Below are 57,671 nucleotides of genomic sequence, written 5' to 3' on the forward strand. Positions count from 1 at the left end.
ACCCCGCCCCAGACGCCCCCCGGCGCACGGCCGGGGGGCTTCTCGGTCGTTGTCCGCCGTCCCTCACCTACCCGCCGCTCGAGCTCGCTCCTGAAGCGGATGACGCGTTCTACGGGCCCATCTACGTCGGGTTCGCCGCGCTGCTACGGGCTGCGATGGTGCAGCGCTCGCGCCGCGACGGCACCGGTCGCTGACCCGCTCTGCGGCACTGCGCCACCCGAGCCCGTCCCCGCATCCGGGGGGCGGGCTCGGGTCGTCCTGGCTCGCTGCGGCCCGCGTCTGGACGCGAAGAGAACCCGTCTGGACGCGAAGAGAACCCGTCTGGACGGCGGCGGACCGGTCACCGATGCACATGGACGGCCGGTTCCGAGGAAAAAACTTCAGATCCGACCAATCCACCCCCTGAGCGGGCCCGAATCACCTACAGCAAGACCCGCTACCCCCAAGGAAGGCACATACATCATGAAGCTCAACCAGTTCCGTCGCGCCGCCGGCATCACCTCGGTCGCGCTCGCCCTGTCCGTTTCGCTGGCCGCCTGCGGCAACGAGGACGACGAGACCGCGTCGTCGAGCGACTCGAGCTCGTCGAGCTCCTCCGACATGGAGTCCTCGCCGGCCGCTGAGGGTGCGCAGGCCCAGACCTTCGGTGACGCCTGCTCCGCCGTTCCGACCTCGGGCCCCGGCTCGTTCGACGGCATGGTCAAGGACCCGGTCGCCACCGCCGCCAGCAACAACCCGATCCTCAGCACGCTGGTGACCGCCGTCGGTGCCGCCGGCCTCGGCGACACCCTCAACGGTGCCCCCGCGCTGACCGTGTTCGCGCCCTTCAACGACGCGTTCGCCGCCATCCCGGAGGCCGACCTCAACGCCCTCATCGAGGGTGCCAAGAAGGACGGCGCCAAGTCCGACCTGGCCAAGATCCTCACCCACCACGTGCTCGGTGAGAACGACGACCCGGCTGCGGTCGTCGGCGAGAAGGACACCCTGGCCGGCGACAAGCTGACCATCGAGGGTGACGAGAACGGCATGACCGTCTCCGACGGCACCGTGACCGCCAACGTCCTCTGCGGCAACATCCCCACCGCCAACGCCACCGTCTACGTGATCGACAAGGTCCTGACCGGCGTCAAGTGACCTACCCGGTCTCGCCAAAGCATCACCGACGCGGGAGGATTCTCCTATGAATCCGGTCCACGGCACTCCGGCCGGCGTCCCCTCCGTGGGGGCGCCGGCCGGCGCGGGCCCGGACCTCGGCGCGCTGCTCAAGCAGTCCGCCCGGGGCGACTCCGTGGCCTTCGCCGAGCTGTACGACGCCACCTCCTCGCGGGTCTACGGACTCGTGCTGCGGGTGGTACGCGATCCCTCGCAGGCCGAGGAGGTCGTCCAGGAGGTGTTCCTGGAGATCTGGCGCCAGGCCGGTCGCTACGACTCCGAGCGCGGCAGTGCGCTGTCGTGGATGCTCACCATCGGCCACCGCAAGGCGGTCGACCGGGTACGCAGCGCTGAGGCTGCCACCCGCCGGGACCTCACCTACGAGCGTTCCAACCAGACCATCGAGCACGACGAGACGGCCGAGGCCGCCACCGCTGCTCTCGAGGCCCGCCGCGTCCGCGCGGCGCTGGCCCACCTGACCGACGTCCAGCGCGAAGCGATCGAGCTGGCGTATTTCGGGGGCTACACCCACACCGAAGTGGCAGCCCTGCTCGACCTACCGGTCGGCACAGCGAAGACGAGGATCCGCGACGGGCTCATCCGCCTGCGCGACAAGATCGGAGTAGGACGATGACCGATCTCGGCCACACCCGAGGCTGGGAGGACGCGCACGCGCTCTCCGGTGCCTACGCCCTCGACGCCCTCGACGCCGAGGAGACCGCCCGGTTCGAGGCGCACCTGTCCGCGTGCCCGACGTGCGCGGAGGAGGTCGCCGAGCTGCGCGCCACGGCCGCCGTCCTCGGCATCACCACCGAGGTCGCCCCGCCGGCCTCGCTGCGCTCCGCCGTCCTCGCCGACATCGCCTCGGTCCGTCCGCTGCCGCCGCTGACCCACGACGACCACTCCGACGAGCACGACGACACCGACCAGGGCGCCGGTGCACCCGGCATGCAGCCGCTCGCCGCACCAGTGTCGCTGCAGGCCCACCGCCAGCGCCGACTGCTGCGTCGCCCGCTCCTGATGGTGGCGGCAGCCGCCACGGTGGTGGCCGGAGCCGGCATCGGCTGGTCGCAGCTCGAGGACGACGCACCCGTCGGCCCGAACCTCACCGCCGCCGAGCGCGTGCTCGCGGCCCCCGACGCCAAGCGCGTCGACAAGCGCTTCCCCGACGGCTCCGAGGCCGCCGTGGTGGTCTCGCGCGAGCTGGGCAAGGCCGTCATCATCACCGACGGCATGACGCCCGCTCCCAACGGCCACGACTACGAGGTCTGGTTCCAGTCCTCGGCCGGCGACATGATCCGGGCCGGGCTCATGCCCGACATCCGCGACAACACGATGGTCCTCGAGGGCGACGCCTCCCGCGCCGTCGGTATCGGGATCACGGTCGAGCCCGACGGCGGCTCGCAGCAGCCCTCCGCCGACCCGATCGCCTACTTCAACCTGGAGGCATGACGGTGGCCGCCACGCGACGGCGCGTGGCGGTGGTCGGATCCGGTGTCGCCGGACTGACTGCTGCCTACGTCGCCTCCCGCAGCGCGGACGTCACCCTCTACGAGGCTGACGCGCGCCTCGGTGGGCACGCCGACACCCACGACGTCACCGACCCCACCGGTCGCGCGCTGCGCATCGACTCCGGCTTCATCGTGCACAACCGCCGCACCTACCCGGTGCTGCTCCGCCTCTTCCACGAGCTGAACATCCCGACGCAGGAGTCGGAGATGTCGATGTCGATCAGCGACGAGGGCTCGCAGCTCGAGTGGGCCGGCGCTCTCGGTCGCCAGGGCGTCTTCCCTCGCGGCGAGCGCCACCACCGCAACCCGCGCTACCTGCGCATGCTGGCCGACATCCCGCGCTTCCACCGCCGTGCCAAGAAGCTGCTCGAGGCCTCCGACACCACGGTGGCCGCCACGCGCGCCCGCGACCTCACCACGCTGCGCGACTTCCTGGACGACGGCCGCTTCTCGCCCTACTTCCGCCGCCACTTCATGGAGCCCCTGGTGGCCGCGGTGTGGTCGTGCGATCCCGACACGGCCCTCGACTACCCGGCCGCCTACCTCTTCGCGTTCCTGCAGCACCACGGCATGCTGAGCGTCTTCGGCTCGCCCACGTGGCGCACCGTCAGCGGGGGTTCGCACACCTACGTCAACGCGGTCGCCGAGGCGCTCAAGGCCTCCGGCGCGACCATCCACCTCGCCTCGCCGGTCAGCTCGGTGCGCGAGAGCGCCGACGGCGTCGAGATCCTGGCCGACGGCGTCGGCGCGCAGACCTACGACTCCGTGGTGATCGCCGCGCACCCCGAGCAGGCGCTGGCGATGCTCGCCGAGCCCACCGCGCTGCAGAGCGAGCTGCTGGCCGCGATCCCCTACAGCCCCAACGTGGCGCTGCTGCACACCGACACCCGGCTGATGCCGCGCAACCACGACACCTGGGCCTCCTGGAACTTCCGTCGGCCGACGGCCGCGAAGGACGGCGTCCTCGTCACCTACGACCTCACGCGCCTGCAGCGCCTCACGACGAGCACGCACTACCTGGTGACGCTGGGCGGCGAGCACCTCGTCGACCCCGCCACGGTCATCGTGCGCCGCGAGTACGCCCACCCGCTCTACACCCCCGCCTCCGTGGCCGCGCAGGCCCGGCTGCCCGAGATCGACACCGATCGGGTGGCCTTCGCCGGCGCCTACCACGGCTGGGGCTTCCACGAGGACGGCGCCCGCTCCGGCCTCCGAGCCGCCGAGAGACTCGGCCTCACCTGGGACGACGACGTCCCCCCTGACCCTCGCACCCCGACCGCCGAAGGGGGTTCAGCTGTCGGGGTGCGAGGCCTCGTCTCCACGCAGGAGGCGGGTCACAACGAGAACCCCCCGGCGGGCGAGGCGCTCGGCGTCCACCGCGGTGACGCCGTGACGGCGTTCCGCACGACGCTCGTGCACGTGCGCCGTCAGCCGATCAGCAACCGCTTCCAGCACCGCTCGCACTTCTGGGCGGTCGACCTCGGGCAGGTGCGCGACGACGGCACCGTGCGCGGCGGACGCGGCCACTGGCTCGGTCGCGACCACTTCAGCGGCGAGCACGCCACGATCCGCGCCGGCCTCGACGCCTACCTGGCAGCTCAGGGCATCGACCTGCGCGGCGGGCGGGCCGTCACCGCGGCCCAGCCGCGGGTGCTCGGCCACTGCTTCAACCCGATCTCGGTGCACTGGGTGTGGGCCGATCCCACCGGCCGCGGGCGTCCTGACGCCACGGTCGTGGAGGTGCACAACACCTACGGCGACCGCCACACCTACCTGCTCGACGCGGACGAGCACGGCCGCGCGCGCATCGACAAGGCGATGTACGTCTCGCCGTTCCACGGTGTCGACGGCCACTACGAGGTCGTCGCCCCGCCCCCGGACCCCCACACCGGCCGGCTGCGTCTGGCCGTGCGGCTCGTCACCGACGACGGCGCACGCTTCGACGCCTCGCTGACCGGCGTCCCCGCCGCCCCGCCGCTCGCCCTCGCGGGCCTGCGAGGATCGGCCCTCATCCGCGCCCACGGCATCGCGCTGTGGCTGCGGCGTCTCCCCATCCAGCCCCGCCCGGTCCACCCGCGACCGGTCCTCCCGCACGGCGGGAAGCTTCAGGAAGGCAGCACCCCATGACTGTCGCCGACTCGCGTCGCGCGGCCAACTGGCCCGACCTCTACCCCGCACCGTCCGGCGGTCTCTCCGCCAAGGTCGCCGAGCGACTCTTCCGCTCGGCGGTCTCGCGCCTGCACGTCACCGTGCGGCTGCGCCACCCCGACGGCTCCGTGGAGGAGCTCGGCGGCGGCGGCCCGGCGATCGTCGTCCACCGGCCGAAGGAGTTCTTCGCCCGCATCGGTCGCGACAAGCTGATCGGTTTCGGCGAGGCCTACATGACCGGTGCCTGGACCGAGGACGGCGTCCCCGGCGATGGCGTCCTCGGCGACTTCCTCACCGTGCTCGCCTCCGACGTGGCCAACCTCGTGCCCAAGAGCCTGCAGAAGCTGCGCGCCTTCGTGGTGCCGAAGCTGCCGCGCACGCACCTGGGCACGCAGGAGAACACCCAGACCAACATCGCCCACCACTACGACCTGTCGAACGACCTGTTCGCCGCCTTCCTCGACCCGACGCTCATGTACTCCAGCGCCTGGTTCACCGACCTCGAGACGGCGCTCTCGGAGGACTTCTCCGCCGCCCAGCACCGCAAGATCGACCGGCTGCTCGACCAGGCCGGCGTCGGCGAGGGCACCCGCCTGCTCGAGATCGGCACCGGCTGGGGCGAGCTCGCCATCCGCGCTGCTGCGCGCGGTGCGACCGTGCGGTCGATCACGCTCTCGGTCGAGCAGCAGGCGCTCGCGCTCGAGCGCATCGCCGCGGCCGGCCACGCCGACGCCGTCACCGTCGACCTCTGCGACTACCGCACGCTGCTCGACGAGCCCGCGGGCGCCTACGACGCCGTGCTGTCGGTGGAGATGATCGAGGCCGTCGGCTACGCCTTCTGGCCCGACTACTTCCGCACCCTCGACCACGTGCTGGCCCCGGGCGGCAAGATCGCGATCCAGGCCATCACGCTGCCGCACGACCGGATGCTGGCCACCCGCAACACCCACACCTTCATCACCAAGTACATCTTCCCCGGTGGCGCGCTGCCGTCTGTCCAGGCGATCCGTGAGGTCATCGGCGAGCACACCACCCTGCGCCTGGACGACGAGTTCAGCATCGGCGCCCACTACGCTCCGACCCTGCAGCGTTGGGACCGCGCGTTCCTCGCCGCCCACGAGCGCGTGGCCGAGCTCGGCTTCGACGACGTGTTCGTGCGGATGTGGCACTTCTACCTGGAGTACTGCCGCGGCGGGTTCGCGGCTGGCTACATCGACGACTTCCAGCTCACCTTCTCCCGCGAGGACAGGACCGCCCAGTGACCACCGCCCCCACCTCGACCCGGCCCTCCACCGGCCCCGCCGACGGCGGGGTCGCGGCCCGTCTGGCCGAGGCCCTCCGCCCCTTCGTCAACGGCGACCTCCCCGTGCGCCTCACCGCCTGGGACGGCTCGGCCGCCGGGCCCGAGGACGCCCCCGCCGTCGAGCTCCGCTCGCCCGACGCGCTGCGCCGACTGCTCTGGCACCCGGGCGAGCTCGGCGCCGCCCAGGCCTACGTCACCGGCGAGCTCGACGTGCCCGGCGACCTCGATGCCGCCCTGACCCACGCCTTCGCCGTGGCCGCCGAGCGCGGCCTGTCGGGGCGTCGTCCCTCGCTCAAGGCGCTGGCCGGCGCGGTGCGCACCGCCGCCGGGCTCGACCTGCTGAGCCGCCCGCCGGCCCCGCCCGCCACGCAGGCGCGCATCAAGGGCCGTCTGCACTCCAAGGACCGCGACCGCGCCTCGATCAGCCACCACTACGACACGACGGCCGAGTTCTACTCCCTCATCCTCGATGAGAAGAACATGGCGTACTCGTGCGGCTACCACACCTCCCCGGACCAGTCGCTCATCGAGGCCCAGGACGCCAAGCTCGACCTCGTGTGCCGCAAGATCGGCCTCGAGCCGGGCATGCGGATGCTCGACATCGGCTGCGGCTGGGGCTCGCTCTCGCTGCACGCGGCCGAGAACTTCGGCGTCACCGTGGTCGGCGTGACCATCTCGCAGGAGCAGAAGCGCTTCGCCGAGGCCGCGGCCGAGCGTCGGGGTCTGAGCGACCGCGTCGAGTTCCGCCTGTGCGACTACCGCGACGCGGTGCCGGCGCCGGGCCAGGAGTACGACGCCGTCGCCTCGCTCGAGATGGGTGAGCACGTCGGCCAGCGCAACTACCCGACCTACGCCAAGGTGCTGCACGACTCGGTCAAGCCCGGCGGCCGTGTGCTCATCCAGCAGATGTCGCGCTCGGGCAAGTGGCCCGGCGGCGGCCCGTTCATCGAGTCGTTCATCGCCCCCGACATGTACATGCGCCCCATCGGCCAGACCGTCGACCTGCTCGAGGACTCCGGGCTCGAGGTGCGCGACGTCCACGCGATGCGCGAGCACTACGTGCAGACCGTGGCCGGCTGGATCGAGCGCTTCGAGGCCAACATCGACGCCATCACCGACCTCGTCGGTGAGGAGCTCGTGCGGGTCTGGCGCCTCTACCTCGTGGGCGGCTCGATGTCGTTCCGCGACGGGCGCATGGGCGTCGACCAGATCCTGATGGTGCGTCCGGGCGCTGCCCACACCCTTCCGCAGATCCGCGCCTGGTGACGGTTGCGGCCCGCGTGCGCGCGGGCCGCACCGCCCAGCACCCGCCACCCACCCCCGAAGGCCGGTGAACCCATGGACGTCGTCGTCTCCCTGCTGATCGCGCTGCTCACCGCAGCCGCCCTCATGACCGCCACCGCACTGGTGGCCCGCCGGCAGGGCCGGGTGGTCGTCGTCGACGTGGCCTGGGGCCTGGGCTTCGTGCTCATCGCGCTCACCACCGGCGCGGCGGGGCTGATCGGTGGGCTCGGCGACGCCTGGCGCACCGCGCTGCTCATGGTGCTCGTGGGCTTCTGGGGTCTGCGTCTGGCCTCGCACATCCACCGCCGCAGCCGCGGCCACACCGACGAGGACCCCCGCTACGCCACCGTGCTGGGCGGCACCCTGGCCGAGGTCGGCATGGGCGTGGCGGTGCGCAAGGTGTTCCTCGTGCAGGGGCTCGCGATGACGTTCATCGCGCTGCCGGTGGCCGTCGGTGCCGCGCAGGAGGCCATCTGGTGGCCGGCGGTGGTCGTGGGCGTCGTCCTGTGGGCCATCGGGCTGTTCTTCGAGGCCGTCGGCGACGCGCAGCTCGCCGCCTACCGCGCCCAGCCGCGCGAGTCGCGCCCGCAGGTGCTCGACACCGGGCTGTGGCGCTACACCCGCCACCCCAACTACTTCGGCGACGCCTCGGTCTGGTGGGGCATCTGGCTCGTCGGCGGCCTCGGCTCGGGCTGGATCGCGGGAGCGGCCACCGTGATCGCTCCGCTGACCATGACGTGGTTCCTCATGGAGACCACCGGTGCCAAGCTGCTCGAGAAGACGATGATGCAGCGCCCCGGCTACCCCGAGTACGCCGCGCGCACGTCGAAGTTCCTCCCCCTGCCGCCGAAAAATGCCTGACGCGACGCCGAGCGAGGGGCCGGACGAGGCCCTGCGCCTCGCCTCGGTCGACAACTTCCGCGACGTCTCGGGGGTCGGGGCGGCGCCGATGCGCACCGCCGACGGCCGGCCGCTGCGCCGAGGTGTCTACTACCGCAGCAACGACCTCCGCCTGGCCGACGACGACCACGCCCTGCTCTCCGCCCTCGGCCTGCGCACGATCATCGACCTGCGCTCCCCGCTCGAGATCGCCCTGCACCCCGATCCCGAGATCCCGGGCGCCGAGGCCGTGCACGTCGACGCCGCCGGCATCCCGATGGAGCGGCTCTCCGGGCTCACCACCCGCGACGACGCCGAGGCGCTGATGCTCGAGGTCTACCGCACCTTCGTCACGACGGCGTCCTCACGGGAGGCGTTCGGGGTGGTGCTGCGGCGCCTGGCCGAGGGCGGCCCGCAGCTCTTCCACTGCTCGGCGGGCAAGGACCGCACCGGCTGGGTGGCCGCGCTCCTGCTGCACGTCGCGGGTGTCGACGAGGCCACGATCCTCGGCGACTACCTGCTCAGCAACGACCGCACCGCTGCCAGTCGCGCGGCCGTCGAGGCGCAGATCGGCGCGGCGCTCGGCCCCGAGCGCGTCGCTGTCTACGATCCCACGCTGCTGGTCGACGAGCGCTACCTGCGCACCGCCTGGCAGGCCGCGGCCGCGGAGTTCGGCGACCTCGACGGCTACCTGCGCGAGGGCCTCGGCCTGGACGACGCGGTGCTGGCGCGGCTGCGCGAGCTGCTCGTCGTCCACGACTGAGCGGGTGCGGGGCGCGGCTCAGCAGTAGTCGAGCATCTGGCGCAGCGCCGCGACCTCGCTGGCGTCGGCGCCGAGGTCGTAGCGCGACTTCACCGTGATCCACCGCGTCGCGTAGGCGCACTGGTAGCCCTTGCGCGGACGCCACGCGGCGGGGTCGCCGTCGCTCTTGCTCGCGTTGGTGGGGCCGTCGACGGCCAGCAGGTTGTCGAGATCGTTCGCGAAGGTGCGGCGCTGTTCCTCACTCCAGCGGTCGGCGCCGGAGGCCCAGGCCTCCGAGAGCGGCACGACGTGGTCGATCTGGATCGCCTGCGCCTGGTCGGGCGCCTTGAGGTCGGTGAAGGTCAGCCGACGCCCCGTGTAGGGGTCGACCCACGAGCCGGCGAGCACGTCGTGGTCGCAGCGACCCTGCTGGGCGGTGCGGGCGCTGGCGGGCACCGCATCGCGCAGCAGCACGTCGTCGCGCTGGTTGCAGCCGTTGCCGTCGACGTCGGCCCAGGACGAGCCGAACGCGCTGCGCTCGTAGGTGCCCGGCCTCGTGCGAGCGATCGGGCGTAAGCGCGCGAGGGCGTCCGCGGGCGCGGCACTGCTCGGCGGGGCGGTGCTCGGCGGTGCGGTGGTCGGTGTGGTGCTCGGCGGCGTGGTGCTCGGTGCGGTGCTCGGGCGTCCCCCGGCCCCGACCGAACCGCCGCCCACCGTGCACGAGGCCGTGGCGCCGGCGAGCAGCGTGGCGGCGACGAGCGTGCGCAGCCGGCGGATGCGCGGATTCAGCTCGGGCTCGACGACGGTGCGGGGGACGACGGGGTCGGCGCGTCGAGCCCGCTGCCGGCGGTGGTGCGCGCGTGCTTCACGAGGGCCCCCATGATGTCGACGGTGCCCTGCTGCGCCTGCGCGCGGTCGTAGGGCCGGGGGTCGACGACGTTGATCACCTGGAACAGCGTGCCGGTCTGCACGAAACCGGTGACGTAGAGCTGGTCCTTCTCGGCCGACACGACCAGCCGGGCGTCGTCCGCGCCGGTGACGCGGGGCGTGGTGACGTCGGCGTTGGCCGCCCCCATGCGTGCGAAGTACTCCTGGAGCGTTCCGCTGAAGAGCGTGTAATTGACGGTGACGGCCGGCTGTCCGCTGCCCTTGGGAGGGAAGAAGCGGCACTCGGGCGAGGTGGGTCGCCCGGCGCTCTCGGTGAGCGGAGTCGTGGACCCGACGGCGGTCGTGACCTGCGCGGCGTCCAGGCCGTCGCAGGGGTTGAACAGCGCGGGCGTCTCGCTGGGCAGGCTCGGCTTCGGCCCGACGTCGTCACCGCCGCCGCAGCCCGCCATCGTCGTCGCGAGGACGACGGCCCCCGCCGCTGTGGCCAGACGCGCCCTACGCACGGCTCCCCGCCTCCGAGTCCGCATACGACCTCTCCTCTCCGGGCAGGCGCAGCACCAGCCGCGCACCGCCTCCAGCTGCCACGGTGGCCTCGACGGTGCCGGCGTGACGCTCGGCCACCTGGCGCACGATCGCCAGGCCGAGGCCCGAGCCGGGCATGGTGCGGGCGTCGGCCGAGCGCCAGAACCGGTCGAACACCGCGGTGCGGTCGGCCTCCGCGATGCCCGGCCCCTCGTCGTCCACGGTGAGGACGCCGTCGCTGAGGCGCACCGTGACGCGCCCGCCGTCGGGGCTCCACTTCGCGGCGTTGTCGAGCAGGTTGGTGACCGCGCGCTCGAGCTCCTGCTCGAGACCCACGACGGTCCAGGGGCGGGTGAACACCTCGAAGGTCAGGCCGGGCGCGCGGCGCCGCACCCGCTGCACGGCGCGGTCGATGACCTCGGCGAGGTCGACCTCGCGGGCCTGGACGGGTGCCGGCTCGTCGCGGGCGAGCTGGGTGAGGTCGCCGATGAGGGTGGTGAGCTCCTCGATCTGGGCGCGCACGTCGTCCATGAGCTCGGCGCGGGCCGCGGGCGGCAGGGCGGCACCGGAGACGTCGTCGCGCACGGCCATCGACAGCAGGTCGATGTTGGTGCGCAGCGCCGTCAGGGGCGTGCGCAGCTCGTGGCTGGCGTCGGCCACCAGCTGACGCTGACGGGTGCGGCTGGCGTCGAGCGCGAGCAGCATCTGGTTGAACGCCGTCGAGAGGCGCGCGACCTCGTCGTCGCCCTCGATCGGCAGCGGCGTGAAGTCCTCGGTGCGGGCGATGCGCTCGACGTCGTCGGTGAGGCGGCGCACCGGGCGCAGGCCGTTGGAGGCCACCGCCCATCCGCCGAGCCCGGCGGCGAGCACGCCGAAGATGCCGAACGCGAGCGTCACCCAGCCCAGCCGCGAGAGCGTGCGGTCCTGGTCGGCCAGTGGCTGGGCGATGATGAGCGCGATGCCGGACTGCTCGGTGGGCACGGCCACGACGCGGTAGCGATCGTCGTCGATCAGGATCGTACGGATGCTCTCGCGGGCGCGACCGTCCGCGACGTCGCGCTCGGGGCGACCGAGGTCGATCTCGGGGCCGCGGTCGAGTCGGGCGATCGCGCCCCGGTAGTCCAGGAACGCGATGCGCACGTCGGCGGCGCCGAAGACGCCCGGCGGGATGCCCTGCACCCCCGCCTGCAGCAGGGTGCTCGAGCTGGCCGCCCGCTGGGCGCGGTTGAGCAGGGAGTCGTCGAGGGCGTGGGTCATCTGCACGCGCATGGTGAGGTAGGCGCCCACGGCCACGAGGGCCACGGAGAAGCCGACCGCCATCATCGTCAGCGCGATCACGCGGTTGGCCAGCGAGCGGCGGTAGGGCCAGCGCTGCTCGGGGTGGGGGCGACCGAGGTACCAGGCGGCGACGCGGTTGCGCGGCGCCGGCCCGGCTGCCGGGTGGTTGCTCGGCGTCCAGCCCGGGGGCGCGGACGGCGGCGGGGGGATCGGCGGCGTCGGCGGCGGTGGTGCTGCGGGGGCTGCGGCGGCGGCGGGCGGCACCTCGGCGCCCGGGGGCGCGGCCGAGGGATCCGGGCGGGCGTCGGGCGCGGTCACGACGACCGCCTCACGACTCGGTGGCCCGCAGGACGTAGCCGATGCCGCGCACGGTGTGGATGAGCCGGGGCTCGCCCTCGGCCTCGGTCTTGCGCCGCAGGTAGCCGACGTAGACCTCGAGCGAGTTGGCGGTGGTGGGGAAGTCGTAGCCCCACACCTCCTCGAGGATGAAGCTGCGGTCGAGCACGCGGCGCGGACGACGCAGGAACATCTCGAGCAGCGTGAACTCGGTGCGGGTGAGCTCGATGCTGCGCGTGCCGCGCACGACCTCGCGCGTGGTGACGTTCATGGTGAGGTCGGCGAAGGCCAGCACCTCCTCCTCGGCGCCCTCCTCCACCGGCACGCGGCGCAGAAGCGCGCGGAGGCGGGCGAGCAGCTCCTCGAGCGCGAACGGCTTGGTGAGGTAGTCGTCGGCGCCGGCGTCGAGGCCCTCGACGCGCTCACCGACGGCGTCGCGCGCGGTGAGCACGATGACCGGGACGTCGTTGCCCGCAGCGCGCAGCGCCCGCGTGGTCTCGAGGCCGTCGAGCTTCGGCATCATCACGTCCATCACCACGACGTCGGGCGAGATCGCCCCGATGCCGGCCAGCGCCTCGGCCCCGTCACCGGCCAGGTGCACCTCGTAGCCGTTGAAGGCGAGCGAGCGGCGCAGGGACTCGCGCACGGCGCGGTCGTCGTCGACGACGAGCACGCGGGCGGGGGTGGCGGAGCGGGACACGCCTCCATTCTGGCCCCTCGCCCTGAGCGGGCGCTGAGAGGCGCGCCCCCCGCCGATCGCGGGCGGTGGCTACGGGGAGCGGCGGCTACAGGTAGCGGCGCGCGAGGTCGCCGGCGCGGGCGGCGTAGCGGCCGCCGAACAGGCAGGCGTGCACCAGCAGCGGGAAGAGCTGGTGGAAGGCGAGGCGATCCTCCCAGCCGTCGGCCAGGGGCGAGACCTCCTGGTAGGCCTCGATCACCTGCGCCAGCTGCGGGAGACCGAAGAGACCCAGCATGGCGAGGTCGACCTCGCGGTGGCCGAGGTGCACGGCCGGGTCGATGACGACGGCGCGCTCGTCCGTCGTCCACAGCACGTTGCCGTTCCACAGGTCGCCGTGGAGGAGGGCGGGAGGCTCGACCGGCACGATCTCGCCCGTGCGCGCCGCTGCGCGCTCGACGGCGTCGGCATCGGCGGGGGCGATCAGCCGCTTGTCGCGCAGCACCTTGAGGTAGGGCGCGATGCGCCGCTCGGCGTGGAACTCAGCCCACGTGGGCAGCGGGCGGTTCGGCAGCGGGAGGCGGGCGATGTAGCCGTCGTGCTCGGCGCCGAAGGAACCGCCGAGCTGCGTGGCGCCGGCGGCGTGGGTGGTGGCGAGCGCGCGGCCGAAGCGGGTGGCGGCGTCCGCGGTGGGGCGCCCGGTCTCGACCCAGTCGAGCACCAGGCACTCGTCGTCCACGGCGAGGACGTCGGGGGTGGCCACGCCCCCGGTGGCCGTGGTGGACCGCAGGAGGGCCAGGCCCTCGGCCTCGCGGCGGAAGAAGTGCGGCGGGGCGGGGGTGAGCGACTTCAGCAGGGCGCTGCGACCGCTGGAGAGGCGCAGACGCGTGGCGACGGCGACGTCACCGCCGGCGACGGGGCTGGTGGCGACCACGGCCGTGCCGAGCAGTCGCTCGGCCTTCGCCGCGACGGCCTGCTGCCGCGCCATCGGTCCCCCCGTGCCCTGAGTCCTGGAGTCGTGGATGTGAGATGGATGCGCCCCGCAGGGCGCTCGCCTCAGGCCTTGCCGCGCAGGGCCTTCGGGATCTCCTTGCCCTGCTCGATCGTGCGCTCGGGCGCCCGCACCTTCTTGAAGCTGCGGATCGCCAGCCAGACGAGCAGGCCGGCCAGCAGGGTGTAGGCGCCGAAGATGATGAGGTAGGCCCACTGCAGGGCCAGGCCGTCGCCGTTCCAGTTGATGAGGTAGACGAAGGCGAGCGACAGCATGATCGTGGCGAGCACGAAGAGGTAGAGCGCCACCGTGATGAGGCCGATGCCCACGCCGCCAGCCGACACGCTGACCTTCAGCTCGGCCTTCGCGAGCTGGATCTCCTTGCGCACCAACGTCGAGATGTCTGACTGGGCGTCCTTGATCAGTCGCCCGATGGTCGGCTCGTCGTGGAGCGGTTCGATGGCCATACGGGCGACCCTACCGACATCGGTAGACTGAGGCACAGGTGAGCCGGGAAGTCTGGTCGGCATGCGCGCCAGCCTGCCCGCGTGACGGCACCTCCGTCACGCCCGTGACCTCGGAGGAATCCATGCCCGACCGCCCTGCCCACGTCACCCCCGGTCCGCCCGGGGAGGACGTCGCGCCCATCGCCACCGACGGCGGCACCGACAGCAGCACCGGGGGATCCGACGACCGCACCGACGACCGGGGCGGCATCTGGGCCACCGGCCCCGTCTGGACGGCGAGCGACAAGCCGCTGGCGCGCTACGTGGCGCGTCCGGTGCGCGAGTTCCTGGCGATCGAGTCGGCGGGCTCGATCCTGCTGCTGGCCGCCACGGTGGTGGCGCTGCTGTGGGTCAACCTGCCGATCGACGGCTGGGCCTCGGGCTACGACCACTTCTGGCACACCGACATCGCGCTGCAGATCGGCGACTGGCGCATCGAGGAGACGCTGCAGCACTGGGTCAACGACGGCCTGATGACGATCTTCTTCTTCGTCGTCGGCCTCGAGATCAAGTACGAGCTCGTCCACGGCGACCTGCGCGACCCCCGCACCGCGGCCCTGCCCATCGTCGCGGCCGTGGGCGGCATGGCCGTGCCGGCACTGCTCTACCTCGCCATCGCCGGCGGCCCCGGCACCGGCGACGGGTGGGGCATCCCGATGGCCACCGACATCGCGTTCGCGGTCGGCGTCGTCGGCGTGCTCGGACGCCGGCTGCCGTCGTCCGCGCGGCTGTTCCTGCTGACGCTGGCCATCGTCGACGACATCGGCGCCATCTTGGTGATCGCCTTCTTCTACACCGGCGACCTCTCCCTCGACTGGCTCGGCGCCGCCCTCGCGCTCTTCGTGCTCATGGCCGTGCTGCGCGCGGTGCGGGTGTGGGCGATCCCGGTGTACGTCGTCCTCGGCACGCTGGCGTGGTTCGCCACCCTCGAGTCGGGGGTGCACGCCACCCTCGCGGGCGTCGCCCTCGGCCTGCTCACCCCCGCCTGCGCCCTGCTGCACCAGGACGTCGCCCGGTCGTACGCCGTCGAGGCGCTGCGCGACAACGAGCTGGACGCCGAGGAGCTGCACCGCCTGCGCTTCCTGCAGAACGAGTCGGTGCCGGTCGTCGAGCGCCTCCAGACCGCGCTGCACCCGCTCTCGGCGTACGTCGTGCTGCCCGTCTTCGCCCTCGCCAACGCCGGCGTGCCGCTCGGCGGTGGCGTGATCGGTGACGCATTGACCTCGCCGGTGGCGCTCGGCATCGGCGTCGGGCTCGTGATCGGCAAGCCGCTCGGCATCGTGCTCGCCTGCCTGATCGCGGTGCGCTTCACCGGGGCACGACTGCCCCAGGGCGTGAACTGGATGCAGATCACCGGCCTCGGCGCGGTGGCCGGCATCGGCTTCACGGTGTCGCTGTTCATCGCCGGCCTGTCGTTCCCGGGCGACGAGATGCTCACCGACGAGGCGAAGGTCGGCATCCTGTTCGCCTCCGTGCTCGCGGCGGTGGTCGGCGTGGTGCTGCTGCTGGCGTCCTCGCGCGGCGAGGTCGACGGCGACGGCTCGGATGACTCCGACGACGGCGAGGGTGCCGGTTCGAGCGAAACCGGGTCGAGGCCGGAGGAGACCGCTAGCGTCGGAGCCTGAAGGGCCTCGTCGATGGGAGCAGATTCGTTCTCCAGAGGGCGCGCGACTACTCCGGGCGGGCCAGCACCCCGGCCGAGCCGAGGAAGCGCTCGACCGTGATCCGCAGCGCCACGCGCTCGGCGTTCTCCCGCGGCGTGCGGTAGCGGGTGGCGTAGCGCTCGCAGGCGCGGGCGACCGACGCGGCGTCGTCCAGCACCTCGGCGGTGCCGGCGATCGACGACCAGCGGGCGCCGTCCACCTGGGTGACGCTCAGGCGCGGGTCGCGACGCAGGTTCGTGGCCTTCTGCGAGCCGCCGCTGGTGATGATCCAGGCGCACCGCTCCTCGAGGTCGAGGACGGCGCCCACCGGTACCCCGTGCGGCGCGCCGTGGCGGTCGAGGGTGCTGAGCGTGCACAGGTGGCGCTCGGTCCAGAACTCCAGGAGGGCCGGGGGCAGGTCGGACCAGTCGAACTCACGCAGCGAGGGCACGGGGCGAGGCTAGCCGCCATGTGCGCGGGTGACGGGAAACGAGGCCGCCGGCCGCCGGATGGCGGGTGATCGACCGCGTTTCCCGTCCTCCGGGCACGCTCCCGCGATCAGTCGTCGGTGGAGGTCGCCTGACCGGCCGAGATGAGGTCCATGATCGAGGCGTCGGCCAGGGTCTGCGTGTCGCCGACCGCGCGGCCCTCGGCGACGTCGCGCAGCAGGCGGCGCATGATCTTGCCCGAGCGGGTCTTCGGGAGCTCGGGGACGATCATGATCTGGCGCGGCTTGGCGATCGGACCGATCTCCTTGCGCACGTGGTCGGAGAGCTCCTTGACGATCCCCGGGCCGCCGTCGCCGGCCTCGTTGCGCAGGATCACGTAGGCCACGACCGCCTGGCCGGTGTCGGGGTCGGTGGCGCCGACGACCGCCGACTCGGCGACCTTCGGGTGCGACACCAGCGCCGACTCGATCTCGGTGGTGGAGAGCCGGTGGCCCGAGACGTTCATGACGTCGTCCACGCGGCCGAGCACCCAGATGTCGCCGTCGTCGTCCTTCTTCGCGCCGTCGCCGGCGAAGTAGTAGCCCTGCTTCTTGAACCTGGACCAGTAGGTCTCGACGTAGCGGGCGTCGTCGCCGTAGATGGTGCGCAGCATCGAGGGCCACGGCGAGGTGACCACGAGGTAGCCGCCGGAGCCGTTGGGCACGGGATTGCCCTCGTCGTCCACCACCTCGGCCTCGATGCCGGGGATGGGGTTCATCGCCGAGCCGGGCTTGCCGGCGGTGACGCCCGGAAGGGGGCTGATGAGCACCGAGCCGGTCTCGGTCTGCCACCAGGTGTCGACCACCGGCGTGCGGTCGCCGCCGATGACCGAGCGGTACCAGACGTAGGCCTCGGGGTTGATCGGCTCGCCGACCGAGCCGAGGATGCGCAGGCTGGACAGGTCGGAGGCGTCGGGCACCTCGCGCCCCTGCTTCATGAACGAGCGGATCGCGGTGGGCGCGGTGTAGAAGAGCGTGACGCCGTACTTCTCGATGATCTGCCACCAGCGGCCCGGCTCGGGGGAGTCGGGGGTGCCTTCGTAGAGCACCTGCGTGACGCCGTTGGCGAGCGGGCCGTAGACGATGTAGCTGTGGCCGGTGACCCAGCCGATGTCGGCGGTGCACCAGTAGACGTCGGTGTCGGGCTTGAGGTCGAAGATCGCGTGGTGGGTGTAGGCCGCGCCGGTGAGGTAGCCGCCCGTGGTGTGCAGGATGCCCTTCGGCTTGCCGGTGGTGCCGGAGGTGTACATGACGTAGAGCGGGTGCTCGGCGTCGAAGGCCTCGGGCGTGTGCTCGGGGGAGGCGGCGTCGACCACGTCGTGCCACCACACGTCGACGTCGGCGTCCCAGCCGTCCTCGCCGAGGTCCTGGCCGGTGCGGCGCACGACCAGCACCTTCTCGACCTTGTCGGTCTTGGTGCGGGCCTCGTCGACGGCCGGCTTGAGGGCCGAGGGGGCGCCGCGGCGGTAGCCGCCGTCGGCGGTGATGACGACCTTCGCGCCGCAGTCGTCGATGCGGCTGGCGAGCGCGTCGGCGGAGAAGCCGCCGAACACGACCGTGTGCGGGGCACCGAGGCGGGCGCAGGCGAGCATCGCGACGATCGCCTCGGGGATCATCGGGAGGTAGATCGCGACCCGGTCGCCCTTGCCGACACCGAGATCGGTGAGCGCGTTCGCCGCCTTGGACACCTCGTCCTTGAGCTCGGCGTAGGTGATGTCGCGGACGTCGTCCACGGGCTCGCCGACCCAGTGGAGGGCGACCTTGTCGCCGCGCCCGGCCTCGACGTGGCGGTCGACGCAGTTGTAGGCGGCGTTCAGCTTGCCGTCGGCGAACCAGGTGGCGAACGGCGGGTTGGACCAGTCGAGCACCTGGGTGAAGGGCTCGGCCCAGGTGAGGCGACGCGCCTGCTCGGCCCAGAAGCCCTCGCGGTCGGCGGCGGCGCGCTCGTAGGCCTCGGCCTGCACGTTGGCCGCGGCCGCCAGCTCGGCGGGCGGCTCGAAGCGGCGGTCCTCCTTCGAGAGGTTGGCCAAGGTCTGGGCGCTCGGGGTGTCGCTCACGGTTCTCTCCTGGATCGAATGGGTGCCTCAGGTCACAGTAGGACCCTCGTGAAGTGTGGTCACCGGTGGTTGCGTCGGCGTTGCTCCGCGGCGGCGCGGGTTGGCCGGAGGTGATGCGTCGGTGGCCGGAAGTGTGGGTCGGGTGGGTGGGCGTCGCTGGGCCGCCGCTTGCCGGGCCGCCGCCGCTTGTAACTCGGTGTTCGTGCGTCCACCACGGTGCTGTGACTGGTCACGACACCGTGGTGGACGACGGAACACTGAGTTACAAGCCCGGCCGGGCCCGGGTCAGCGGCCCCGGGTCAGTGGACGACGGCCTTCTCGCTGCCGGCGCCGGTGAGGGCGCGGACCTCGAGCTCGGTGAACTTCTCGGCCGCCTCGGGCTCCTTCGAGGTGATGGTGCCGAGCCAGCCGAAGAAGAAGCCGAGCGGGATCGAGACCAGGCCCGGGTTCTCGAGCGGGAACCAGGCGATGTCGATGCTGGTCGGCAGGAGCGAGAGGTTCTTGCCGGTCGGGTCGAGACCCTTGCCCGAGACGACGGGGGAGAAGATCACCAGGCTGATGCAGGAGATCAGGCCGCCGTAGATGCTCCACGTGGCGCCGCGGGTGTTGAAGCGCCGCCAGAACATGTTGTAGACGATCGCCGGCAGGTTCGCCGAGGCCGCCACCGCGAAGGCGAGTGCCACGAGGAAGGCGATGTTGAGGTTGCGGGCGGGGATGGCGAGCAGAATCGCGATCACGCCGAGGCCGGCGGCCGCGAACCGCGTCACCCGGATCTCCTCCTCCTCGGTGGCCTGGCCCTTGCGGATGACCGCGTTGTAGATGTCGTGCGCCACCGAGGTGGACGACGTGAGGGTCAGGCCGGCGACGACCGCGAGGATCGTGGCGAAGGCGACCGCCGAGATCACCGCGAGCAGGATCGCGCCGCCGGTTGATCCGGCACCGCCGCCCACGGCTTCGGCCAGCAGCGGCGAGGCGAGGTTGCCGCCCGAGTTGGCCACCTCGCTGCCGGCACCGGTGTTGAGCAGGGCCGCGGCGCCGAAGCCGAGCACCAGGGTGAACAGGTAGAACACGCCGATGAGGCCGATGGCCCACAGCACCGACTTCCGCGCGTCGCGCGAGGTCGGCACCGTGTAGAAGCGCACCAGGATGTGCGGCAGGCCCGCGGTGCCGAGCACGAGGGCGATGCCGAGGCTGAGGAAGTCGATCTTGTGGGTGAGGTCGATGCCGTACTTCAGGCCCGGCTCGAGGAAGCCCTCCTTGCCGGAGTTGGACGCCGCCGCCCCGAGCAGCTCGGAGAGGTTGAAGTCGAACTTGGCGAGCACCATCACGACGATGAGCGCAGAGCCGGCCATCAGCAGCACGGCCTTGACGATCTGCACCCAGGTGGTGCCCTTCATGCCGCCCACGGTGACGTAGACGATCATCAGCGCGCCGACGCCGGCGATCACGGCCGACACCGCGAGGGTGTTCTCCTTGTCGATGCCGAGCAGCAGGGTGACGAGGCTGCCCGCGCCGACCATCTGCGCGAGCAGGTAGAAGATCGAGACCGTGACGGTGGACGTCGCGGCCGCCGTCCGCACGGGGCGCTGCTTCATGCGGTAGGCCAGCTGGTCGGCCATCGTGAACTTGCCGGAGTTGCGCAGCATCTCGGCCACCAGCAGCAGGGCGACGAGCCAGGCGACGAGGAAGCCGATCGAGTAGAGGAAGCCGTCGTAGCCGGCGAGCGCGATCGCGCCGGAGATGCCGAGGAAGGAGGCGGCCGACATGTAGTCGCCGCCGATCGCCAGGCCGTTCTGGAATCCCGAGAACGAACGGCCGCCGGCGTAGAAGTCGGCTGCGCCGCTGGAGTTGCGGCTGGCGCGGATCGTGACGAACAGCGTGAGCGCGACGACCGAGAGGAAGAGGACCGCGGTGAGCACCTGGTGGTTCATCGGGCACCCCCGTCGGTGCTGTCGGTGAGGCGCACGAACTCCGCCTCGAGGCCCTGGGCCAGCGGGTCGAGCTTGGCGGTGGAGTAGCGGCTGTAGAGCCAGGCCAGGCCGAACGTGGTGGCGAACTGCAGCAGCCCGAACACCAGGGCGACGTTGATGTTGCCGATCACCTTCTGGCCCATGAAGTCGCCCGCCCAGTTCGAGAGGACGACGTAGAGCAGGTACCAGGTCAAGAAGGCGGCGGTGGCGGGCAGCACGAAGCTGCGGTAGCGCCGGCGCAGCTCGGCGAACTGCGCGTCGGCGTGGAGCTGGTCGTAGACGGGGTCGTGGCGCGACGCCTCGTCGTGCACGGCATCGGACGCGGCCTCGGCCGCGTCGTGGGAGAGATGGGAAGACACGGGTACCTCCTCGGGACGGGTGTGACCGTGGTCACCGGCAGGCCTCGACGCTAGGAGTGATGCCGGTCACTCCGGCAGGGGTGCGGCGCACCCGCGCGGTGAGCGGGCGCGGTCGATCGCCCAGCGGTCGCTCGTGGACGACGAACGGTCGCGGCCGTCGTCCACGAGGGGCGGGGCAGGGGTGGGGTGGAGTGTGATGGGGAGGCCGTCGTGCGTTCACCTGCTCGACGCCCGAGGGTCACCTCGCGCGGTTCGACTGGATCGGTTTGTCCCTCTCACTCGGAAAAGGGGTCTCGATGACCAGCACTCCCAGCCGTCGTTCCATGCTCGCCGCCGGTGCCGCAGGCGCTGCCGGCGTCGGACTGTCCGTGACAGGTGCGATGCCGTCGCTCGCGGAGGCGAGCCCGCGTCGTCCGGGCGGGGATTACGACCGCGCACCGCGCGGACCGCACGGCCGCACCGCGCCGTTCCCGCCGCTCGTCGACGACCCCGCGGGGCTGCTGGCGCTGCCGCCGGGGTTCTCCTACGCGGTCGTCACCCGTGCAGGGGTGACGCGCCTCGAGGAGGGTGGTCTGACGCCGAGCAACCACGACGGCACGGCCGTGTTCAGCACCGGCCGCGGCCGCTACACCCTCATCCAGAACCACGAGCTCAAGGCCGGCTCGCCGCTCGGCGTCCCGCACGTGAAGGGCACCGTCTACGACGAGCAGGCCCTCAACGCCGGCGGCTGCACGGTGATCCGCACCGACGTGCGCGGACGCAACCTCGGCGAGTACGTCGCCATCTCGGGCACCTCGACCAACTGCGCGGGCGGCCCGACCCCGTGGGGCACCTGGCTCACCTGCGAGGAGACCGAGGACCGCGCCGGTGCCGCCTGGAAGGGCAACGGCACCTCCGGCGTCTACGGCAAGGACCACGGCTACGTCTTCGAGGTCTTCCACGACGGCCGCACCCTGCCGAAGCCGATCAAGGCGCTGGGCCGCTACTCGCACGAGGCGTGCGCGGTGAGCCACGACCGCCGCCAGATCTTCCTCAGCGAGGACGCCTCCGGCCCGAACGGCCTGTTCTACCGCTGGACCGCACCGCGCGGTTTCCGCGCCGGGCCGGGCCTGGCCGACCGGCTGGCCGACGACGCCGGCGTCCTCGAGGCGATGCAGATCATCATGCCGGACGGCTCGGTGCTGCCCGACGTGGCGTACCTGACCTCGGCGCAGCTCGGCCTGCCGTTCCCGGTGAAGTGGAAGGCGATGCCCGACCGCGACGCGCGCACGACCTCGACGCGCAAGCAGTTCAAGGACGGCGAGGTGACCCGCGGCAAGAAGTTCGAGGGCGTCTACGGCACCGACCGCGGCGTCTACGTGGTCAACTCCTACGCCTTCTCCGACGGGGACCTCCCGACCGACGCGGTGCCGCACGACGGCATGGTGTGGTTCTACGACTACGAGGCCTCGACCATCCAGCTCGTCGCCTACTTCCCCCACCAGGCCACCGCCAAGACCGGCGCGAAGCCGAAGTACGACGACCTCACCTTCGACGGCCCCGACAACGTCACCGTCACCCCTTGGGGCTCGCTCGTGCTCGCCGAGGACGGCGTCGGCTCCTCGCACGTGCTCTCGGCCACGCCCTACGGCCCCACCCAGGCCATCGCCCGCAACATGCTCAACGACTCGGAGTTCACCGGGCCGACGTTCAGCGACGACGGCAAGGTGCTGTTCGTGAACATGCAGGACCCGGGCCTGACCTTCGCCATCACCGGGCCGTGGGAGAAGTACCTGGGCTGAGGCGCCGGCCGTCCGTCGTCCACCGGGGGTGGTGGGGCGGACTACTCGACCGAATCTCGTGCTTCTCGGCTGAAGTTTCATGCAACAAGCTGGGGATTCACCGGTTCACCGGTGAATCCCCACCCGAGCCCCACCGCCCCCGCCTGCTCCAATGGACGCCGTGAGCGGATCAGGAGGGGCGGGGCGGCGGGCGCCGCGGCTCGTGCTGATGTGCGGTGTGCCGGGGTCGGGCAAGACCACCTACGCGCGAGCGCTGGAGGCGCAGGGGTTCCGCCGCTTCGCGATCGACCACGACGCCTTCGACCTCGGCTACACCTGCGCCGACGACCTCGCGGCGGCGGTCGTCGCCGCCATCCGCGAGCGCCAGCGTGAGGAGATCGCGGCGTGCCTCGACGACGGGGTCGACGTCGTGATCGACCACATCCACGCCTCGCGGCGCGAGCGCGACGTCCACCGCGCGATCGGGGAGGAGCGCGGCGCGCAGGTGGAGGTGGTCTACCTCCCCGTCGATCCGGACGACGCGCGGCGGCGCCTCGCGCAGCGGCGCGGGGAGCACCGCGACGACTTCGTGGTGAGCGAGGCGATGCTGGAGCGCTACCTGCGCATCCTCCAGCCCCCGACCCCCGACGAGAGCCGCGGGAGCCCGTGAGCGCAGACCCGGGCGGCGGGGGCGACCGGCCGCGCAGCGACGGTCGGCGCGGCGCCGGGGTGAGGCGAACGACAGGCTCGGGAGTGGCGAGCCGTGCGAGCATCTGATTAGGTAAGCCTTACCTATCTCGGATGAGGAGTTCTCGTGCCCGATCCCGCCACCCCTGCCGTCGGCCAGCTGTTCCACCCGGCCCACGCCGACCACTACGCCGCCACCCTGCGCCTCGGCGTCGACCACCTGACGACGCAATTGCGCGAGGTCTGCTCGCCCGCCCGAGGAACCGATCCCGCCGAGGCGCGCGCCCGGGTGGAGGCGATCGATCTGAGCACGCCCCTTCCCGATCTCGCGGCGGTGCTCGGCGAGCTCGAGGAGGTGTGGCTCGACGGTGCGGTGTGGTTCCACGAACCCGCCTACGCGGCGCACCTCAACTGCCCGGTGGCGGTGCCCGCCCTGCTGGCCGAGCTGTACATCGCCGCGGTCAACAGCTCCCTCGACACCTTCGACCAGAGCGTCGGGGCCACCTTCATCGAGCGCCGACTGATCCGGTGGACGGCCGAGCACATCGGTTTCCCCGTCGGCCTCGTCGGTGACGGCGGCGCCGCCACCCCCGAGGCCGACGGCGTCTTCACCAGTGGCGGCACGCAGTCCAACCTCCAGGCGCTGCTCCTCGCGCGCAGTCGCCATGACCACCTGCCGGCCGAACGGCTGCGCTTCCTCGCCTCCGAGGAGGCGCACTTCTCGGTGCAGAAGGCCGCGATGGTGCTGGGGCTGGGCGCTGAGGCCGTGATCTCGGTGCCCACCGACGCCCGGCGCCGGATGGACCCGGCGGCGCTGTCGCGCTCCCTGCGCGCCTGCGCCGATCTCGGCCTCGTCCCGGCCGCGGTGGTGGCCACCGTCGGCACCACCGACTTCGGTGCGATCGACCCGATCCCGGCGATCGCCGACCTCGCCGCCGCCCACGGAGCCTGGTTGCACGTCGACGCCGCCTACGGCGGTGGTCTGCTCGTCAGCCCCACCCGGCGGCACCTGCTCGCCGGGATCGAGCGGGCGGACTCGGTCACGGTCGACTTCCACAAGACCTTCTTCCAGCCGGTGTCGGCGAGCGCCCTCGTCGTCCGCGACGCTCGCACGCTGGCGGCCGTGGCCTGGCACGCCGACTACCTCAATCCGCGCCCGGACGGCGCTGCGGGCCCGGCAGCGCAGGCCGCGACCAACCAGGTCGATCGCAGCCTGCAGACCACCCGTCGCTTCGACGCCCTCAAGCTCTGGCTGACCCTGCGCACCATCGGCGCACAGGCGCTCGGCGAGCTCGTCGACCACGTCGTCGACCTCGCGGACGACGCCCACCGCGCCTGCCGCTCGATGGACGACCTGGTCGTCGCGGCCGCGCCCGAGCTCAGCACGCTGGTGCTGCGCTACTGCCCTCCCGACGCGGGCCGCTGGTCCGGTGCCGATCTCGACCGCCTGCAGGATGCGATCCGCGCCGAGCTTTATCGCCGCGGCGAGGCGATGGTCGCCGCCACCCGGGTCGACGGTCGGCGTCACCTCAAGCTCACGCTGCTCAATCCGATGGCGAGTCTCGACGACGTGGTCGGGGTGCTCGAGGCGGTCCGTCGCACGGGTGCTCGGCTGGCGTCGGCCCCTGACGGGGCGGCCCGCACGTCGTCCGACGACGGCGCGACCGACCGCGTCGAGGACGCCGGCCCCGTCGCGCGTTCGCTGGCATCCCTGGAGGTCGTCCGATGAGCGATGCCCCGATCACACCGACGGGCCCGCTCCCCTCCGGGAGCTGCGCGAACTCCACGGTGCTGGGGCGCGACGAGGAGCGCGTCCACGACCTCATCGGCATCGGCCTCGGTCCGTTCAACCTCGGCCTGGCCGCCCTCGCCGACCCCCTGGCAGCGCGGGAGGGCCTCGACGTCCTGTTCCTCGAGCGCCGTGAACGCTTCGCCTGGCACCCGGGCCTGCTCCTGGAGAACGCCACGCTCCAGGTGCCCTTCCTCGCCGACCTCGTCACGATGGTCGACCCGACCTCGCGCTGGTCGTTCCTCAACTTCCTGCGCCGCACGGGCCGTCTCTACGCCTTCTACATCAAGGAGGACTTCCACCCGCTGCGCTCCGAGTACGACGCCTACTGCCGGTGGGTGGCCGAGGGCCTCGCGACGGTCCGCTTCGGACAGGACGTCACCGCGGTCGAGCGGGTCGGCGAGACCTTCGTCGTCCACACGAGCGCGGGTGCGCGGCTGCGAGCGCGACATCTCGCGATCGGGATCGGCACGGCACCCGTGCTGCCCGACGTGCTGCGCACCGCGGCCGAGGACGGCGCGCGCGTGCTGCACGCCGCCGACTACCTCCGCCACCGCGAGTCGCTGCTGGGACTGCGCCACGTGTGCGTGGTGGGCAGCGGTCAGAGCGCCGCGGAGGTCTACCTCGACCTCCTCACCTCCGCCGCCGGTGGCGCGCAGGAGCTGACCTGGCTGACCCGCAGTCCTCGCTTCGCGGCGATGGACGACTCCAAGCTGACCCTGGAGATGACCTCGCCGGAGTACGGCGCCTACCACCGGGCGCTGCCGATGGCGGCGCGCGACCGCCTCGCGCGCGAGCAGCGCCATCTCTACCGCGGCATCAGCCGTGACCTGATCGCGGCGATCTCCGACGAGCACTACCGCCAGCGCGTCGGCGGAGCGGGACCCCGCACGACGTTGCTCACCTCCACCGTGGTGGACGACGCGCGGCCACTCGCGCAGAACGGGCCCGTGCGCCTCGGCCTCACCCACACCGAGACAGCCGCCTCCATGGCCCTCACCACTGACGCCGTGGTGGCGGGCACCGGCTACCGGCCCCGCCCGCCGGACTTCCTCGCGCCGGTGGAGCACCTCGTGCGCCGGGACGGGCGCGGCCGCTACGACGTGGCCGGTGACTACTCCGTCGACGACGCCCACCGGATCTTCGTGCAGAACGCCGAGGAGCACACGCACTCGCTGCTCGCCCCCGACCTCGGGATGGGCCCGCACCGCAACGCCGTCATCCTCGCGGCGGTGCTGGGCCGTGAGGTCTACCCCGTCGACCGCCGGGTGATGGTGCAGACCTTCGGGGCCGCCGAGCACCTGCGTGTACCGACCGGTGGGAGCCCGCCGGGCACCCCCGTCGATCCCGCCGCGCGGGAGCGTGCGCTGGCACCGGAGGTTGCACGATGAGCGCCTCGCTCCTCGCACGGATGACGCTCGAGCCGCTCGTCGTCCGCACCGACGGCGGGTCGGCGGGTCGAGGTGATGGCCGGGGTCTCGCGGCCGCCACCTTGTACACCTGGCTGACCCATCCCCGCTCCCGCTACTGGGGGATGGGGGGCGCGAGCCTGCGGGAGGTCGTCGAGGCCTACGCGGCGATCGCCGCCGATCCGCGGCACCATGCCTGGCTCGGCCGCCTCGACGGCCGCGCCGTGCTGCTGGCCGAGACCTACGACCCCGCCGAGGTCGCGGCGCTGGCCGAGTGCGCGGAGCTGGCGCCGGGCGACCTGGGGATGCACCTGCTCGTTGCCCCGCCGGAGGGCGCACCGATCAGGGGGCTGACCCGAGCCGCGATGGACCTGGTGCTCGCGCAGTGCTTCTCCGTCCCGGCCGTGCAGCGGGTCGTAGTAGAGCCCGACGTCCGCAACACCGCGATCCGCGCCCTCAACGTGGCCGCCGGTTTCGAGGAGGTCGGTGAGATCAGGTTGCCCGACAAGGTCGCGATGCTCTCGGTGCTGACCCGCGAGCGATGGTGCCCTCCCGCGCTGGTGCGGGCGTCGTCCCTCGAGGGGACCCCGCTCCCGCGGCTGGCGGCGGTCGATCACCTCGCGCCCGGGCCGATGGCCGAGGCGCAGCGCCACCTCGTGGCCAAGGCGCTCGGGGAGTTCGCCCACGAGCGACTCATCGCGCCGCTGCTGCAGCCCGACGGTCGGTGGCGCGTCGACACCGACGGGTCGCGCTACACCTTCGCCGCGCGGGTGCACGCCCCCGAGCACTGGGTCGTCGACGCCGACTCGATCGTGCGCGAGCGCGGCGATGGCCCTCTCGCCGTCGCGCCGGACGCGCAGGAGCTGATCGCCGAGCTCGCGCCCGTGCTCGAGATCGGCTCCGACCTGCTGCCCGTCTACCTGGAGGAGATCGCCTCGACGCTCGCCTCCGCCGCCTGGAAGCGCGTGCACTCCCGCACGCCGGTGGCGGAGCTGGTGGACGCCGACCACGCCGCCATCGAGGCGGCCATGACCGAGGGGCATCCGGCGTTCGTGGCCAACAACGGCCGAATCGGCTTCGGCCTCGACGACTACCTCGCCTACGCCCCCGAGACCGGCTCGCGGCTGCGCCTGGAGTGGCTCGCGGCCCGGCGCTCGCTCACGACCCTCAGCCTCGGCAAGGGGATCGACGAGCAGGGCCTCTATGACGCCGAGCTCGGCGCGGCCGTGCGCGCGCGCTTCGAGGGTCGGTTGCGCGGGCTGGGACTCGACTCCGCCGACTTCCTCCTGCTGCCCGTGCACCCGTGGCAGTGGCGCAACCGCATCGCGATCACCTTCGCGCCCGACCTCGCTCGTCACGACCTCGTGCACCTCGGCACCGCCGACGACGAGCACCGGCCCCAGCAGTCGATCCGCACGCTCGCCAACGCCACCCGACCCGAGCGGCACCTGGTGAAGACTGCGCTGGCGATCCAGAACATGGGCTTCGTGCGGGGGCTGTCGCCGCGCTACATGCGCACGACGCCGGCGATCAACGACTGGGTGGCGGGCGTCGTCCACGAGGACGACGAGCTGCGGGCCTGCGGCTTCGAGGTGCTCCGTGAGGTCGCCGCCATCGGCTACACCGGCGACGCCTTCCACCGGATCGACGAACCCTCGCCGTACCGGCGGATGGTGGCGGCGCTGTGGCGGGAGAGCCCCGTGCCGCGGGCCGGCGAGGGCGAGCGGTTGGCGACCATGGCGGCGCTGCTGCACCGCGACGTCGACGGTGACGCGCTCATCACCGCGTGGATCAAGGCGTCGCCGCTCGACGCGGCCGGGTGGGTGCGGGCCTATCTGCGCTGCTACCTGCGCCCGATCGTGCACTGCCTGCTCACTTACGACCTCGCGTTCATGCCCCACGGCGAGAACGTGGTGCTCCGGCTGCGCGACCACGTGCCGGTGGGCGCGTTCATGAAGGACATCGGCGAGGAGATCGCGGTGATGGGCGACCTGCCGCTGCCGGCCGAGGTGGAACGGGTGCGGGTCGAGGTGAGCGACGACCTCAAGGCGCTAGCGCTGCACACCGATGTCGTCGACGGCGTGCTGCGCTTCATCGCCGGGATCCTGGACGACGACGGCGTGCTCGCGGGCGAAGAGTTCTGGGGCATCGCTCGATCGGTGATCGAGGAGCACGCCGCCGACCACCCGGAGCTGGCCGGGGCCTCGGCACGCTACGACCTGCTCCGCGACCGGTTCCGCCACAGCTGCCTCAACCGCCTGCAGCTGCGCAACACCCGGCAGATGGTCGACCTGGCCGACCAGGCGTCCTCGCTGCTGTTCGCGGGCACGCTCGCCAACCCGCTCGCGGCAGGGGGTGACTCGTGAGGTGGTGAGGTCCGTGAGGTGGTGAGGAGGAGTTGACCAAGGCTGTTCACACGGGGACGGCGAGCCGAAACCTCAGGCCCCGAGGATCGGTGATCGAACCTGCCACCCCCGAGGCCTCAGGAGCCCGCCATGACCATGACCAGTCCCGGTAGCGGCGTACCCACCGCTGCGCCGCCGCAGCCCTCATCACCCTCCGCATCCGCGGGCCACCGGCGAGGACGCCGCTGGATCGAGGACTGGCGCCCCGAGGACCCGGACTTCTGGGCCTCGACGGGAGCGCCGATCGCGCGGCGCAACCTGATCTGGTCGATCTTCGCCGAGCACCTCGGCTTCTCGGTCTGGCTCATCTGGAGCGTGTCGTCGGCCTTCCTGCTGGCGCAGGGCTTCACCTTCACGATCGAGCAGTTGTTCTTCCTCGTCGCGATCCCCAACCTCGTGGGCTCGCTCCTGCGAGTTCCCTACACCCTCGCGGTCCCGCGCTTCGGTGGTCGGAACTGGACGATGGTGAGCGCGGCGCTGCTGCTGGTGCCGACCATCGGCTTCGCGGTGGCCGTGACGAACCCGGCGACGCCCTACTGGGTGTTCTGCCTCATCGCAGCGACCGCCGGCTTCGGCGGCGGCAACTTCGCGAGCTCGATGGCCAACATCAACTTCTTCTACCCGGCCGAGAAGAAGGGCGCCGCGCTGGGCCTCAACGCCGCCGGCGGCAACCTCGGCGTCGCGCTCATCCAGTTCTTCCTTCCGGTCCTCGTGGGCGGCGCCGGCATCTTCGGCCTGGTCAAGGCCAGCCAGGGGGGCATCCACCTCGAGCGGGCGGCGTTCGTCTACGCCGCCCTCGCCGTGGTGGCCACCGTCGCGGCCTACCTCTTCATGGACAACCTCGCCGGCGCACGCTCGAATGCCCGCGAGCAGCTCTCGGTCCTGAAGGAGAAGCAGGTCTGGATCATGTCGGTGCTCTACATCGGGACCTTCGGCTCCTTCATCGGCTTCTCGGCCGCCATGCCCCTGCTGATCAAGGTCAACTTCTGGCGCCAGCCGCTGCCCTCGATCACCGGCATCGGCATCAACTTCGCCTTCTACGCCTTCTTGGGCGCTCTCGTCGGATCGATGGCGCGCCCGCTCGGCGGCTGGCTCGCGGACCGCTTCGGGGGTGCCCGGATGACCCTCGTGGCCTTCGGCGGCATGATCGCCAGCACGCTGCTGGTGCTGTTCACCCTCAGCCGCCTCACGGTCGTGCCGCCGCCGCCCACTCCCGAGAAGCTCGCCGAGATCGCCAAAGACCCCTCGGCCTTCAGCTTCCCGGCCCCGGTGACCTCTGCCATCGAGGCCAACCAGAACGTCTTCCCGTTCTTCCTGGCCGCTTTCCTCCTGGTGTTCGTGTTCAGCGGCCTCGGCAACGGGTCGACCTACAAGATGATCCCCGCGATCTTCCGCAAGGACGCCGAGCGTGCCACCGCCGAAGGGACGCCGGAGCGTGAGCTGGCGCTGCACGCGCAGTCGAAGAAGGCCTCGGCGGCCATCGGCATCATCGGCGCGATCGGCGCGATCGGCGGCTTCCTCATCCCGATCACCTTCAACAGCCCCTGGGTCAGCGAGCCGCTGGCGGCCACCAAGAACGCCTTCACGATCTTCCTGGCCTTCTACGTCGTGTGTGCCGTGATCACCTGGGCGGTCTACCTGCGACGTCGCTCGGGCGCGAAGGCCGACACCGGCTACGTCGGGGTCTGAGGGCCCTCCCGCTCCGCCCCACCGCCACCGACGTCGAAGGGTCCCCCGTGAGCGACACCCACTGCCCCTACTGCAGCCTGCAGTGCGCGATGCGCGTCACTGCGGCGCGCGGGCGCCTGAGCATCGAGGCCCGGCCCGAGCATCCCGTGAGCGAAGGCGGCCTGTGCCGCAAGGGGTGGACGGCGGGGGCGCTGCGCGGCCATCGCGAACGACTCACCAGCCCGCTGGTGCGCAGCCCGGTCACCGGCGAGCTGCGTACGGCGTCCTGGGACGAGGCCCTCGAGCTGGTCGCCATGCGTCTGGCCGCGTTGCAGGCGGAGTTCGGTGCCGACGCCGTCGCGGTCTTCGGGGGCGGTGGTCTCACCAACGAGAAGGCCTACCAGCTGGGTCGCTTCGCGCGCGTCGCACTGCGCACGAGCCAGATCGACTACAACGGCCGCTGGTGCATGAGCTCAGCGGCCAGCGCGAGCAACCAGGTGCTCGGCATCGACCGGGGCCTGCCCTTCCCGCTCGTCGACATCGAGCGCACCGACGTGCTCGTGCTCGTCGGCTCGAACCTCGTCGAGACCATGCCCCCGGCCGCGCGCCACCTCGATCGCCTCCGCGCCAACGGGGGGCGGGTCGTCGTCCTCGACCCGCGGCGCACGCCGACGGCCGAGCGTGCCGACCTCCTGCTGCAGCCGGTGCCGGGCACCGACCTCGCCGTGGCCCTCGGCGTCCTGCACCTGCTCGACGCCCGAGGGGCCGTCGACGAGGAGTACGTGGCGTCGCGCACGAGTGGCTGGGACGACGTGCGCCGCGCCGCAGCCGCCTGGTGGCCCGAACGGGTCGAGCGGGTGAGCGGCGTCGCCGTCAGTGAGCTGGAGGCGCTCGTCGACCTGCTCGCCTCGGCTCCGCGGGTCACCGTGCTCACCGCGCGTGGCGCCGAGCAGCACGCCCAGGGCACGGCCACCGTGATCGGCTGGATCGACGTGGCCCTCGCCCTCGGCATGCCCGGGCGCCCGCATGCGGGCTACGGCTGCCTCACGGGTCAGGGCAACGGCCAGGGCGGCCGCGAGCACGGGCAGAAGGCCGACCAGCTGCCCGGGTACCGGGCGATCGACGATCCCGCCGCACGCGCGCACGTGGCCGCGGTGTGGGGCGTGGATCCTGACGCGCTGCCCGGGCCGGGCCGCTCGGCCTACGAGCTGCTCGAGGCCCTCGGCACCGACGCCGGGCCGAAGGCGCTGCTCGTGCACGGCTCCAACATCGCCGTCTCCGCTCCCCGCGCCAGCCAGGTCGCCGAACGGCTCGCGGCCCTCGACCTGCTCGTGGTCTGCGATCTCGTGCTCAGCGAGACCGCGGCCATGGCGGACGTCGTCCTGCCGGTGACGCAGTGGGCGGAGGAGACCGGCACGGTCACGAACCTCGAGGGGCGGGTGCTCCTGAGGCGTCGCGCCGTCGCGCCCCCGGCGGGAGTGCGCTCCGACCTCGACGTGCTGGCCGCCCTGGCCGAGCGCCTCGGCTGCGCGGTGCCGTTCAGCACCGAGCCCGAGGAGGTCTTCGCCGAGCTCGGCCGCGCCTCCGCCGGCGGCCGGGCCGACTACTCCGGCATCACCTACGACCGCATCGAGGCCGAGGACGGCGTCTTCTGGCCCTGCCCCGCCACCAGCCCCGGCGATGCACCCCATCCCGGCTCCCCGCGCCTGTTCGGCACCACCTTCCCGACCGCCGACGGCCGGGCCCGCTTCCTCGTGCCGGAGTTCCGGGGCGCCGCCGAGCAGCCCGACGACGACTACCCGCTCCACCTCACCACCGGGAGGGTCCTCGCGCAGTACCAGTCGGGCGCCCAGACCCGCCGTATCGCCGAGCTCCCGGACGACGGGCCCTTCGTCGAGCTCCATCCCCTGCTCGCCGATCGGTGCGGGGTGCGCGACGGCGCTCCGGTCGTCGTCCGCACCCGGCGCGGTGAGCTCACCGCGCCTGCTCGGGTGGTGCCCTCGATCCGCCCCGACACCATCTTCGTGCCGTTCCACTGGGTGGGCGCCAACCGACTGACCAACGACGCCCTCGATCCCTCCAGCCGCATGCCGGAGTTCAAGGTCTGTGCGGCCGCGATCGGCCGAGGGCGTAGGGGCGCGTGAGGGCGTGAGGGAGAGTTGACACGCGCGTGTAACACGGACGCCGGCCACGAAATGTGGGTCGCGTTGCATAGGGGCATGCCCGCCACCGCCCGCCCCGAGGACGACGCCCGCCGGCGCCTCGTCGTGGTGGGCTCCGGGATGGCGGCCACGCGCCTAGTCGAGGAGCTCGTGGCCCGCGATGCGCAGCGGCACCTCGCCATCACCGTGCTCGGCGACGAACCGGTCGCCCCCTACAACCGGATCCTGCTGTCGGCGGTGCTGGCCGGCACCCACCGGCGCGAGGCGTTGGTGCTGCGCGACGCCGCCTGGTTCGCCCGCAACGACGTCGACCTCCGGGTCGGCGCGCGCGTGCTCGGTGTCGACCGCGGTCATCGCGACGTGATGCTCGTCGACGGCACGCTCGTCCCGTACGACCTGCTGGTGCTCGCCACCGGCAGCATCCCCACGCTACCGCCCATCCGCGGGCTGGTGCGCATGGACGGCTCGCTCCACGAGGCCGTGCACGCCTTCCGCTCGCTGGCCGACTGCGAGCGCCTCCTCGCCGCCGTGGACGACGCGGGCCGGGCGGTCGTGGTGGGTGGGGGGCTGCTGGGTCTGCAGGTGGCACGCGCCCTCGGCCTGAGGGGCATCACGACCGAGGTCGTCGAGGGCGCCGATCATCTGCTGCACCGTCAGCTCGACACCGCCGCGGGCCGCGTCCTGGCCCGCGACCTGGCGCGTCTCGGCGTCGCCGTCTACACCGGCGCCCGGGCGGTGCGTCTCAGCGACGCCGCACCCGCCTCGATCGGCGGCGCCCTGCGGGTCCCGGACCCGCTACCCGAACGGCCCGGCCGCGCGGCCTTGCGCCTCGACAACGGCCACGTGCTCGACACCGACCTCGTCGTCCTCACCGCCGGAGGCCGCCCGGCCACCGCGCTGGCTCGCGGTGCCGGTCTGCAGGTGCGCCGAGGCGTCGTGGTCGACGAGCGCCTGGCCAGCGTGAGCGATCCCGACATCCACGCCATCGGGGACTGCGCCCAGTACGGCGAGCGCATCCCGGGGCTCGTGCCGCCTGCCTGGGAGCAGGCGGGCGTGCTCGCCCGGGTGCTGTGCGGTGAGGCCGCCCGCTACGACGGCAGTCGCGTCGTCGCGCGCCTGCGGGCCACCGACCTCGACGTGGCGGTGCTCGGCGAGCCTGCGAGCGAGATCGAGCGCGGCGGCGAGGTGGTGGAGGTCAGCAACCCGATCGCCCGATCCCACCGGCGGCTCGTGGTCCGCGAGGGCCGCATCGTCGCCGCCACCCTCGTGGGTGATCTGTCCCGCGTCGGCCTCATCACCCAGGCCTTCGACCGGGGCACCGTGCTCGCACCCGATGAGCCCGGCCGGCTGCTGCTGCCGGAGCACGCCGTCGCCGACGCCGACCTCCGCGGCGGGGCAGTGGCCGCTCTGCCCGATGAGGCCGAGGTCTGCGCATGCGCCGGCGTGAGCGCCGGCCGGGTGCGGTCCTGCGCGAGCCTCGACGACGCCCGCGAGACCACCCGCGCCACCACCGGCTGCGGCGGCTGCACACCCACCGTCCGGGCGCTGCTCGCCAGCCGTCCGGCCCTCGCAACCTCCCCGAAGGGAGCCTGACATGGCATCGCACCTGCGCCGCACCCTGGTCGTCGTCGGCCACGGCATGGTCGCCCACCGCTTCGTGCAGGCGGCGATCGAGCGCGGTCTCACCGAGACCCACGACATCGTCGTCCTCGGTGCCGAGGACCGACCGGCTTACGACCGCGTCGCGCTCACCTCCTTCTTCGAGGTCGGCGCGGAGGCGCTCTCGCTGCTGCCGTCCGGCCGGTACGACGATCCGCGCGTCACGCTGCACACCGGTGTCGAGGTGGCCGCGATCGACGCCTCGGCCCGCACCGTCACCACCGTCGAGGGGATGACGACGCACTACGACGAGCTCGTCCTCGCCACCGGCGCCGCGCCGTTCGTGCCGCCCGTGCCCGGCCACGACCTGGGCAACGTGTTCGTCTACCGCACGATCGAGGACCTCGAGGCGATCCGCGCGGCTGCCGGCCGTCCCGAGGTGCGCGCCGGCGCGGTGATCGGGGGCGGCCTGCTCGGCCTCGAAGCGGCCAACGCCCTGCACCAGCTCGGTGTCGAGACCCACGTGGTCGAGATGGCCCCGCGCCTCATGGCCGTGCAGGTGGACGACGCCGGCGGCGCCACGCTGCGACGTCACGTGGAGGCCCTCGGCCTGCAGGTGCACACCGGCGTCGCCACCGAGCGGCTCGAGGCGGGAGGCTCCGGCGACGTCGCCGCCCTCGCTTTCGCCGGAGGTGAGGAATCGCTGCCGGTGGACCTGGTGGTCTTCTCCGCAGGTATCCGGCCGCGCGACGCGCTGGCGCGATCGGCGGGACTCGAGATCGCCGAGCGCGGCGGCGTGCTGGTCGACGAGCGGTGTCGCAGCAGCGACCCCCACGTGTGGGCGATCGGCGAGTGCGCGGCTCCCGCGGGCCGCATGTACGGCCTGGTCGCCCCGGGCTACACGATGGCCGAGGTCGTGGTCGACGCGCTGCTCGGAGGCACCGGCGCCTTCACGGGAGCCGACATGTCCACCAAGCTCAAGCTCCTCGGCGTCGACGTCGCCTCCTTCGGCGACGCCCACGGCGCGGCGCCCGACAGCCTCGACCTCGTGTTCGCCGATGCGGTCGCGGGGATCTACAAGAAGCTCGTCGTCCGCGAGACCGACAGCGGCTCCTACGAGCTGCTCGGCGGTGTGCTGGTGGGCGACGCATCGGCCTACGGGGTGCTGAGGCCCCTCGCGGGCAGCGGCATGGCTCTCCCCGACAATCCCGAGGAGCTGATCCTTCCCGCCGGTCGAGGAGGTCTGGAGCTGGGCCTGCCCGACGACGCGCAGGTGTGCTCGTGCAACGACGTCACGACGGCGCAGATCCGCGGCGCGGTCGAGGACGACGCCACGCTCAACGACGGTGGGCCGTGCACCGATGCCGCGTGCGTGACCCGCTGCACCCGTGCCGGCAGCACCTGCGGCTCCTGCAAGCCCACGGTGAAGAAGATCGTCGAGGACCACTTCGCCGCCACGGGTCGCACGGTCGACCGGTCCCTGTGCGAGCACTTCGCGATGACCCGCCAGGAGCTCTTCGAGGTCGTCGCCGTCCGGGGTCTGCAGCGCTTCGACGACGTCATCGCCGGCCACGGCCGAGGGCGCGGGTGCGACATCTGCAAACCTGCCGTGGCCTCGATCCTCGCCAGCCTGCTGAACCACCACGTGCTCGACCCCGACCACGTGACGCTGCAGGACACCAACGACGCCTACCTCGCCAACATCCAGAAGAACGGCAGCTACTCGGTGGTGCCGCGCATCCCCGGCGGCGAGATCACGCCCGAGAAGCTGATCGTCATCGGCGAGGTCGCGCGCGACTTCGGCCTCTACACCCAGATCACCGGCGGTCAGCGCATCGACCTCTTCGGAGCTCGGTTGGAGGATCTGCCGGTGATCTGGAAGCGCCTCGTCGATGCCGGGATGGAATCGGGTCACGCCTACGGCAAGTCGCTGCGCACGGTGAAGTCGTGCGTGGGTTCGACGTGGTGTCGCTACGGCGTCCAGGACTCCGTCGGTCTCGCGATCGAGCTCGAGCTGCGCTACCGCGGGCTGCGCTCGCCCCACAAGCTGAAGGGCGGCGTCTCCGGCTGTGCCCGCGAGTGCGCCGAGGCGCGGGGCAAGGACTTCGGCGTCATCGCCACCGAGAAGGGGTGGAACCTCTACGTCGGTGGCAACGGCGGCGCCGTCCCCGTGCATGCCCAACTGCTCGCCGGCGACCTCGACCGCGAGACGCTGCTGCGCTACCTCGATCGGTTCCTCATGTACTACGTGCGCACGGCCGACCGCCTGCAACGCACCGCGCCGTGGGTGGAGGCCATCGGCGGACTCGATCGGGTGCGCGAGGTCGTGGTGGACGACGTGCTCGGCCTGGCCGACGACCTCGAGGCGGCGATGGCCCGCCACGTCGACTCCTACGCCGACGAGTGGGCGGCGACCCTGGCCGACCCCGCCAAGCTCGCCCGGTTCGTGTCCTTCGTCAACGCTCCGGGCGTGCCCGACCCCCACGTGAGCTTCCGCGACGAGCGGGGCCAGATCGCTCCGGACCTCCCCGCTGCGGTCGATGGCGTGGTGCAGCTCGGCGCGACGATCCCGGTGGGTGGTGCGCGATGACCGCCCTCGAGGTCCCCGCCGGTACCGGCACCACGGTGTGCCGACTCGAGCAGATCCGCCGCGAGTCGGGCGTCGCCGCCCTCGTGGCGGGCGAGGCCGTCGCGGTCTTCCGCACCTACGACGACGAACTGTTCGCGCTCTCGAACCTCGACCCCTTCTCCGGTGCCTCGGTGCTCTCGCGCGGCATCGTCGGCACCCGCACGCTCACCACCGTGGACGACGCCGGGCTGACGCATGCCGAGGAGGTCCCGTTCGTGGCCAGCCCGCTGCTGAAGCAGCCGTTCGACCTGCGCACCGGTCGCTGCCTCGACGATCCCGCGGTGATGGTCGCGACCTACGAGGTGGCGTTGCGCGACGACGTCGTGATCGTCGGGGCCCGACGCGACCTCGACCTCGGTTCCCATGCGCGATGATGACAGCGTGAGCGAGCTGCCCTTGGCGGGCTTCCGGGTGGGCGTGACCGCCGCCCGTCGCGCCGAGGAGCAGATCGCGCTGCTCGAGCGGCGCGGCGCCGAGGTCGTCCACGCGCCTGCGCTGTCGGTCGACCCCAACCGCATCGACGAGGCCGCCCTGCTCGCGGCCACCCGCCAGGTGTTGGCCGCTCCGGTCGACATCTTCGTCGCCACCACCGGGATCGGGTTGAAGTCGTGGTTCACCGCGGCGGAGCGGTGGGGGCTGCAGGAACGGCTGCTCGCCCATCTCGGAGCCGCCGAGATCCTGGCGCGCGGGCCCAAGAGCGTCGGGGTCATCCGCCGCTTCGGCCTGCGTGAGCTGTGGGCGCCGGAGTCGGAGGAGTTCGAGGACGTCCTGGGGCACCTGCGTGGTCGCGACCTCGCCGGTCGACGCATCGTCGTCCAGGAGCACGGCCAGTCGCTCTCGATGGCCGCTCACGCCCTGCGCCGACTCGGTGCGAGCGTCGAGACCGTCGCCGTCTACCGCGTCGAGGGCGCGGAGGATCCCGAGCCGATGTTCGGACTCATCGAGCAGATCGCCGCTCGTCGCGTCCATGCCGTCACCTTCACCGCCGCGCCCGCCGTGGCCGCGATGATGGCCGCGGCCACCTCAACGGGCCAGCGCGACGACGTGGTGAGCGCCTTCCAGGCCGACGTCGTCGCCAGCTGCGTCGGGCCGGTCACCGCCGCCGCGTTCGAGATGTGGGGGGTGCCGTCGGTCTACCCCGACCGTTCGCGCCTGGCCGCGATGGTCAAGCAGCTCGAGGCGGAGCTGCCCTCGCGCGCCGAGGGCACCGCGCTGGAGGTGGCGGGCCACATCCTGCTGCTGCACGGCGATCAGGTGCTGCTCGACGGTGTCGAGGTGAAGCTCTCGCCCGCCCCCGCCGCGGTCCTCCAGGCGCTGCTGGTGAACCCCGGATCGGTGGTGTCGCGACGCGACCTGCTCGCCGCACTTCCGTCGGGCACCGCCGGGTCCGAACACGCCGTGGAGATGGCGGTGGCCCGCCTGCGCGCGGGTCTGGGCACCCGCTGCGTGCAGACGGTGGTCAAGCGCGGCTACCGGCTCGCGACGGCGCCGTGAGCGGCCGTCGTCCACATTTCGCGGTGCCCGCGATCATGGAGCCATGACCGCGCGCCTGATCACCGTCGCCCACGGCACCCGCACCGCAGCCGGCAACACGGTGGCCGTCGAGCTCACCCGTGCGGCGGGCGAGCGCCTGGGCGTCGAGGCGGTCGCCTCCTACGTCGAGCTGTGCGAGCCGTTGTTCGCCGACGTGGTGGCGGCCGAGGCGGTGCCGACGGTCGTGGTGCCGCTGCTGCTCTCCACCGGCATGCACGTGCGCGAGGACCTCCCCGAGGCCGTCGCCGGCGCCCCTGACCCCTCGCTCGTGCACCTCGGCGGCCCCCTCGGCCCCGACCCGCTGCTGGCCGCCGCGCAGGTGGAGCGGCTGCGCGAGGTCGGCGCGGTGGAGGGGCAGCGGGTGGTGCTGCTCGCCGCCGGCAGCAACGACCCCGCCGTGGACGACGACCTCGACGGCGCCGCGGCCGATCTCGCCGCCGCCTGGGGCGGGGAGGTCGTCTGGGCGAGCATGACCGGCCGCGGGCCGCGCCTGGCCGACGTCGCGCGCCCCGGCGACGCCGTGTCGCCCTACCTGCTGGCCGCCGGCTACTTCCGCACCCAGGCGCGCGAGCAGGCCTGTGACGCGCGGGCGTCGGTGGTGGCCGACGTCATCGGCCCGCACCCGCGGGTGGTCGAGCTCATCTGCGAGCGGGTGGCGGCCGCGGGCGTGCGGGCCTGACCTCCGAGGCCCCCAGCCTCATCGTCGTGTCACCGGCCTGAACCGACGATGTGGCTGGGGGCCCGGGCGGTCCCAGCCGACCGCTCAGCCGGCGTCAGCCGATCGCAGCGTCTCCGGCGTGTGCAGCCGCACGAGGAAGCGGCCGGCGTGCGCCGGTCGGCGCGAGGCGGTGAGGCGCGAGACGCCGATCATCACCACGAACGCCAGCGGCACGCTCCAGGCCGCGGGCTGCCCGAGCACCGCCCCGGGCCACCCTCCGGGTGAGTAGCCGGCGAGCGTCAGCAGCGCGGCGGTTCCCGAGCCCACGCCCCCGGCGGCGAGTCCCGCGAGCGCGCCGGGTGCGGTGAGCCCGCGCCACCAGATCCCGAGCACGAGGAGCGGGCAGAAGGTCGAGGCGGCCACGGCGAAGGCGAGGCCCACCGACTGCGCGACGCCGACGTTGCGCACGGCCAGCGCCCCCAGCAGGGGGACGACGACCGCCACCACCGCCGCCACACGGAACGCCGCGACCCCACCGCGGCGCTCGCCGAGCACGCGGCTCGTGACGTCCTGGGTGAGCACGCCCGCGATCGCCACCGCGAGCCCCGAGCAGGTAGAGAGGAACGCCGCGAACGCGCCCGCGGTGACGAGCCCGGTGAGCACGTCGCCGCCGACGCCCTCGACCATGCGCCGCGGCAGCTCGAGCACGATCACGTCGGAGCGGATGCCCTCGCCGTAGACCCGTCCGAGTCCGGCGTAGATCGGCGGGAGCAGGTAGAAGAAGCCGAGCAGGGCCAGCACCACCACGGTCGTGCGGCGCGCCTGGCGGCCGTCGGGGTTGGTGTAGAAGCGCACGACCACGTGCGGCAGGCCCATGGTGCCGAGGAAGAGCCCGATGATCAGCGAGTAGGTGGCGTAGAGCCCGGCACCCCCGCCGGGCGCCACGGGCACTGACCACGCGGCGTCCCCGCCGCCGGAGCCGGGGCGGCCGTCGCCCCACCACACGGCCACGAGGACGGCGGCGGGCACGAGCAGGGCGGTGAGCTTCAGCCAGTACTGGAAGGCCTGCACGAAGGTGATCGAGCGCATGCCGCCGGCGGTCACGTTGGCCAGCACGACCGCGCCGACGATCAGCGGACCGGCCCACTCGGGTGCGCCCACGGCGGTGCGCAGCGTCAGGCCCGCGCCCTCGAACTGGGGCACCAGGTAGAGCCAGCCGATGCCCACCACGAGCAGCGAGCACACCGACCGCACGGCGCGCGAGGCGAGTCGCGCCTCGGCGAAGTCGGGCAGGGTGTAGGCACCCGAGCGGCGCATCGGGGCCGCCACCAGCACGAGCAGCACGAGGTAGCCCGCCGTCCACCCGACGGGGTACCAGAGCATCGGCGCGCCGCCGACGAGCAGCAGCCCCGCGATGCCGAGGAAGGACGCCGCCGACAGGTACTCGCCGCCGATCGCCGAGGCGTTGAGGCGCGGGCCCACGGTGCGCGAGGCCACGAAGAAGTCGCTCGTGGTGCGCGAGAAGCGCAATCCGTAGGCGCCGATCGCGAGCGTCACCACGGTCACGAGGACGACGGCCACCAGCCCGGGTGCGTCCGCGGCGCTCACGGCGTCCCGCCGTCCACCGCGCCGTCGCCGACCGCGCCGTCGCCGGTGTCGCCCCGCACCAGCGCGGCGAACACCTGCTCGTTGCGCTCCGCGCGCCGCACGAACCGCCAGCCGAGCAGCAGCAGGAACGGGTGCACCAGGCCGCCCAGCAGCACCCACGCCACCGGCAGCCCGAGCACCTCGCGCTCGCCGAGCTCGGGGGCCAGGTGGAAGACGAGGGGCACGGAGCCGAGGGTCGCGGCGAGCAGCACGATCACCCGCGCGGCCAGCCCGAGCTGCTCGCGCAGCAGAGAGCGCAGGTAGAGCTGGCCCACCGCGCCCGTGCCGTCGGGCTGGTCGCGCAGCTCGCGCGTGCGGTCCACCGCCGGGCGACGCGCCGCGGGATGCCGCGGCGGGCCCGTGACCCTGACCCTCTCGACCATGGCGCTCGCCTCCGATCCGGGCGCCGCTCAGCGCCCGCCGGCGCGGCGCACCAGCACGTCGCGCAGGCCGCGGCTGTGCCGACGGCTCACGGGCAGCTCGGTGCCGGCGACGACCACGGTCGTGCGACCGGCGTCGCTGCGCAGCTCGGCCACGTGGCCGAGGGCCACGAGCAGCGAGCGGTGGATGCGGTGGAACCCGGCCTCGGCCCAGTCCTCCTCCAGCGTGGTCAGCGCGATGCGCACCAGGTAGGAGTCGCCGCCGGTGGTGTGCAGGCGCGCGTAGTCGCCCTGCGCCTCGACGTGGGTGATGTCGCTGCGATCGATGAAGCGGGTGACCCCGCCGCGTTCCACCGCCACCTGCGCCCCACCGCCGTCCGTGGACGACGCCTCGCCCGCCGCCGGTCGCGTGGTCGCCAGCACGCGGCGCACCGCCTCGGCGAGCCGCTCGGGGCGCACGGGCTTGAGCACGTAGTCGACCGCGCGCAGGTCGAAGGCCTCGACCGCGTGCTGCTCGTGCGCGGTGACGAACACGATGGGCGGCGGCTCCTTGAAGCGGCTGAGCACCTCGGCGAGCTCGAGCCCGGTGAGGCCGGGCATCTGCACGTCGAGGAAGACGCAGTCGACCTCGCGCTCGCGCAGCAGTCGCAGCACGTCGGTGGCCGAGCCGCAGGGCAGCACCTCGGCCACCCGGTCGTCGGCGCCGAGCAGGTAGGCGAGCTCGTCGAGGGCGGGGCGTTCGTCGTCCACGACGAGGACGCGCAGGCCTGCAGCCGCCCCGGTGCCGCTCACCTGCCCACCTCCGTGCTGACGCCGGGTGCGAACTTCGGCACCCGCACGATGACCTTCGTGCCCGCGCCGGGCGCGGTCTCGACGACGAGACCGTAGTCGTCGCCGAAGGTCGCGCGCAGCCGTGCGTCGACATTGCCGAGACCCACCGAGTCGAGGGCGGAGTCGCCGGCGAGCGCCCGGCGCACCCGTTCGGGGTCCTCGCCCACACCGTTGTCCTCGACCTCGAGCACGGCCTCGTGCCCGCGGTCGTGGGCGGCGATCGAGAGGTGGCCGACGTGGTCGGCGCTCTCCAGCCCGTGCCGCACGGCGTTCTCGACCAGCGGCTGCACGCACAGGAACGGCACCACCACGGGCAGCACCTCGGGCGCGACGTTGAGCCGCACCTGCAGGCGGTCGCCGAAGCGGGCCTGCTCGAGCACGAGGTAGCGCTCGATCGAGCGCAGCTCCTCGGCCAGGGTCGTGAACTCGCCGTGGCGGCGGAAGGAGTAGCGGGTGAAGTCGGCGAACTCCAGCAGCAGCTCGCGCGCACGGTCGGGGTCGGTGCGCACGAAGCTCGCGATGGCGTTGAGGGAGTTGTAGACGAAGTGCGGGCTGATCTGGGCCCGCAGCGCGCGCACCTCGGCTTCCATCAGCCGGTTGCGATGCCGGTCGAGCTCGGCGAGCTCGAGCTGGCCCGACGTCCAGGAAGCCACCTCCTCGGTGGCGCGCACCAGGCCCGCGGTGGCCTGGGGCGCGAACACCTGCACGGTGCCGACGAGGCGCCCCTCCACCACCAGCGGACTCACGATGCCCGTGCGCACCGGGCACCCACCCACCCGGCACGCGAGCTGCTCGCGGTCGAGCGTGTGGGTGCCGCCCTGCGCGATGGCCGGCTTCGCCGCGGACGCCGCGTGCTCGCGGTGGTGCGAGCCCAACCCGTCCCAGGCCAGCACCGCCTCGGTGTCGGTGATCGCCATCGCCGGCACGCCGAGCAGCGTGCGCAGGTGCTTGAGGGCGCGCTCGGCGCTCGCCGCCGTGAGTCCCTCCCGCAGGGCAGGTGCAGCCAGCGAGGCCTGGTGCAGGGCGCGGAAGGCGGCGCGGTCGGCGTCCGAGCCGAGGTGTCCGCCGCGGAGGCCCCGCACGCTCCACCTGGCTGCCATGGGGTCATGGTGCCCTACGACGCCTGCATCCCGTGGCTGGTCGGCGCTCGAGGACCGCCCCGTCTCAGCGGAAGTCGATGAGGAGCATGCCGGAGTCGTCGTCCGCGGGCGGCTCGACGGCGGGGGCGAGCTTCACGCGGCGGATCCCGTCGGCCTGGGTGTCGAGCTGGTCGAGGTGCTCGAGCCCCTCGGGCGCCTGCTCGTCGGGGTCGGGGGCGCCGTCGTCCGCCGAGGAGGTGGGCGGCGGGGTGGTGGGGCGGATGCCGACGACCGCGCGGAAGCAGCGGGCGAGGTAGGGCAGCTGCATCCCGTCCATGCCGCGGCCGAAGTCGTCGTAGAAGGCGATGACCTCGGCCAGCTTGGCCTCGCGCTGCTCGGGCGGCAGCGTGGCGATGTTGGAGCGGGAGTTCACCAGGTCGGTGATCGTGCCGCGGTGCAGCACCTGCCAGTGCTTGAACTCGGCCTCCTCGAGCGGGCCGAAGTGCGGCGAGGTCTCGAGCACTTCGCCGGGCTCGGCGTTGGTGACGTCCTGGCGACCGATCAGGTTGCCGAGGCGACGCACCCACGGGATGCGCTCGTCGCGGGCGTTCCAGACGAGTGCGAGCGAGCCGCCGCGCACGAGCACGCGCGCGATCTCGGGCAGCGCCTTGGCGTGGTCGAACCAGTGGAAGGCCTGGCCGGCGACCACCACGTCGTAGGACCCGTCGGCCGCCGGGATCTCCTCGGCGCCGGTCTGCGACAGCCGGGCCTGCGGCACCTGCGCAGCCAGCCGCTCCAGCATGCGCGGGTCGGGGTCGGTGGCGTGGACGTCGTGCCCCAGCTCGACCAGCGCCCGCGTCAGCTTGCCGGTGCCGGCACCCAGCTCCAGCACCCGGCACGGCTGCTCGCCCACCAGCCAGGCAGCGGCCTCAAGCGGGTAGTCAGGGCGGCCGCGGTCGTAGGCGTCGGCCACCTGCCCGAAGCTCAGGGCGGCACGGCTGGTGGCGGTCGGAGTCAGGTCGTCGGAGGCCACGGGGGCAGGCTACGACCTCGTCCTGCGTGGACGGCGGCACCGCGCCGCGGGCCGGTGCGTGCGGTGCGGCGCGCGCGGCGGGGGGTTGCGGTTGGGCGCCAATCCGCAACATTTCTCTGCTTCTGCGTGCGGTTTCCCACCAATCGGCGATGCCTCAGGGCACCTGCAGGACGTCGGTGTGGGTGAAGTCGTCTCCCTTGAACAGCAGGGGCGCTCCACTTGTGGCCGCGAGGGCGTAGGCGAGGCAGTCCCCGAAGTTCAGGCGAGCCGGCGATCCGGACCCCTTGCCGTAGCGCAGGAACGCCATCCGGGCTGCGCGAGCGTGTGCGGACGTGACCGGCTCGATCTGCAGGCCGAGCAGCTCGACGATCTCGTCGAGTCGTTCGCCACCCCCGACCCGGGCCCCGTCGGCCACCATGGCTGCCTCCAGCCAGTTGGCCGCGCTGATGCGGGCGTCGGATGCGGCGATGAGCCGGGCGAACGAACCCGCCTCGGCCTCCCTGCGCAGGATCGCGATGAGCGCCGAGGAATCGACGACGATCGCGGCGCGGCGACGCGGCTCGCGGGGGTTCACGCCCGCAGGCTGGGTCTTCACGCCGGCAGGCCGGTGGTGTCGTCGTAGAGGTCGTGCTCGTCGCGGATGCCCCCGCTGCGCTCGGGCAGCTGCTGCCACTCGAGAGTGATGGCGTCGACGAGGTCGAGGCGGTGCTGGAGCTGCACGGCGGCGGGGTCGTCGCCGAGGTCGGCGAGCAGGCGCACCAGCGCCTCCTCGATGACGCTGGTCTGGCTCTTGCCGGTGATCCGAGCGGCCTCTCGTGCGAGCGCGTGCACCCGCTCGTTCTTGATGTTGAGACTCACCGGCGCCGCACCTCCACGTTTCTACCTTTCCACCGTTCTCCTCTTCTACCAGAGTACCCCCCTAGGCTGGGCGTCGTGACCGCCGATCCCCACGCCTGGCTCATCGGACTCGAGGGCGTGCCGTCGGGCTTCGCCGGCGCGCGCGACGGCATCGACGTCCTGCTGCGCGATCGCGGCCTGCGCCGCACGAGCCCCGAGCTCACGGCCGAGTCGCTGCTGCGTGGGGCGCACGCGAGCGCCGTCCTCGAGGGGTCGGGGTCCAGCTTGGACGACGTGCGCGCCGACGCCGGCGACGAGATCGCGGTGAGCGCCGTGCGCATCTCCACCGAGTTGCTCGGGCTCCTGCCGGTGCTGCGCCAGCAGCCGCTGCAGGCCTTCGCGCGCCTGCACACCCTCGCCGCGCGCGGCATCCTGCCCGACGAGATGCTCGGCCGCCCCCGCGACGGCGAGGCCGCCTCGAAGCTGCGCGGCATCGCCGAGCTGGTCACGGCGCCGTCGAAGGCGCCCGCCCTCGCGGTGGCGGCCGTCGTCCACGCCGAGCTCATCAGTGCGGCGCCCTTCGGCTCGCACAACGGTCTGGTGGCGCGTGCCACCGAGCGCCTGCTGCTCGCGGTCAAGGGCGTGGACGAGAAGTCGCTCGTCGTTCCCGAGGCGGCGCACCTGGCGCTGCGCCCGCAGTACGAGTCCAACCTGCGCGGATGGGCCGAGGGTGGCCCGGCCGGGATGCACGCGTGGCTGCTCTACGCCACCGAGGCCTACGCGGCCGCGGCGGATGCCAGCCCGCTGGTGCGACCGTAGGTCGCAGCCGCTGAGCGCTACCAGCGGGAAAAATGCTGGTGGCACCCGGGCGGAGAAGGTGCTGTCCCGGGTGCCACCGCTGACACGCGACCGTCGGTTACCAGGCGTGCATCGTCAACTGCTGCTCCGGACCTCTGCCGGATGTTCAGCGCCCTGGTGAGAAGGGTGGATCGCCGCGTGGGTACCGCGGCCGCGTGTTGTCTGGAGTTGTGACGCCGCTCACTTCATGTCCCTTTGTACGCCTCCGGCGGGCCACCTACAAGACTTGTTCTCGGCCGCTGCGACCGCGAGGCTTGGGGGTTGGGTCGCCTTCCGGCAGCCGGGCCCCGGCCGGGCCCCAGAAGGCGGTCGCTGCCGACGGGGATCAGGCCGAGAGGGAGCGGCGGCGCGTGCCGATCCACAGGGCGCCGGCAGCCACCACGCCGCCCACCGCGAGCGCGGCCAGCGTCGGCTTCGGTGGCGGCAGGTGCAGGCGCGAGCCGAGCGCCACCGGCCGCACGAACTGCAGCACCGGCCACTCGCGAGCCACGGCGACCTTGCGCAGGTCCTTGTCGGGGTTCACCGCGAACGGGTGCCCCACGGCCTCGAGCATCGGCACGTCGGTGACCGAGTCGGAGTAGGCGAAGCACTCGTCGAGGTCGTAGCCGCGCTCCTGCGCCAGCGCGCGGATCGCGGCGGCCTTCTCCTCGGCGTAGGCGTAGTACTCGATCTCGCCGGTGTAGCGGCCCTCCTCGACGGCGAGGCGGGTGGCCACGACGCGGTCGGCGCCGAGCATGGCGCCGATCGGCTCGACCACCTCGCTGCCGGAGGTCGACACGATCACGACCTCGCGACCGGCGGCGTGGTGCTCGTCGATCAGGCGCACGGCCTCGTCGTAGACGAGCGGGTCGACCACGTTGTGCAGCGTGTCGGCGACGATCTCGCGCACCGTCGCGACGTCCCAGCCCGCGCACATCTGCGACATGAACTGGCGCATCTTCTCGACCTGGTCATGGTCAGCGCCGCCGACCATGAACACGAACTGGGCGTACGCGGAGCGGAGCACGGCACGACGCGAGATGAGGCCCCCGGCCTGGAAGGGACGGCTGAACGCCAGGACGCTCGACTTGGCGATGATCGTCTTGTCGAGGTCGAAGAACGCCGCCGTGGGCGCTGCACCCGCAGGGGCCATGGCGCCATCGTAGGTCCCATCCGCACCACCCGGGCGCGATCGCCGTGCACAGGCGGGCGGTGGGCGGGCGTCGTCCACAGGGGGCGGGGTGGACGACGCGCAGCAGCGGCGCTCTGCGGCACAAAGGACCCATGGACTCCCAGCCCGCTCGCGCCGCCCGGTCCGCCCCGGCCGCGCCGCCCCTCGTCATCACCGCGGACGACGACCTGCTCGCCGCCCTGCTGCCTCTGGCGGCAGCCGCCGACGTCACGCCCACCGTGGCCCGCGACCCGATCTCGGCACTCGTGTCGTGGGGGCGCGCCCCGGTGGTGCTGGTGGGTGCCGATCTCGCCGCACGGTTGGCCGACGTCGTCCCCGAGGCGCGCTCGCGGGTGGTGATCGTCAGTCCAGGTCTCGCGGCGCACGAGCTTTTCCGCACCGCGCTGCGGCTCGGCGCCGAGCAGGTCGTCGAGCTCGCGGCGGCCTCGGGGTGGCTCGTCGAGATGCTGGCCGACGTCACCGAGCACCTCAGCGGCCGCGGTCGCGTGATCGGGGTGATCGGCGGCAGCGGCGGGGCCGGCGCCACCACGCTCGCCTGCGCGCTCGGCCAGTGGGCGGCCCGCTCGGGGCCGGCCGCGATCATCGACTGCGACCCGCAGGGTCCGGGGCTCGACCGGATGCTCGGGCTCGAGCGCCGTCAGGGCTTCCGGTGGGACGCCCTGTGCCAGACCACCGGGCGCCTGTCCGCGCGGGCGCTGCGCGAGGCGCTGCCGCAGGCCGGAGACCTGGGCGTGCTGTCGTGGTACGTCGACGGCCGCCCGCAGACGCTGCAGGCGTTCGCCGTGCGCGAGGTGCTCTCGGCCGCGCGTCGCGGCCACCGCACGGTCGTCGTCGACCTGCCGCGCTGGCCCGACCCGCTCGTCGACGAGATCGCCTCGCGCTGCGACGAGCTCGTGGTGGCCACGGTGGCCAGCGTCGTCGGGGTGGCCGGCGCCGCACGGCTGCGGGCGCGCTTCGCCGAGCACGCCGGCGCGGGCGTCGTCCTGCGGGGCGAGGCGCTCACCGCCGCGGAGGTGCAGCGCGCGGTCGGCCTGCCGGTGCTCGCGCAGATGCGCGACCAGCGCGGGCTCGCCGAGGCGGTCGACCTGGGTCTCGGCCCGCTGCGCTCCGAGCGCGGCCCGCTGGCCGCTGCGGTGGCGAAGGTTCTCGGACCGGCTCCGGGCGCCTCGGTCGCGGCGTCGGTCCCGGCCGCCCACGCCTCCGGAGCGGTGGCGTGATCGGCACCGATCCCGACCTCGCGATCCTGCCCCTCGTCGAGCAGGTGCGAGCCCGACTCACCGCGAGCCCGGGCGACCTCACCCCGCACCGCGTGGCCGAGGCGCTCCGCTCGGCAGGCCGGCCGGTCGGCGACACCACGGTGCTCGCGGTCTACGAGGCGCTGCGGCGCGACGTCCTCGGTGCGGGTGCGCTCGAGCCGCTCCTGCGCACCCCGGGGGTCACCGACGTGCTCGTCAACGGCCCCGGCCCGGTACGCATCGACCGCGGAGCCGGGCCCGAGGTCACCGAGGTCGTCCTCACCAGCGAGGACGCCGTGCGCCGCCTGGCGCAGCGCCTCGTCGCGGCGGGCGGTCGCCGCCTGGACGACGCCAGCCCCTGTGCCGACGTCCGCCTGCCCGACGGCACCCGCTGTCACGCCGTCCTCGCCCCGCTGGCGCGGCCGGGCACGGCGATCTCGCTGCGCGTGCCGCGCGCCCAAGGCTTCACCCTCGACGAGCTGTCCGCCGCCGGCGGCCTCACCCCCGAGGTGGAGCGGGTGCTGCGGGCGGTGGTCGCCGCCCGCCTGGCCTTCCTCGTCAGCGGCGGCACCGGCACGGGCAAGACCACCCTGCTCTCCGCCCTGCTGCAGTGCGTGCCCGCCGAGGAGCGCATCGTCGTCGTCGAGGACGCCGCCGAGCTGCGTCCGCCCCACCCGCAGCTGGTGTCCCTCGAGGCGCGGCCGGCCAACCTGGAGGGCGCGGGCGCGGTGGGGCTGCGCGACCTCGTGCGCCAGGCGCTGCGCATGCGCCCCGACCGGGTGATCGTCGGCGAGGTGCGTGATGGGGCGGTCGTCGACCTGCTCGCTGCCATGAACACCGGTCACGAGGGTGGCGCCGGCACGCTGCACGCCAACTCCGCCGCCGACGTCCCCGCCCGCATCGAGGCCCTGGCGATGGCGGCGGGTCTGGGGCGCGCGGCGGCCCACAGCCAGCTGGCCTCGGCGGTCGACGTCGTCGTCCACCTGGTGCGCGAGCGCCGCAGCGCGCGGCGACGAGTGGCGCACCTGGCCGTGCTGCAGCGCGATGCCGACGGCTGGGTGCGCACGGTGCCCGCGCTCGACGTCACCGCCGGGGGAGAGTCGGTCAAGGGGCCCGCCTGGCCGGTGCTCGAGCGGTCGCTCGCGGTCGCGGGGGCATGAGTGATCCTCGATCAGGCAGGTCCGTGGGCCGTCATCGCCGCAGCGGCGTGGGCGGCGGTCGTGCTGCTCGGTGCTCCGCGGCCGCGGCTCAGGTCGTCCACGTCCTTCGGCTCGTCGGCGCCGCCCGACCGTCGGCGCCTCGTCCTCGGAGCGGTGGGTAGTGCTGTGCTCGTCGCGGTGGTGGCCGGGCCCCGGGCGGCGGTGCTGGTGGCGCTGGCAGCCGCGGCCGTGAGGGTCGGCCTCGACCAGGCTCGCCGCCGACGGCGCGATCGCGCGGCCGAGGCGCACGGGAGCCGGGTCATCGACCTCTGTGAGGGGGTAGGAGCCGAGCTGAGCGCGGGCCAGACGGCGATCGCCGCCCTCGAGCGCGCCGCCGGCGACTGGCCGCTCGTCGCTCCGGCCGCCAGGGCCGCCGCCTCCGGCGGCGACACGGTGGGCGAGCTGCGCCGGCTCGCCCGTGAGCCGGGCGCGGGCGCGCTGCGGGTGGTCGCCGCCGCCTGGCAGGTCTCGGCCCGCACCGGGCACGGCCTCGCCGACACCCTCGCGCGGGTGGCCGACGACCTGCGCGCCGCCGAGCAGACCCGTCGCATCGTCGGCGGCGAGCTCGCCTCCGCGCGCGCCACCGCCCGTCTGCTCGCCGTGCTGCCTCTACTGGCCATGGCGATGGGTGCGGGAGCCGGCGCGAGCCCGTGGGCCTTCCTGCTCGGTCAGCCGATCGGGCTGGCGTGCCTCGCCGGGGGCGGTGCGCTCACAGCGGCGGGTCTGGCGTGGATCGACGCGCTCGCTCGGGGCATCGAGGCCGGCGCGTGAGCCTGCTCGCCGCGCTCCTTCTGGGGGCCGCGATGCTGCTCTCCGGTCCCGCCCCGCGCCCACTCGGCAGTGCCGGGCGCGGCGCTCCGGATCACGGCTCGGCGGAGGAGATCGAGGCCGGACTGCTGCGGCGATGGCGGTGGGCGTGGGCGGTGCTGGCGGGGGTGGGCGCGGGCCTCGTCCTCGGCGGCGCGCTGGCCCTCCCGGTCGGAGTGGCGGTGGCCGCCCTCGTGGCGCGGGCCGCCGGTCGTCTGGAGCCCGCCGGCGTGCGAGCGCAGCGCGAGGCCGCGCGGCGCGACCTGCCGTCGCTGGTCACGCTGCTCGCCGCCGCGCTGCGCGCGGGCGCCTCCCCACTGGAGGCCGTGGAGCTGGTGTGCCGGGCGCTCCCCGGCCCCGCCACCCGACGCCTCGACTCGCTCGCCCTGCGCCTGCGCCTGGGCGCCGACCCTGCCGTGGTGTGGGCCGAGCTCGCCCAGGACGACGCCCTGGCCCCCCTGGGGCGCACCCTCGCTCGCGCGCACCGCAGCGGCGCGCCCGTGGTCACCGCCATCGAACGACTGGGGATCGACCTCGCCCGCCGCGCCCGGGCGGAGGTCGAGGATCGCGCCCGCACCGTCGGGGTGCGCGCGGCCGTGCCGCTGGGCGTCTGCCTGCTCCCCGCGTTCGTCCTGCTCGGCATCGTGCCGCTCGCGGTGTCGCTCGCCGCCGGGCTCGCCCTCTAGGGCGTCCGCGATCAGCAGCCGGCCTGCTGTCGGGCGGCCTGCGCCAGGTCGTCGGCCGGATCACCGGCGTCGATGCCTCCGCACGCGGTCAGGCCGTCCACCAGGGGCGAGTACGCCGTGTAGTCGCCGACCTGCGACCAGCTCGGCGTCGCGGCGCACGACGACTCCTCCACCGTGGCGGTCACCAGCGTCGTCCAGCGGTACGGGACGTAGGTGCGGCCCGCGTCGTCGGGGTTGGTGATCGTCACCGTGCGCTGCTTCGGCTCGTCGGCCAGCGTCGAGCCGACCGGTGCGATGGACACCTTCGCCGCCCGCTCGGCCTGAGCCTGCAGTGCGGCCGCCACGCGCGGGGATGAGGTCCCCTCGATGGTGGCGCCCACGGTGGTGACGTCGGCGTCGGTGCCCCCGCCGAGCAGCACCTGACCGTCGGCACCGCCGCCACCGGTCACTGTGCGGGTGGCGATCTGGGCCACGGCGCCACGGGCGTCCACCTGCGCCAGGCGATAGCGCGCCGACCCGTTCGCGCACCGGACATCGCTCGGGTCGGCGGCGACGGACGGCGAGGACGTGGGAGTCGCGGCTGCCGTGGAGTCGCTTCTCGGCTCCTCCGAGGACGTCGAGCAGCCCGCCGCGGCCAGCATCAGCAGGCCGAGCACTGCGAGCGTCGATCGCGTCGATGTGATCACGAGTGTCCTTCCCGACGAGTCTGCCGAGGTGAGGCTCCCACAGGTCGCGTCGCTGAGCCTGCGCCACGGCCGGGCGCTGTGGTGGCTCGGGGCCCTGTGGACCGCCGAGCGCCGTCCACAGCCAGCCCGATCGTCGACCGGCTCCGACGTCCGTTCGGCGTTGAATCCTCCCCACCTCGACCGCATCGGGTGGTCGAACCAGCCAGGAGGATCCCGTGACCCACGCCAGCCCTGCCCGACGCCTCGCCCGCCTTCGCGCCCGCCTCTCGACCGACCTCGCGCTCCGTCCCTCGAGCCGCCGGCTGGCCGTCGACGAGCGCGGGGTCACCACGGCCGAGTACGCGGTGGCCACCGCGGCCGGTGCGGGCTTCGCCGGCCTGCTCTACAAGCTGCTGAGCGGTGGCTTCGGCGACAAGCTGATCAAGACGCTGTTCGACCACGTGCTCGGCCTGCTGGGCCTGCGATGACCGCCCGGTCGCGACGGCGCCCCGCCCCGCGCGGCGCCGTCACGGCCGAGCTGGCGCTGGGGCTCCCGCTGCTGCTCGCGGTCACCGCGGCCCTGGTGTGGCTGCTGGCCGTCGGCGTCGCCCAGGTGCGCACGGTCGACGCCGCCCGCGAGGTGGCTCGGGCGGTCGCCCGGGGCGACGCCGAGTCCACCGCCCTGAGCGCCGGACGACGGGTGGCCCCGGCCGGCGTCGTCCTCACCGTGAACCGTGCCGACGGTCGCGTCAGCGTCACCGCCCGCGGTCGCATGGAAGGCCCGGGCGGGCTGCTGTCGTTCGCCGGAGTCACCCTGCAGGCGGAGGCGGTCGCCGTCCTCGAGGAGACCGGGCAGACCGCCGGGCCGGGGGCAGGCCCCGGGGCGAGGGTTGCGCCGTGACGACGAGTGCTCGGCCCGCAGGGCAGCGCGGGGCGGCGACCCTGCTCGTCGTCGCGCTCTGCGGCGTGCTGATGGCGGTGGGCGCCGCCACGGCCGCGGTGGGGGCGCTGGTCGTCGACCACCGCCGCACGCAGGCGGCCGCCGACCTCGCAGCGCTCGCCGCAGCGGGTGCGCTGACCGGGGTATCAGCAGTGGGGGCCACCGGGGAGCCGTGCGCCGTGGCAGGCAGGATCGCCACCGCCAACGGCGCGGAGGTGATCGCCTGCGACCTGCAGGGAGACACCGCCACGATCACAGTCGCGCGCGACGGCCCGAGGTGGCTCGGTCAGGCGCCTCGCCTGCGCGCCACGGCGCGCGCTGGTCCGGCTCCGGGGGTCTGAGGTGCAGCCGGTGGGCGGAGGGGTGTCCGTCTCAGCGGTCGTCGAGCTGCTCGCGGCCGGAGTAGTCATCGCCGCGGCGCTCGGCCTCCGCGCGGTCGAGCTTCTCGCTGAGCTCGGAGAGGCGCTTCTGCTCCTTGCGGCGCTTCCATCCGCGCTTGGCACCGGACTTCATCAGCCACAGGCCGAGCACCACGAGGAGGGTCGAGATCACGGCGATGACGAAGAGCGTCGAGGCATTCATGTCGATGCCGAGGTAGGTCACGTGCTCGGGATTGTTGTTCTTCGCGCTGACCGCGTCGGAGCCGAAGATGCCGGACACGATGCCGAGGGCACCGACGACGAGGAGCACGAGGCCGAGGATCACCATGGAGCGAACGCTACTGGGTGCCACCCGGACCGAGGGGCGGATCGCACCGGCTCGCGAGACGGCTCAGTCGCCCCGGGGAGCCTCGGCCAGCAGGAGGTCGAGCAGCACGAGGGCGCCAGGCTTGTCGAGCGGGTCGTTGCCGTTGCCGCACTTGGGCGACTGCACGCACGAGGGGCACCCGGTGGCGCACTCGCAGGCCGCGATCGCGTCGCGGGTGGCGCGCAGCCAGGTGGCGGCGGTGCGGTAGCCGCGCTCGGCGAAGCCGGCCCCGCCGGGGTGGCCGTCGTGCACGAAGACCGTGAGCACGCCCGTGTCGGGGTGGCGGGCGGTGGACACGCCGCCGATGTCCCAGCGGTCGCAGGTGGCGAAGAGGGGGAGCAGGCCGATCGAGCAGTGCTCGGCCGCATGGGCGGCGCCGGGCAGGTCGGCCACACCGAGCACGTCGGCGGCCTCGAGCAGCGTGGCGTCGGGCACCTGCCACCACACGGCGGTGGTGGCCAGGGTGCGGGGCGGCAGGTCGAGCGGGGTCTCGTCGATGACCTCGCCCGTGCGGGTGCGCCGGCGCAGGTACGACACGACCTGGCTGGTGACCTCCACCTCGCCCACCGATACCCGGCACGGGCCCCACATCGTGTGCTCGCGCTCGGCGGTGATGGTGATGTCGGTGGTCTCGCGGGCCGACGTCGTCCACTCGACCTCGTCGCGGCGCAGGGTGGCGACGTGCTGGTCGAGGTCGAGGTCGGTGACCACGAACGTCTCGCCGCGGTGCAGGTAGACGGCCCCCGTGTGGGCGGTGCCGTGGGCGCGGGCGCCGTCGACGGTGCCGACGACCCGGCCGGTGGCCTCCTCGACCAGCTGCACGGTGCGGCCGCCGCTGGAGCGGATGTCGGCGAGGTCGGCGGCGCGGGCGCGATCGGTCCAGAACCACCCGGCGGGACGACGGCGCAGCAGCCCCTGCGCCACGAGGTCGGCGAGCACCTCGCGGGTGCGCGGCCCGAAGAGGGGCAGGTCGGCCGTGGTGAGCGGACGCTCCTGCGCTGCCGCGCACAGGTGCGGGCCCAGCACGTAGGGGTTGTCGGTGTCGAACACCGTGCCCTCGACCGGCCGGCCGAGCAGCGCCTCGGGGTGGTGCACGAGGTAGGTGTCGAGCGGGTCGTCGCGCGCCACGAGCAGGCCCAGCGCCCCACCGCCGTCGCGCCCCGCCCGGCCCACCTGCTGCCAGAAGGCCGCGCGGGTGCCCGGATAGCCGGTCACGATCACGGCGTCGAGACCGCTGACGTCGATGCCGAGCTCGAGGGCGTTGGTGGCGGCCATGCCGAGCAGGCCTCCGCTGCGCAGCGAGCGCTCGAGCTCGCGTCGCTCCTCGGGCAGGTAGCCGCCGCGGTAGGAGTCGACGCGCCCCACGAGGGAGGGGTCGACCTCGGCGAGCAGCTCGTCGGCGCGGCGAGCGACCGTCTCGACCCCGCGTCGCGAGCGCACGAACGCCAGCGTGCGCACGTCGCTGAGCACGAGATCGGTGAGCAGGTCGGCCGTCTCAGCCGTGGCCGGACGACGCACCGGCGCGCCGTTCTCGCCGGTGCCGGTGGTGAGCGGCGGCTCCCACAGTCCGAGCACGACCTCGCCGCGCGGGGAGCCGTCGTGGGTCACCGCGGTGACCTCGGCGCCCACGAGCCGCCGGGCGGTGACCTCCGGCTCGGCCACGGTGGCCGACGCCAGGATCACGACGGGCTCGGAGCCGGCCGCCGCGCACACGCGTCGCAGCCGGCGCAGGATCTGGGCGACGTGCGCGCCGAAGACGCCGCGGTAGTGGTGGCACTCGTCGACCACGACGTAGCGGAGGGTGCGCCAGAACGGCGTCCACCGCTCGTGGCCGGGCAGCAGCGAGCGGTGCAGCATGTCGGGGTTGGTGAGCACGTACTCGGCGTGGTCGCGCGTCCACTCGCGCTCCTCGGGCGAGGAGTCGCCGTCGTGGGTGGCCACACGGACGTCGACCCCGAGCTCGCGGATCGAGGCCCACTGGTCGTGGGCCAGCGCCTTGGTGGGGGCGATGTACAGCACGCTCGCCCCCCGCTGGCCCCGCGGGCCGCGGCCCTCGCGGATCGCGGTGAGCGCGGGCATCAGGTAGGCCAGCGACTTGCCGGACGCCGTGCCGGTGGCCAGCACCACGTGCTCGCCCGCCCGCGCCGCCTCGGCGGCCGCCACCTGGTGCGACCACGGCCGCTGCACGCCGCGCGCGGCGTAGGCGGTGACCACGGCGTCGTCCACCCAGCCGGGCCAGGGCGCCTCCTCGGCCGCCCGCGCGGGGACGACGGCGCGGTGGGTGAGCCTGTCGTCGCGGCCGGGGGCGGCGACGAGCCGGGCGAGCGCGGCCGCCGGGTCGCGACCCCGTCCCGAGTCCGCGCGAACCGGCCCCGCGGTCACGGGGCCGCGCGTAGGCTCTTCGGGCACGGCGCTCACGCGTCCGATCATCGCAAGAGGGTCCGACACGTGCGCGCGCCGCACCGGGGCGCCCACCGACGGGTGCTCGCTGTGCGGCCGCTCGGCGCGCGTGGTTTGATGGTCGTACTTCTGCTAGGTGAAGAATGTCCGGGGGATGGTCGTGAATCTGACACTGTCGACGCGCGAGGTCGGTGGGCGCACCGTCGTTGCCGTGGGTGGCGAGATCGACGTCTACACCGCGCCCAAGCTCCGCGACACCATCACCGAGCTGGTCGCCGCCGGCACCTACCAGCTGATCATCGACATGCAGGACGTCGAGTTCCTCGACTCCACCGGCCTCGGCGTCCTCGTCGGCGGCCTGAAGAAGGTCCGCGCCCACGACGGCTCGCTCGAGCTGGTGTGCAACGCCGACCGTCTGCTCAAGATCTTCAAGATCACCGGCCTCGCCAAGGTCTTCGTCATCCACGACACCCCCGAGGCCGCGCTCGCCTGAGCAGCACCTCCGCGGTGGCGCGCGCTCACCCCGGCCCTAGGTTGGACCCGTGCTGCCCATCGCCCTCGCCGCGCCCCTGCGCGACGCCCTGATCGCCGCCGACTTCACCTTCGACGCCGTCAGCGACCTGCTCGGCCCGCAAGCGCTCGCGGCCCTGGCCCGCAACGAGACCACGCCGGGCCTGCGGCGCACCGCCCAGCGCGACGTCGCCGGCACGCCGCTGGCCACCCTCACCCGCCTCTTTCTGCTGCAGGCCCCCACCTCCCTCGAGGACGCCGAACGCGCGCTGCCCGGCCTCGTCGACCGCCTCGCGGTGGCCGGTGTGCTCAGCCAGGGCGTCGGTGAGGTCGCCGCCCGTCTCGACGTGCGCCCCTACGGCACCGACGCGACCGCCGGTGACGCCGAGGGCGACCTGTGGGTGGTCAGCGACCTGACGCCCGGCCTCGACGGCGCCGCCACCCGGGTGACCGGCGACTACGTGCTGGGGATCAGCCCGGCGTCCTCGAGCCTGGCGCAGCTGACGCTGCGCCACGACGTCGAGAGCTCCCTCGACCTCGGCACGGGCTGCGGCGTGCAGGCCCTGCACCTGGCCGGGCACAGCGACCGCGTGGTGGCCACCGACGTCAACGCCCGCGCGCTGTCGATCGCCCGCTTCAACGCCGCGCTCAACGACGTCGACGACCTCGTGGAGGTGCGCGACGGCTCGTTCTTCGCGGCCGTGGCGGGTGAGCGCTTCGACCTCATCGCCACCAACCCGCCGTTCGTGATCAGCCCCGCCACCGGTGAGCGGCTGGTCTACCGCGACTCCGGGCTGCCGGGCGACCAGGTCGTGGAGCACATCGTGCGCACGGCCCCCGACCACCTCACCGACGGCGGCTGGTGCCAGGTGCTGGCCAACTGGGTGATCGAGGCCGACCGCCCGTGGGACGACCGGATCGCGAGCTGGCTTCCCGACGAGTGCGACGCGTTCGTGGTCCAGCGTGAGGTGCTCGACCCCGCTTCCTACGTGGAGCTGTGGCTGAAGGACTCCGGCCACCACCCCGCCACCGGCGGCGACCCGCGCGCCTACGCCGGCCGCTACGACACCTGGCTGTCGTGGCTGGAGGAGCAGGGCGTGGGCGGCATCGGGTTCGGCTGGATCAACCTGCGCCGGCGCGCGGGGGCGGCGTCGTCCACGCTGCGGCGCGACCTCGTGGAGTGGCCCTACGACGTGGAGCAGCCGATCGCGCCCGCCATCGGCGCCTGGGCCACCGATGTCGCGGCCTCCGCCGCGCTCACCCCCGACACCCGCCTGGTGCTGCGCGAGGACGTGCTGCAGGAGACCAGCGGCGCCGTGGGGGCCGAGGATCCGGCCGCGATCGTGCTGCGCCAGCAGCGCGGGTTCCGCCGGGCCCGCCAGGTCGACACGGTGGTGGCGGCCGTCGCTGGCGCCTGCGACGGCGAGCTGCCCGTCGGCCCCCTCCTGGACGCCGTGGGCCAGCTGCTCGAGCGCGACCCCGCCAGCCTGCGCGAGGTGTACCTGCCCGAGGTCGCCGATCTCGTCGCCGAGGGCTTCCTGCACCCCGCTCCCTGAGCACCTCCTGAGGGTTGCGCCCCGGGCCGTGACCGGTGTCGGCGCAACCGGCACACTGG

At 73.3% G+C, this 57,671-nt stretch carries 53 protein-coding genes; 32 read left to right on the forward strand and 21 right to left on the reverse strand.

Annotation, left to right across the window (positions count from 1 at the left end; genetic code table 11):
* The 9 genes from ACERUN_RS06345 to ACERUN_RS06385 form a co-directional block, all read left to right on the forward strand.
* The coding region (locus tag ACERUN_RS06345) for a hypothetical protein (RefSeq protein WP_370288986.1) at positions 1-194 on the forward strand (194 nt) is incomplete at its 5' end.
* 268 nt (positions 195-462) lie between these two features.
* The gene (locus tag ACERUN_RS06350; protein WP_370288987.1) at positions 463-1,134 is read left to right on the forward strand and encodes a fasciclin domain-containing protein; all 672 of its coding nucleotides are present in this window, start codon (positions 463-465) and stop codon (positions 1,132-1,134) included.
* 46 nt (positions 1,135-1,180) lie between these two features.
* Positions 1,181-1,786: an ECF RNA polymerase sigma factor SigK gene (sigK, locus tag ACERUN_RS06355; protein WP_370288988.1), complete on the forward strand. Its 606-nt coding sequence runs from the start codon at positions 1,181-1,183 to the stop codon at positions 1,784-1,786.
* Positions 1,783-2,604: an anti-sigma factor domain-containing protein gene (locus ACERUN_RS06360; protein WP_370288989.1), complete on the forward strand. Its 822-nt coding sequence runs from the start codon at positions 1,783-1,785 to the stop codon at positions 2,602-2,604. The genes sigK and ACERUN_RS06360 overlap by 4 nt, the downstream gene beginning before the upstream one ends.
* Positions 2,601-4,790: an FAD-dependent oxidoreductase gene (locus ACERUN_RS06365; protein WP_370288990.1), complete on the forward strand. Its 2,190-nt coding sequence runs from the start codon at positions 2,601-2,603 to the stop codon at positions 4,788-4,790. Before ACERUN_RS06360 ends, ACERUN_RS06365 begins: the two co-directional genes overlap by 4 nt.
* Positions 4,787-6,073 carry a class I SAM-dependent methyltransferase gene (locus ACERUN_RS06370; protein WP_370288991.1) on the forward strand — a complete coding sequence of 429 codons (1,287 nt, stop codon included), beginning with the start codon at positions 4,787-4,789 and terminating at the stop codon, positions 6,071-6,073. Before ACERUN_RS06365 ends, ACERUN_RS06370 begins: the two co-directional genes overlap by 4 nt.
* A complete protein-coding gene (locus ACERUN_RS06375) occupies positions 6,070-7,380 on the forward strand; it encodes a class I SAM-dependent methyltransferase (RefSeq protein WP_370288992.1) in 1,311 nt (436 codons plus the stop codon). Before ACERUN_RS06370 ends, ACERUN_RS06375 begins: the two co-directional genes overlap by 4 nt.
* 72 nt (positions 7,381-7,452) lie before the next feature.
* A complete protein-coding gene (locus ACERUN_RS06380; protein ID WP_370288994.1) occupies positions 7,453-8,259 on the forward strand; it encodes a DUF1295 domain-containing protein in 807 nt (268 codons plus the stop codon).
* On the forward strand, positions 8,252-9,040 hold the full coding sequence (locus ACERUN_RS06385; RefSeq protein WP_370288995.1) for a tyrosine-protein phosphatase: 789 nt from the start codon (positions 8,252-8,254) through the stop codon (positions 9,038-9,040). Before ACERUN_RS06380 ends, ACERUN_RS06385 begins: the two co-directional genes overlap by 8 nt.
* A gap of 18 nt (positions 9,041-9,058) precedes the next feature.
* On the opposite strand, the gene ACERUN_RS06390 is transcribed toward ACERUN_RS06385, so the two are convergent.
* The 6 genes from ACERUN_RS06390 to ACERUN_RS06415 form a co-directional block, all read right to left on the reverse strand.
* Positions 9,059-9,733, reverse strand: a complete 675-nt coding sequence (locus tag ACERUN_RS06390) for an HNH endonuclease family protein (RefSeq protein WP_370288996.1) — start codon at positions 9,731-9,733, stop codon at positions 9,059-9,061.
* 71 nt (positions 9,734-9,804) lie between these two features.
* Positions 9,805-10,410: a hypothetical protein gene (locus tag ACERUN_RS06395; RefSeq protein ID WP_370288997.1), complete on the reverse strand. Its 606-nt coding sequence runs from the start codon at positions 10,408-10,410 to the stop codon at positions 9,805-9,807.
* Complete coding sequence (locus ACERUN_RS06400) at positions 10,403-12,025, reverse strand: sensor histidine kinase (protein WP_370288998.1); 1,623 nt, start codon at positions 12,023-12,025, stop codon at positions 10,403-10,405. The genes ACERUN_RS06395 and ACERUN_RS06400 overlap by 8 nt, the downstream gene beginning before the upstream one ends.
* Positions 12,026-12,035: 10 nt before the next feature.
* Entirely contained in the window at positions 12,036-12,743 is a 708-nt protein-coding gene (locus ACERUN_RS06405; RefSeq protein ID WP_370288999.1) for a response regulator transcription factor, read from the reverse strand.
* An 85-nt stretch (positions 12,744-12,828) separates the two neighbouring features.
* A complete protein-coding gene (locus tag ACERUN_RS06410; protein WP_370289000.1) occupies positions 12,829-13,707 on the reverse strand; it encodes a fructosamine kinase family protein in 879 nt (292 codons plus the stop codon).
* A gap of 68 nt (positions 13,708-13,775) precedes the next feature.
* A complete protein-coding gene (locus ACERUN_RS06415) occupies positions 13,776-14,177 on the reverse strand; it encodes a phage holin family protein (protein ID WP_370289001.1) in 402 nt (133 codons plus the stop codon).
* 122 nt (positions 14,178-14,299) lie between these two features.
* On the opposite strand from ACERUN_RS06415, the gene nhaA reads away from it, so the two are divergent.
* Positions 14,300-15,841 carry a Na+/H+ antiporter NhaA gene (gene nhaA, locus ACERUN_RS06420; RefSeq protein ID WP_370289002.1) on the forward strand — a complete coding sequence of 514 codons (1,542 nt, stop codon included), beginning with the start codon at positions 14,300-14,302 and terminating at the stop codon, positions 15,839-15,841.
* Positions 15,842-15,887: 46 nt separating this feature from the next.
* Here the strand turns inward: nhaA and ACERUN_RS06425 are convergent, their stop codons facing one another.
* The 4 genes from ACERUN_RS06425 to ACERUN_RS06440 form a co-directional block, all read right to left on the reverse strand.
* On the reverse strand, positions 15,888-16,310 hold the full coding sequence (locus ACERUN_RS06425; RefSeq protein WP_370289003.1) for a pyridoxamine 5'-phosphate oxidase family protein: 423 nt from the start codon (positions 16,308-16,310) through the stop codon (positions 15,888-15,890).
* A 107-nt stretch (positions 16,311-16,417) separates the two neighbouring features.
* Positions 16,418-18,403, reverse strand: a complete 1,986-nt coding sequence (acs, locus tag ACERUN_RS06430) for an acetate--CoA ligase (protein ID WP_370289004.1) — start codon at positions 18,401-18,403, stop codon at positions 16,418-16,420.
* 299 nt (positions 18,404-18,702) lie between these two features.
* Entirely contained in the window at positions 18,703-20,334 is a 1,632-nt protein-coding gene (locus ACERUN_RS06435) for a cation acetate symporter (protein WP_370289005.1), read from the reverse strand.
* Positions 20,331-20,732, reverse strand: coding sequence for a DUF485 domain-containing protein (locus ACERUN_RS06440; protein WP_370289007.1), 402 nt, complete (start codon positions 20,730-20,732; stop codon positions 20,331-20,333). The genes ACERUN_RS06435 and ACERUN_RS06440 overlap by 4 nt, the downstream gene beginning before the upstream one ends.
* Positions 20,733-21,028: 296 nt before the next feature.
* Between ACERUN_RS06440 and ACERUN_RS06445 the strand changes: the two genes are divergently transcribed.
* From ACERUN_RS06445 to ACERUN_RS06500, 12 genes are all read left to right on the forward strand, one after another.
* The gene (locus tag ACERUN_RS06445; protein ID WP_370289009.1) at positions 21,029-22,513 is read left to right on the forward strand and encodes an alkaline phosphatase PhoX; all 1,485 of its coding nucleotides are present in this window, start codon (positions 21,029-21,031) and stop codon (positions 22,511-22,513) included.
* 160 nt (positions 22,514-22,673) lie between these two features.
* The gene (locus ACERUN_RS06450) at positions 22,674-23,162 is read left to right on the forward strand and encodes an AAA family ATPase (protein WP_370289010.1); all 489 of its coding nucleotides are present in this window, start codon (positions 22,674-22,676) and stop codon (positions 23,160-23,162) included.
* 144 nt (positions 23,163-23,306) lie between these two features.
* A complete protein-coding gene (locus ACERUN_RS06455) occupies positions 23,307-24,908 on the forward strand; it encodes an aspartate aminotransferase family protein (protein ID WP_370289011.1) in 1,602 nt (533 codons plus the stop codon).
* A complete protein-coding gene (locus ACERUN_RS06460) occupies positions 24,905-26,359 on the forward strand; it encodes a lysine N(6)-hydroxylase/L-ornithine N(5)-oxygenase family protein (RefSeq protein ID WP_370289012.1) in 1,455 nt (484 codons plus the stop codon). The genes ACERUN_RS06455 and ACERUN_RS06460 overlap by 4 nt, the downstream gene beginning before the upstream one ends.
* The gene (locus tag ACERUN_RS06465; RefSeq protein WP_370289013.1) at positions 26,356-28,743 is read left to right on the forward strand and encodes a GNAT family N-acetyltransferase; all 2,388 of its coding nucleotides are present in this window, start codon (positions 26,356-26,358) and stop codon (positions 28,741-28,743) included. The genes ACERUN_RS06460 and ACERUN_RS06465 overlap by 4 nt, the downstream gene beginning before the upstream one ends.
* A gap of 129 nt (positions 28,744-28,872) precedes the next feature.
* Complete coding sequence (locus tag ACERUN_RS06470) at positions 28,873-30,471, forward strand: MFS transporter (RefSeq protein ID WP_370289014.1); 1,599 nt, start codon at positions 28,873-28,875, stop codon at positions 30,469-30,471.
* Positions 30,472-30,518: 47 nt separating this feature from the next.
* Positions 30,519-32,594 (forward strand): molybdopterin oxidoreductase family protein, encoded by a 2,076-nt coding sequence (locus ACERUN_RS06475; RefSeq protein ID WP_370289015.1) that lies wholly within the window; start codon positions 30,519-30,521, stop codon positions 32,592-32,594.
* A gap of 75 nt (positions 32,595-32,669) precedes the next feature.
* Positions 32,670-34,205, forward strand: a complete 1,536-nt coding sequence (locus tag ACERUN_RS06480; protein ID WP_370289016.1) for an FAD-dependent oxidoreductase — start codon at positions 32,670-32,672, stop codon at positions 34,203-34,205.
* A gap of 1 nt (position 34,206) precedes the next feature.
* Positions 34,207-36,801, forward strand: coding sequence for a nitrite reductase large subunit NirB (gene nirB, locus ACERUN_RS06485; RefSeq protein WP_370289017.1), 2,595 nt, complete (start codon positions 34,207-34,209; stop codon positions 36,799-36,801).
* Positions 36,798-37,214: a nitrite reductase small subunit NirD gene (gene nirD, locus ACERUN_RS06490; protein WP_370289018.1), complete on the forward strand. Its 417-nt coding sequence runs from the start codon at positions 36,798-36,800 to the stop codon at positions 37,212-37,214. The genes nirB and nirD overlap by 4 nt, the downstream gene beginning before the upstream one ends.
* A gap of 7 nt (positions 37,215-37,221) precedes the next feature.
* Positions 37,222-38,334, forward strand: a complete 1,113-nt coding sequence (locus ACERUN_RS06495) for a uroporphyrinogen-III synthase (RefSeq protein WP_370289019.1) — start codon at positions 37,222-37,224, stop codon at positions 38,332-38,334.
* Positions 38,335-38,377: 43 nt separating this feature from the next.
* Positions 38,378-39,052, forward strand: coding sequence for a sirohydrochlorin chelatase (locus ACERUN_RS06500; RefSeq protein ID WP_370289020.1), 675 nt, complete (start codon positions 38,378-38,380; stop codon positions 39,050-39,052).
* 84 nt (positions 39,053-39,136) lie between these two features.
* Here the strand turns inward: ACERUN_RS06500 and ACERUN_RS06505 are convergent, their stop codons facing one another.
* From ACERUN_RS06505 to ACERUN_RS06535, 7 genes are all read right to left on the reverse strand, one after another.
* Positions 39,137-40,639, reverse strand: coding sequence for a cation acetate symporter (locus tag ACERUN_RS06505; protein WP_370289021.1), 1,503 nt, complete (start codon positions 40,637-40,639; stop codon positions 39,137-39,139).
* Positions 40,636-41,061 carry a hypothetical protein gene (locus tag ACERUN_RS06510; protein ID WP_370289022.1) on the reverse strand — a complete coding sequence of 142 codons (426 nt, stop codon included), beginning with the start codon at positions 41,059-41,061 and terminating at the stop codon, positions 40,636-40,638. Before ACERUN_RS06510 ends, ACERUN_RS06505 begins: the two co-directional genes overlap by 4 nt.
* Before the next feature lie 27 nt (positions 41,062-41,088).
* A complete protein-coding gene (locus ACERUN_RS06515) occupies positions 41,089-41,850 on the reverse strand; it encodes a LytR/AlgR family response regulator transcription factor (RefSeq protein ID WP_370289023.1) in 762 nt (253 codons plus the stop codon).
* Positions 41,847-42,989 carry a sensor histidine kinase gene (locus ACERUN_RS06520; protein ID WP_370289024.1) on the reverse strand — a complete coding sequence of 381 codons (1,143 nt, stop codon included), beginning with the start codon at positions 42,987-42,989 and terminating at the stop codon, positions 41,847-41,849. Before ACERUN_RS06520 ends, ACERUN_RS06515 begins: the two co-directional genes overlap by 4 nt.
* Before the next feature lie 64 nt (positions 42,990-43,053).
* Positions 43,054-44,001 (reverse strand): class I SAM-dependent methyltransferase, encoded by a 948-nt coding sequence (locus ACERUN_RS06525; RefSeq protein ID WP_370289026.1) that lies wholly within the window; start codon positions 43,999-44,001, stop codon positions 43,054-43,056.
* A 154-nt stretch (positions 44,002-44,155) separates the two neighbouring features.
* Positions 44,156-44,575, reverse strand: a complete 420-nt coding sequence (locus ACERUN_RS06530; RefSeq protein WP_370289027.1) for a type II toxin-antitoxin system VapC family toxin — start codon at positions 44,573-44,575, stop codon at positions 44,156-44,158.
* 17 nt (positions 44,576-44,592) lie between these two features.
* Entirely contained in the window at positions 44,593-44,859 is a 267-nt protein-coding gene (locus ACERUN_RS06535; protein ID WP_370289028.1) for a type II toxin-antitoxin system VapB family antitoxin, read from the reverse strand.
* A 75-nt stretch (positions 44,860-44,934) separates the two neighbouring features.
* Here ACERUN_RS06535 and ACERUN_RS06540 point away from each other — a divergent pair, with 75 nt between their 5' ends.
* The gene (locus tag ACERUN_RS06540; RefSeq protein WP_370289030.1) at positions 44,935-45,657 is read left to right on the forward strand and encodes an oxidoreductase; all 723 of its coding nucleotides are present in this window, start codon (positions 44,935-44,937) and stop codon (positions 45,655-45,657) included.
* A 364-nt stretch (positions 45,658-46,021) separates the two neighbouring features.
* Here ACERUN_RS06540 and ACERUN_RS06545 read toward each other — a convergent pair whose 3' ends face one another.
* Positions 46,022-46,828, reverse strand: a complete 807-nt coding sequence (locus tag ACERUN_RS06545; RefSeq protein ID WP_370289031.1) for an HAD family hydrolase — start codon at positions 46,826-46,828, stop codon at positions 46,022-46,024.
* Positions 46,829-46,959: 131 nt separating this feature from the next.
* Here ACERUN_RS06545 and ssd point away from each other — a divergent pair, with 131 nt between their 5' ends.
* The 4 genes from ssd to ACERUN_RS06565 are packed head-to-tail and all read left to right on the forward strand — an operon-like array spanning position 46,960 to position 50,794.
* Complete coding sequence (gene ssd, locus ACERUN_RS06550; protein ID WP_370289033.1) at positions 46,960-48,084, forward strand: septum site-determining protein Ssd; 1,125 nt, start codon at positions 46,960-46,962, stop codon at positions 48,082-48,084.
* Complete coding sequence (locus tag ACERUN_RS06555; RefSeq protein WP_370289035.1) at positions 48,081-49,262, forward strand: TadA family conjugal transfer-associated ATPase; 1,182 nt, start codon at positions 48,081-48,083, stop codon at positions 49,260-49,262. The genes ssd and ACERUN_RS06555 overlap by 4 nt, the downstream gene beginning before the upstream one ends.
* A complete protein-coding gene (locus ACERUN_RS06560; RefSeq protein WP_370289036.1) occupies positions 49,263-50,072 on the forward strand; it encodes a type II secretion system F family protein in 810 nt (269 codons plus the stop codon).
* Positions 50,069-50,794, forward strand: a complete 726-nt coding sequence (locus ACERUN_RS06565; RefSeq protein WP_370289038.1) for a type II secretion system F family protein — start codon at positions 50,069-50,071, stop codon at positions 50,792-50,794. Before ACERUN_RS06560 ends, ACERUN_RS06565 begins: the two co-directional genes overlap by 4 nt.
* Before the next feature lie 11 nt (positions 50,795-50,805).
* On the opposite strand, the gene ACERUN_RS06570 is transcribed toward ACERUN_RS06565, so the two are convergent.
* Positions 50,806-51,480: a hypothetical protein gene (locus tag ACERUN_RS06570; RefSeq protein WP_370289039.1), complete on the reverse strand. Its 675-nt coding sequence runs from the start codon at positions 51,478-51,480 to the stop codon at positions 50,806-50,808.
* 215 nt (positions 51,481-51,695) lie between these two features.
* On the opposite strand from ACERUN_RS06570, the gene ACERUN_RS06575 reads away from it, so the two are divergent.
* The 3 genes from ACERUN_RS06575 to ACERUN_RS06585 are packed head-to-tail and all read left to right on the forward strand — an operon-like array spanning position 51,696 to position 52,740.
* Positions 51,696-51,947, forward strand: a complete 252-nt coding sequence (locus tag ACERUN_RS06575; protein ID WP_370289040.1) for a DUF4244 domain-containing protein — start codon at positions 51,696-51,698, stop codon at positions 51,945-51,947.
* Positions 51,944-52,360: a TadE family type IV pilus minor pilin gene (locus ACERUN_RS06580; protein ID WP_370289041.1), complete on the forward strand. Its 417-nt coding sequence runs from the start codon at positions 51,944-51,946 to the stop codon at positions 52,358-52,360. The genes ACERUN_RS06575 and ACERUN_RS06580 overlap by 4 nt, the downstream gene beginning before the upstream one ends.
* Positions 52,357-52,740 (forward strand): Rv3654c family TadE-like protein, encoded by a 384-nt coding sequence (locus ACERUN_RS06585; RefSeq protein ID WP_370289042.1) that lies wholly within the window; start codon positions 52,357-52,359, stop codon positions 52,738-52,740. The genes ACERUN_RS06580 and ACERUN_RS06585 overlap by 4 nt, the downstream gene beginning before the upstream one ends.
* Positions 52,741-52,771: 31 nt before the next feature.
* Here the strand turns inward: ACERUN_RS06585 and ACERUN_RS06590 are convergent, their stop codons facing one another.
* Together ACERUN_RS06590 and ACERUN_RS06595 are read right to left on the reverse strand one after the other, a co-directional pair.
* Positions 52,772-53,107 (reverse strand): hypothetical protein, encoded by a 336-nt coding sequence (locus ACERUN_RS06590; protein ID WP_370289043.1) that lies wholly within the window; start codon positions 53,105-53,107, stop codon positions 52,772-52,774.
* Positions 53,108-53,170: 63 nt separating this feature from the next.
* Positions 53,171-55,564, reverse strand: coding sequence for a DEAD/DEAH box helicase (locus tag ACERUN_RS06595; protein ID WP_370289044.1), 2,394 nt, complete (start codon positions 55,562-55,564; stop codon positions 53,171-53,173).
* Positions 55,565-55,706: 142 nt separating this feature from the next.
* Here ACERUN_RS06595 and ACERUN_RS06600 point away from each other — a divergent pair, with 142 nt between their 5' ends.
* Positions 55,707-56,039 (forward strand): STAS domain-containing protein, encoded by a 333-nt coding sequence (locus ACERUN_RS06600; RefSeq protein WP_370289045.1) that lies wholly within the window; start codon positions 55,707-55,709, stop codon positions 56,037-56,039.
* Between the two features lie 49 nt (positions 56,040-56,088).
* The gene (locus ACERUN_RS06605) at positions 56,089-57,612 is read left to right on the forward strand and encodes a methyltransferase (protein ID WP_370289046.1); all 1,524 of its coding nucleotides are present in this window, start codon (positions 56,089-56,091) and stop codon (positions 57,610-57,612) included.
* The last annotated feature ends 59 nt before the right edge of the window (positions 57,613-57,671 follow it).

The organism is Nocardioides sp., from assembly GCF_964229035.1.
In the GTDB taxonomy this organism is placed as follows: Bacteria; Actinomycetota; Actinomycetes; order Propionibacteriales; family Nocardioidaceae; genus Nocardioides.

What these genes read in the sequence shown, in the direction of transcription:
- ACERUN_RS06510 (WP_370289022.1), bottom strand. Translation starts at nt 41,061, where the DNA reads ATGGTCGAGAGGGTCAGGGTCACGGGCCCGCCGCGGCATCCCGCGGCG.
- ACERUN_RS06445 (WP_370289009.1), top strand. Translation starts at nt 21,029, where the DNA reads ATGACCAGCACTCCCAGCCGTCGTTCCATGCTCGCCGCCGGTGCCGCA.
- ACERUN_RS06380 (WP_370288994.1), top strand. Translation starts at nt 7,453, where the DNA reads ATGGACGTCGTCGTCTCCCTGCTGATCGCGCTGCTCACCGCAGCCGCC.
- ACERUN_RS06480 (WP_370289016.1), top strand. Translation starts at nt 32,670, where the DNA reads ATGCCCGCCACCGCCCGCCCCGAGGACGACGCCCGCCGGCGCCTCGTC.
- ACERUN_RS06470 (WP_370289014.1), top strand. Translation starts at nt 28,873, where the DNA reads ATGACCATGACCAGTCCCGGTAGCGGCGTACCCACCGCTGCGCCGCCG.
- ACERUN_RS06500 (WP_370289020.1), top strand. Translation starts at nt 38,378, where the DNA reads ATGACCGCGCGCCTGATCACCGTCGCCCACGGCACCCGCACCGCAGCC.
- ACERUN_RS06360 (WP_370288989.1), top strand. Translation starts at nt 1,783, where the DNA reads ATGACCGATCTCGGCCACACCCGAGGCTGGGAGGACGCGCACGCGCTC.
- nirB (WP_370289017.1), top strand. Translation starts at nt 34,207, where the DNA reads ATGGCATCGCACCTGCGCCGCACCCTGGTCGTCGTCGGCCACGGCATG.
- ACERUN_RS06365 (WP_370288990.1), top strand. Translation starts at nt 2,601, where the DNA reads ATGACGGTGGCCGCCACGCGACGGCGCGTGGCGGTGGTCGGATCCGGT.
- ACERUN_RS06370 (WP_370288991.1), top strand. Translation starts at nt 4,787, where the DNA reads ATGACTGTCGCCGACTCGCGTCGCGCGGCCAACTGGCCCGACCTCTAC.
- ACERUN_RS06590 (WP_370289043.1), bottom strand. Translation starts at nt 53,107, where the DNA reads ATGGTGATCCTCGGCCTCGTGCTCCTCGTCGTCGGTGCCCTCGGCATC.
- sigK (WP_370288988.1), top strand. Translation starts at nt 1,181, where the DNA reads ATGAATCCGGTCCACGGCACTCCGGCCGGCGTCCCCTCCGTGGGGGCG.
- ACERUN_RS06580 (WP_370289041.1), top strand. Translation starts at nt 51,944, where the DNA reads ATGACCGCCCGGTCGCGACGGCGCCCCGCCCCGCGCGGCGCCGTCACG.
- ACERUN_RS06410 (WP_370289000.1), bottom strand. Translation starts at nt 13,707, where the DNA reads ATGGCGCGGCAGCAGGCCGTCGCGGCGAAGGCCGAGCGACTGCTCGGC.
- ACERUN_RS06465 (WP_370289013.1), top strand. Translation starts at nt 26,356, where the DNA reads ATGAGCGCCTCGCTCCTCGCACGGATGACGCTCGAGCCGCTCGTCGTC.
- ACERUN_RS06385 (WP_370288995.1), top strand. Translation starts at nt 8,252, where the DNA reads ATGCCTGACGCGACGCCGAGCGAGGGGCCGGACGAGGCCCTGCGCCTC.
- ACERUN_RS06350 (WP_370288987.1), top strand. Translation starts at nt 463, where the DNA reads ATGAAGCTCAACCAGTTCCGTCGCGCCGCCGGCATCACCTCGGTCGCG.
- ACERUN_RS06545 (WP_370289031.1), bottom strand. Translation starts at nt 46,828, where the DNA reads ATGGCCCCTGCGGGTGCAGCGCCCACGGCGGCGTTCTTCGACCTCGAC.
- ACERUN_RS06520 (WP_370289024.1), bottom strand. Translation starts at nt 42,989, where the DNA reads ATGGCAGCCAGGTGGAGCGTGCGGGGCCTCCGCGGCGGACACCTCGGC.
- ACERUN_RS06460 (WP_370289012.1), top strand. Translation starts at nt 24,905, where the DNA reads ATGAGCGATGCCCCGATCACACCGACGGGCCCGCTCCCCTCCGGGAGC.
- ACERUN_RS06435 (WP_370289005.1), bottom strand. Translation starts at nt 20,334, where the DNA reads ATGAACCACCAGGTGCTCACCGCGGTCCTCTTCCTCTCGGTCGTCGCG.
- ACERUN_RS06415 (WP_370289001.1), bottom strand. Translation starts at nt 14,177, where the DNA reads ATGGCCATCGAACCGCTCCACGACGAGCCGACCATCGGGCGACTGATC.
- nirD (WP_370289018.1), top strand. Translation starts at nt 36,798, where the DNA reads ATGACCGCCCTCGAGGTCCCCGCCGGTACCGGCACCACGGTGTGCCGA.
- ssd (WP_370289033.1), top strand. Translation starts at nt 46,960, where the DNA reads ATGGACTCCCAGCCCGCTCGCGCCGCCCGGTCCGCCCCGGCCGCGCCG.
- nhaA (WP_370289002.1), top strand. Translation starts at nt 14,300, where the DNA reads ATGCCCGACCGCCCTGCCCACGTCACCCCCGGTCCGCCCGGGGAGGAC.